Source organism: Bifidobacterium asteroides (assembly GCF_019469425.1).
GTDB classification, from domain to species: Bacteria; Actinomycetota; Actinomycetes; order Actinomycetales; family Bifidobacteriaceae; genus Bombiscardovia; species Bombiscardovia asteroides_I.
Genome location: NZ_CP048272.1, coordinates 2,189,543 through 2,233,706 on the forward strand (window position 1 = coordinate 2,189,543; position 44,164 = coordinate 2,233,706).

The 44,164-nt window shown below is 59.2% G+C and carries 31 protein-coding genes, 1 tRNA gene and 2 pseudogenes (1 of these 34 only partly in view); 20 read left to right on the forward strand and 14 right to left on the reverse strand.

Annotated elements, in window-relative coordinates; genetic code table 11:
• The 6 genes from GYM67_RS09035 to rlmB all read left to right on the forward strand — a co-directional run.
• Positions 1 to 1,326, forward strand: the 3' portion of a protein-coding gene (locus GYM67_RS09035) for an MFS transporter (RefSeq protein WP_220236535.1). 78 nt of this gene lie to the left of the window's left edge; only the last 1,326 of its 1,404 coding nucleotides appear in the window; the start codon falls outside the window, past its left edge; it ends in the stop codon at positions 1,324 to 1,326.
• Between the two features lie 508 nt (positions 1,327 to 1,834).
• Positions 1,835 to 3,106, forward strand: a complete 1,272-nt coding sequence (locus GYM67_RS09040; protein ID WP_220236536.1) for an InlB B-repeat-containing protein — start codon at positions 1,835 to 1,837, stop codon at positions 3,104 to 3,106.
• Between the two features lie 558 nt (positions 3,107 to 3,664).
• Positions 3,665 to 4,246, forward strand: coding sequence for a dCTP deaminase (gene dcd, locus GYM67_RS09045; protein ID WP_220236537.1), 582 nt, complete (start codon positions 3,665 to 3,667; stop codon positions 4,244 to 4,246).
• A gap of 538 nt (positions 4,247 to 4,784) precedes the next feature.
• Positions 4,785 to 5,429 carry an NAD(P)H-binding protein gene (locus GYM67_RS09050; RefSeq protein WP_220236538.1) on the forward strand — a complete coding sequence of 215 codons (645 nt, stop codon included), beginning with the start codon at positions 4,785 to 4,787 and terminating at the stop codon, positions 5,427 to 5,429.
• 102 nt (positions 5,430 to 5,531) lie between these two features.
• Positions 5,532 to 6,299, forward strand: a complete 768-nt coding sequence (locus GYM67_RS09055; RefSeq protein WP_220236539.1) for a carboxymuconolactone decarboxylase family protein — start codon at positions 5,532 to 5,534, stop codon at positions 6,297 to 6,299.
• A 335-nt stretch (positions 6,300 to 6,634) separates the two neighbouring features.
• Complete coding sequence (rlmB, locus tag GYM67_RS09060; RefSeq protein WP_220236540.1) at positions 6,635 to 7,627, forward strand: 23S rRNA (guanosine(2251)-2'-O)-methyltransferase RlmB; 993 nt, start codon at positions 6,635 to 6,637, stop codon at positions 7,625 to 7,627.
• 418 nt (positions 7,628 to 8,045) lie between these two features.
• Here rlmB and GYM67_RS09065 read toward each other — a convergent pair.
• The 3 genes and pseudogenes from GYM67_RS09065 to GYM67_RS09075 all read right to left on the reverse strand — a co-directional run.
• Positions 8,046 to 9,407: pseudogene (locus GYM67_RS09065) on the reverse strand (DUF4032 domain-containing protein); the annotation flags it as partial.
• Between the two features lie 171 nt (positions 9,408 to 9,578).
• Positions 9,579 to 10,706, reverse strand: a complete 1,128-nt coding sequence (locus GYM67_RS09070; protein WP_220236542.1) for an ABC transporter ATP-binding protein — start codon at positions 10,704 to 10,706, stop codon at positions 9,579 to 9,581.
• 201 nt (positions 10,707 to 10,907) lie between these two features.
• Positions 10,908 to 11,306 (reverse strand): carboxymuconolactone decarboxylase family protein, encoded by a 399-nt coding sequence (locus tag GYM67_RS09075; RefSeq protein ID WP_220236543.1) that lies wholly within the window; start codon positions 11,304 to 11,306, stop codon positions 10,908 to 10,910.
• Between the two features lie 163 nt (positions 11,307 to 11,469).
• On the opposite strand from GYM67_RS09075, the gene GYM67_RS09080 reads away from it, so the two are divergent.
• The 7 genes from GYM67_RS09080 to GYM67_RS09110 all read left to right on the forward strand — a co-directional run bounded on the left by GYM67_RS09080 (position 11,470) and on the right by GYM67_RS09110 (position 18,951).
• Positions 11,470 to 13,494, forward strand: a complete 2,025-nt coding sequence (locus GYM67_RS09080) for a serine/threonine-protein kinase (RefSeq protein ID WP_220236544.1) — start codon at positions 11,470 to 11,472, stop codon at positions 13,492 to 13,494.
• A gap of 61 nt (positions 13,495 to 13,555) precedes the next feature.
• On the forward strand, positions 13,556 to 14,479 hold the full coding sequence (locus tag GYM67_RS09085) for a DsbA family protein (protein WP_220236545.1): 924 nt from the start codon (positions 13,556 to 13,558) through the stop codon (positions 14,477 to 14,479).
• 110 nt (positions 14,480 to 14,589) lie between these two features.
• Positions 14,590 to 14,663: transfer RNA gene (locus GYM67_RS09090), tRNA-Thr, on the forward strand.
• A 399-nt stretch (positions 14,664 to 15,062) separates the two neighbouring features.
• Complete coding sequence (locus GYM67_RS09095) at positions 15,063 to 16,493, forward strand: aggregation-promoting factor C-terminal-like domain-containing protein (protein ID WP_220236546.1); 1,431 nt, start codon at positions 15,063 to 15,065, stop codon at positions 16,491 to 16,493.
• A gap of 37 nt (positions 16,494 to 16,530) precedes the next feature.
• Positions 16,531 to 17,412 carry a 16S rRNA (adenine(1518)-N(6)/adenine(1519)-N(6))-dimethyltransferase RsmA gene (rsmA, locus tag GYM67_RS09100; RefSeq protein ID WP_220236547.1) on the forward strand — a complete coding sequence of 294 codons (882 nt, stop codon included), beginning with the start codon at positions 16,531 to 16,533 and terminating at the stop codon, positions 17,410 to 17,412.
• A complete protein-coding gene (locus tag GYM67_RS09105) occupies positions 17,409 to 18,329 on the forward strand; it encodes a 4-(cytidine 5'-diphospho)-2-C-methyl-D-erythritol kinase (protein ID WP_220236548.1) in 921 nt (306 codons plus the stop codon). The genes rsmA and GYM67_RS09105 overlap by 4 nt, the downstream gene beginning before the upstream one ends.
• Positions 18,330 to 18,339: 10 nt before the next feature.
• Positions 18,340 to 18,951 carry a LytR C-terminal domain-containing protein gene (locus GYM67_RS09110; protein WP_220236549.1) on the forward strand — a complete coding sequence of 204 codons (612 nt, stop codon included), beginning with the start codon at positions 18,340 to 18,342 and terminating at the stop codon, positions 18,949 to 18,951.
• A gap of 281 nt (positions 18,952 to 19,232) precedes the next feature.
• Here GYM67_RS09110 and GYM67_RS09325 read toward each other — a convergent pair whose 3' ends face one another.
• Positions 19,233 to 19,661, reverse strand: a complete 429-nt coding sequence (locus tag GYM67_RS09325; protein ID WP_258561502.1) for a hypothetical protein — start codon at positions 19,659 to 19,661, stop codon at positions 19,233 to 19,235.
• Between GYM67_RS09325 and GYM67_RS09120 the strand changes: the two genes are divergently transcribed.
• Positions 19,576 to 20,313: an InlB B-repeat-containing protein gene (locus tag GYM67_RS09120; protein WP_396020013.1), complete on the forward strand. Its 738-nt coding sequence runs from the start codon at positions 19,576 to 19,578 to the stop codon at positions 20,311 to 20,313. The two genes, GYM67_RS09325 and GYM67_RS09120, sit on opposite strands and share 86 nt — an antisense overlap.
• A gap of 273 nt (positions 20,314 to 20,586) precedes the next feature.
• On the opposite strand, the gene GYM67_RS09125 is transcribed toward GYM67_RS09120, so the two are convergent.
• Positions 20,587 to 22,005 (reverse strand): CCA tRNA nucleotidyltransferase, encoded by a 1,419-nt coding sequence (locus GYM67_RS09125; RefSeq protein ID WP_220236551.1) that lies wholly within the window; start codon positions 22,003 to 22,005, stop codon positions 20,587 to 20,589.
• An 81-nt stretch (positions 22,006 to 22,086) separates the two neighbouring features.
• Here GYM67_RS09125 and GYM67_RS09130 point away from each other — a divergent pair, with 81 nt between their 5' ends.
• The 5 genes from GYM67_RS09130 to GYM67_RS09150 all read left to right on the forward strand — a co-directional run bounded on the left by GYM67_RS09130 (position 22,087) and on the right by GYM67_RS09150 (position 31,912).
• The gene (locus GYM67_RS09130) at positions 22,087 to 22,755 is read left to right on the forward strand and encodes an NUDIX hydrolase (protein ID WP_220236552.1); all 669 of its coding nucleotides are present in this window, start codon (positions 22,087 to 22,089) and stop codon (positions 22,753 to 22,755) included.
• On the forward strand, positions 22,752 to 24,974 hold the full coding sequence (locus tag GYM67_RS09135; RefSeq protein ID WP_220236553.1) for a DUF6049 family protein: 2,223 nt from the start codon (positions 22,752 to 22,754) through the stop codon (positions 24,972 to 24,974). The genes GYM67_RS09130 and GYM67_RS09135 overlap by 4 nt, the downstream gene beginning before the upstream one ends.
• Positions 24,971 to 29,182 (forward strand): murein biosynthesis integral membrane protein MurJ, encoded by a 4,212-nt coding sequence (locus GYM67_RS09140; RefSeq protein WP_220236554.1) that lies wholly within the window; start codon positions 24,971 to 24,973, stop codon positions 29,180 to 29,182. The genes GYM67_RS09135 and GYM67_RS09140 overlap by 4 nt, the downstream gene beginning before the upstream one ends.
• A gap of 240 nt (positions 29,183 to 29,422) precedes the next feature.
• The gene (locus GYM67_RS09145; protein ID WP_220236555.1) at positions 29,423 to 30,706 is read left to right on the forward strand and encodes an aminotransferase-like domain-containing protein; all 1,284 of its coding nucleotides are present in this window, start codon (positions 29,423 to 29,425) and stop codon (positions 30,704 to 30,706) included.
• Between the two features lie 3 nt (positions 30,707 to 30,709).
• The gene (locus tag GYM67_RS09150) at positions 30,710 to 31,912 is read left to right on the forward strand and encodes a D-alanine--D-alanine ligase family protein (RefSeq protein ID WP_220236556.1); all 1,203 of its coding nucleotides are present in this window, start codon (positions 30,710 to 30,712) and stop codon (positions 31,910 to 31,912) included.
• 1,206 nt (positions 31,913 to 33,118) lie between these two features.
• Here GYM67_RS09150 and GYM67_RS09155 read toward each other — a convergent pair.
• Positions 33,119 to 33,478: a hypothetical protein gene (locus GYM67_RS09155; protein WP_220236557.1), complete on the reverse strand. Its 360-nt coding sequence runs from the start codon at positions 33,476 to 33,478 to the stop codon at positions 33,119 to 33,121.
• A 109-nt stretch (positions 33,479 to 33,587) separates the two neighbouring features.
• Here GYM67_RS09155 and trxB point away from each other — a divergent pair, with 109 nt between their 5' ends.
• Positions 33,588 to 34,532, forward strand: coding sequence for a thioredoxin-disulfide reductase (gene trxB / locus GYM67_RS09160; RefSeq protein ID WP_220236558.1), 945 nt, complete (start codon positions 33,588 to 33,590; stop codon positions 34,530 to 34,532).
• 798 nt (positions 34,533 to 35,330) lie between these two features.
• Here trxB and GYM67_RS09165 read toward each other — a convergent pair.
• From GYM67_RS09165 to rpmH, 8 genes and pseudogenes are all read right to left on the reverse strand, one after another.
• Positions 35,331 to 36,923 carry a ParB/RepB/Spo0J family partition protein gene (locus tag GYM67_RS09165; RefSeq protein WP_220236559.1) on the reverse strand — a complete coding sequence of 531 codons (1,593 nt, stop codon included), beginning with the start codon at positions 36,921 to 36,923 and terminating at the stop codon, positions 35,331 to 35,333.
• A 4-nt stretch (positions 36,924 to 36,927) separates the two neighbouring features.
• Complete coding sequence (locus GYM67_RS09170) at positions 36,928 to 37,875, reverse strand: ParA family protein (RefSeq protein WP_220237490.1); 948 nt, start codon at positions 37,873 to 37,875, stop codon at positions 36,928 to 36,930.
• 2,050 nt (positions 37,876 to 39,925) lie between these two features.
• A complete protein-coding gene (locus GYM67_RS09175) occupies positions 39,926 to 40,813 on the reverse strand; it encodes a 16S rRNA (guanine(527)-N(7))-methyltransferase RsmG (RefSeq protein ID WP_220236560.1) in 888 nt (295 codons plus the stop codon).
• A 429-nt stretch (positions 40,814 to 41,242) separates the two neighbouring features.
• Positions 41,243 to 41,884, reverse strand: a complete 642-nt coding sequence (locus GYM67_RS09180; protein WP_220236561.1) for a Jag family protein — start codon at positions 41,882 to 41,884, stop codon at positions 41,243 to 41,245.
• Between the two features lie 177 nt (positions 41,885 to 42,061).
• Positions 42,062 to 43,084 (reverse strand): membrane protein insertase YidC, encoded by a 1,023-nt coding sequence (gene yidC, locus GYM67_RS09185; protein WP_220236562.1) that lies wholly within the window; start codon positions 43,082 to 43,084, stop codon positions 42,062 to 42,064.
• A 2-nt stretch (positions 43,085 to 43,086) separates the two neighbouring features.
• Complete coding sequence (gene yidD / locus GYM67_RS09190) at positions 43,087 to 43,398, reverse strand: membrane protein insertion efficiency factor YidD (protein ID WP_220236563.1); 312 nt, start codon at positions 43,396 to 43,398, stop codon at positions 43,087 to 43,089.
• 107 nt (positions 43,399 to 43,505) lie between these two features.
• Positions 43,506 to 43,898 (reverse strand): annotated as a pseudogene (gene rnpA / locus GYM67_RS09195) (ribonuclease P protein component); the annotation flags it as partial.
• A gap of 25 nt (positions 43,899 to 43,923) precedes the next feature.
• Positions 43,924 to 44,058, reverse strand: a complete 135-nt coding sequence (gene rpmH / locus GYM67_RS09200) for a 50S ribosomal protein L34 (protein WP_015022700.1) — start codon at positions 44,056 to 44,058, stop codon at positions 43,924 to 43,926.
• Positions 44,059 to 44,164: the final 106 nt, after the last annotated feature.

Here is a 44,164-nt window from a genome sequence, read left to right on the forward strand (position 1 = left end):
GCCCTGCTGACCATCTTCCTGCTGGGCACACTGATGATCCAAGCCTTTAACCTGGTCTTCCAGAACGTGGGCGACTCCTTGGGAATGTCCGCCAACGCCTCGCTGATCAGCACCCTGCCTGGCATCGTCCTGGGCGTGGTCTGCATGCTCTACGGAACCCTCTGCGACTACATCTCCCCTCGGAAGATGACCCTGTTCGGCGTGGGCGCCCTGATCATCGGCAGCCTCCTGGGCTTCTTCGGCGCATCGAATTTCTGGGCCGTGGTCCTGGCCCGCATGATCCAGACTGCGGGTGGCCAGGTGGCCGGCTCGGTCTTCCTGGTCATGGCCATGAAATACCTGAGCGACAAGGAGCGCGCCTTCTATCTGGGTATCTTCAACGCCGTCTACTACGCCTCCTCTGCGGTGGGCATCTTCGCCGGCGGCCTGATCACCTCCATCGATTGGCGCTACCTCTTCCTGGTACCGCTGGTCTCCATTCTCCTGATCCCTCCGGTGCTCAAGTACACGCCTGACACCGGCATCAAGGGTGAGCGCATCGACGTCTTCGGCATCGCCCTGTTCGCGCTGATCGCCGGGTTCGTGGCCGTCTACTTCTCCTTCCCAGCCACCTGGATGCTGGGGGTGCTGGCCGTCCTGATCCTGATCTTTGCCGGCTATGTCTGGAAGGGCGCCAACCCCTTCCTGAGCCGAGGGTTCGTGACCAACGGCGCCTACATGGCTGTCCTGCTGGCCCTCTTCGTCTTCTACTTCTTCAACTTTGCCTGCGTGCCCATCTACAACGTGATCGGCGACCGGATCTACGGGATCTCCCTGAGCCAGGTCTCCCTCTGCCTGACAATCGTCTACATCGTGGCCACCCTGGTGGGCTGCCTGTCCGGAGTCATCATGAACGCCATGGGACGCCTGCCTATGCTGATCCTGTCCGCACTGCTCATGATCGCCGGAGCCGTAGGGTCGGCCCTTTCGCTCACCTCGGGCTTCTGGGTCCTGACTGCGCTGGCTTCGGTCTTCATCGCCGGCATCACCATGTCCTACACACCCCTCTACGATTCCTTCTCGGCCACCCTGCCCGTGGACCAGAACGGACGCGGCATCGGCATTGGGGATCTGATGATGAATACCTCGGCCTCCATCGGCATGGCCGTCTACAGCGGACTCATGGCCAATCCCCAATTCGGGTCACATGCTCTGGGGGGTGTCAAGACCGGCATTCAGGCTCAGGTGGCCAACATGTTCTGGGTCATGGCACTGACCGCCCTGCTGGCCCTGATCATCGTGGCCGTCTTCCACAAGGCCATGTCAGCCAAGACTTCCCAGGAGTAAGGCTGGTGTGGCTCACGCATACTTGGTCAGGCAGCCGCACGGCTCGGTCCGCCCTTCCCAGGTTTTGGGATGAGCCAGGCCCAAGCGCGGCACCCGACCGCACGAACCGGGGAGGGAGCGGGATTCGTACTACTTTCGGCAATGTGATAGTCCCCCTCTTCCCTCAGCCGCCGAAAGTGAGATGATCGCTGATCCCTCCCCCACGGAGAGCCCCCGCCATTGCCATAACTGGCGGGGGCTCTTTCATATCTACGCCCGACAAGAACCGATTGGGGCGTTTGACAGCGGCAGGCTCCTGGTATGGACTGCATGCCTGCCGGCGCCCGCTGTAACGGCTCTCGTAAAAGCGGATGCGGGAATGGCGAGCTACAGGCACCCTCGGCCAGAAGTGTTTGTGCGCGTGGTACGGTGGTAGGAACGGCCGGGCTGTCCCCGGCGCGTGGCCACAGCCCGGCCAGGGGGGATCTGACGGGCATGACTAAAAGTTGGGGAGGGGGATTTCTCTATTATGCGTCAGCGTCCGAGCTTGGCGGCCGCCGCTCTGGCCATCCTCCTGGCCCTGTCCTGCGCTCCTGCCCTGGCCGGAGGATCCAGCAGCCCATCGGGAGCAGCCACACCCGCCACCCTGGAAAACGCCGGGAAGCAGGACCCCGAAGCCCCCCGCCCGGATAGCCGGCAGCCCGATGCCGCTGGCAGCACGCTGACTGCCACCCCGCCAGCCCCTTCATCCCCGCTGTCCGCCTCCTCCCCACTGCCGTCATCCTCCCCCCTGGCCGCGCCCGACGCTCCCGGCAGCCGACCGCGGGCCCGGTCGTCCGCAGTCTGGACGGTCAGTTTCGACCCGGCCGGTGGCAGCAGCGTCGGCCAGCAGGCCATCCCCGACAGGGGCCAGGCCAGCCGGCCCAGCCCCGACCCGTCCAAGGACGGATACCTGTTCGACGGCTGGTTCCAAGGCAACATTGCCTACGACTTCAACCAGCCCGTCACCAGCAGCATCACCCTCACCGCCCGATGGACCAGCGAGGACACGCAGCACTGGGCCATCAGCCCCAGCCAAGGACCCACAGCCGGAAACACCAAAACCACCCTCACCCCGCCCAAGCCAAGAGGCATCCGCTTCAGCCAAATCAGCCTGGGCTGGTTTCATTCTGCAGCCATAGGCTCCGACGGGAATCTCTACACCTGGGGAAGCAATGGCCACGGCCAGCTGGGCGACGGCACCACCGCCGACAAGCACACGCCGACCCAAGTCGGCAAGCCCCAAGGCGCAGCAGACGGGTTCACCTGGAAACAAACCAGCCTAGGAGAGAACCATTCCGCAGCATTAGGCTCCGACGGCCAGCTCTACGCCTGGGGAAGCAACAGCAGCGGCCAGCTGGGGCGTGAACCCTCCAACGCCTGGCCGGCCAGCCGGCCAGGACCGGTCGGCTTCCCCGGAAAACCACAAGCCACCAGCATCTGCTTCGACCAAACCCGGCAACAAGGCGCCTGCCTTGCCGCCGGCAAAAACCTGACGCCCAACCCCGACGGCACCTGGAACGCCACCACGCCCGCCTACACGCCAGGCCCCGTCCCCGCAGCCATCGACTGGACCCAGGACGGCAGACAGCAGCAAACCGACACAAGCAACACCTACCGGTACCTGTCCATCGCCAGCCTGCCCCTGACCGGAGGAAACGGCATGCTCCTCCTGCTCGCCACAGGACTGCTCGCCGCAGGAGCCGCCGCAGCCGCCAAAAACCGACGACAACAAACCCAAACAAACACTTCACACGAGTAAGCAGCCCGGGCCACACACCCCCAACACCTGCGGATCATGAGAACCAGGGGGCTGCAACGCAGAGAGGCCCCAAGCCCGCGCGCAATGCCGGCCCTCGGCACTAGCCCACTGCACACCCCTCCATGGCTAGTCTCCCACGTCTCCTCACTCGTCAGCCTGGGGAAGAGACAGACCCCATCACGACCCTTGAAAGAAACCGTCAGACATAAGCCCACCAAGGCACGGCCCATTCGGCATTCGCTGCTTCGCCTGAACCATCGGAACAGTGCTGACCGCCCCAGAACGAAGAGAACCCGGCGGTGCATAAACACCGCCGGGCGAGAGAGAAGAAAGGGAATTCAGTTGTCGGGCGGAGGTCAACCGCCTGGTCGGTTTTTAAGCCAACATCTATAGTAAAGAACAGCCACCTTGTAAGGACTATAGGGTTTTCTGAAAAACTTCTGTGAATCCGAAAGGCCCAAACCTGCGGGCAGGGAGCTGAACCTGGTCAACGGCCGTCACAGGGCTGGCTAGACTGGAAAGGGCCCACCCTGACGACTCTGAAGGAGATACCAAGGCATGTTGCTCAGCGACCATGACATCCTGGATGCCCACCAGGCAGGACATCTGAATCTGGACCCTTGGACACCGGCCATGGTCCAGCCCTCCAGCGTGGATGTTCGCCTGGACCGTTATTTTCGAGTCTTCAACAACCATCAATACACCTATGTGGATCCGGCTGAGGACCAGGGGGCATTGACTGAGCAGTTCGAGGTGCCCAAGGGAGAACCCTGGATCCTGCACCCTGGAGAATTCGTCCTGGGCTCCACCTGGGAGCATGTCAGGCTGGACTCCACCCTGGCTGCCCGCCTGGAGGGCAAGAGTTCGCTGGGGCGCCTGGGGATCCTGACCCATTCCACCGCCGGATTCGTCGACCCGGGCTTTACGGGGCATATCACCCTGGAGCTGTCCAACGTGAGCACCTTGCCGGTCAAGCTTTGGCCTGGCATGAAGATCGGCCAAATGTGCTTCTTCCAGCTCTCCTCGCCCGCCCAGTACCCTTATGGGTCCAAGCACAATGGCTCCCACTACCAGGGCCAGCGCGGGCCAACCCCCTCCCGCTCCTACATCAATTTCTACAAGGCCGACGTTTCGGACTGACGAAGCAAAATGACTGAACTTGTATGAAGCCTGCATGGCGGCATTGACGCAAAGAGCCAGAATGCCGCTACATGAGCTCAACGGCCTGTTCATCCTGGTTTTCATAAGCCGCACTCATTGGGATTCAAATACCCCCCCCCCGCTATGAAGCGTATGAGCAGGGCAAACATAAACCCGCGTTTTCTGCGGGCTCATCCGCAGAATAGAATCGGTACTTCACTCAACGAAGTACCCAGCTTGCTCGATATCTCACTTGATAATTTGCATACAATCTGACCAAGCAGAAGGCTAATGAATTGCGGCCAGGCTTCAGGCTGGAGAGGGATGGCGCCAAAGACCTCGCCCATCTTGGAGCAGAATGGGTAGCGCAGGAACTTGCGGATATCGTTGAAAATGCCGCAGTCCTCCCGCACAGCCTTGACAATGTCCTGGTCCTGGCCATGCCGCTCTCCCGCTCATGTCCCTTGACTTCAAGCCCACTTGAAGGCGTACGGATAAAGAGACAACTGACCACCGACAACTCGCCACGGGAGAATGGATGACCAATCTGCTGACACTGGGCGCCAACGGTCGTATAGCCCGCCTGGTCCGGAAGGACCTGCTGACCGGTGAAAACGACACGCACCTGACCGAGTACCTGCGCATCGCCGACCGACTGCCCGTCCTTGACCCGACCAGGGAAACCACCATCGAGGGGGACGTGAACGACTATCCCCGCCTTGTTCATGCAATGCAGGGCCAGGATATCGTCCTGGCCGATCTTGGCGGGCAATTCGAGCCCATGGCCGACAACACGGTCCGGGCCATGGACCAGGCAGGGGTCAAGCGCCTGATCTGGATTACCGGACTCGGGCTCTACCATGAGGTGCCGGGCGAATTCGGCCGTTGGGTCGAAGAGTCCTGCGGTCATGAGGTCATGGAGGACACCCGCCGGGCAGGACGTCTCATCGAAGATTCCGACCTGGACTACACGATCATCCGCGCCGCCTACATGGATGACCAGCCCGACCGTGACTACGAACTGACTGAGAAAGGTCAACCGTACAGAGGGACGACCGTGTCCCGGAACTCTATAGCGGACCTGATTGAAAAGATCCTGGCCGACCCGGCCGAGCACAGCCGAGCCAGTCTGGGCATATCCCGACCAGGCACCGATGGCGACAGGCCGGTCTGGGTGGGCTGACGGCGTTCCCAACATCCAGGTGCTCTGACCCGCAGCAACCCAAAGACCCGAATATCGTAGATATGCCAAAATGACGGCGGACATGAAAGAAGGAGAACTATCATGGCAATCAAACAGACGGCCGGGCACGATCAGCTCGGCGACTTCGCACCCCTCTTCGCCCACTTCAACGACGACGTGCTTTTCGGCCAGGTTTGGTCCCGCGAGGAGGAACTCTCGGCCCACGACCGGAGCATGATCACCTGCGCCGGGCTGATGGCCATGGGCCTCTTCCCCCAGCTGCAGAGCCACATGAACCTGGCCAAGCGCAATGGGGTCACCAGATCCGAAATGGTGGAACTAATCACCCAGCTGGCCTTCTACGCCGGCTGGCCCAAGGCCTGGAGCGCCTTCAACCTGGCCAAGGAGATCTTCGGCGATGAGGAAGCAACGGCGGACGCAGGCCGATCAGAGGCCATGAACCAGGCAGACGTCCTGCCCGACTCCGGCTTCTACCCCCTAGGGGACCCTGCCGATGGCCCCAACTTCACCGGTCATGCCTGGCTGTACCACCTAACCGAACCAGATGTGGAATGCTCAGCAGGCAACGTCACCTTCGCCCCCGGCTGCTTCAACCGCTGGCACACCCACCCACATGGCCAGCTCCTCCTGGTTACGGACGGTTTGGGCTGGGAGCAGGAAGAGGGCCGGAAGCCTCGGCACCTCAAGCCAGGCGATGTGGTCTTCTGCCCCGCAGGCGTCAGACACTGGCACGGGGCATCGAGGAACTCATCCATGACCCACGTCGCCGTCACCCCGGCCCGGGAAGGCCAGTCACCGGTCGAGTGGCTGGACTTCCCCGATTCCGAACAGGTGGCCGCCCTGGGTTGAACCGCCTTATATGCCTAGACGGAAAATATCTCCAGCGGGAAGGACGATAATTCCAACCGAATCATTGCTGTTTCACCCTTACTGCACGACCAGGCCATACTGCAGCTGATAGCCGCCGTTGGCTCAGCCGGTACCGACGGGCACGTGGCGACGGCAGACGCTCCACCCAGCCTTTCGGCCGGGCCATCTTGGGCTCTTCGGACGAGGACAAATCCAGCAGCGTATCCGCAGGAACCTTCAGATGGCCTCCCTTCTCACCTTCCGGCGCGTGGATGCAGGAATGCGAGGTTGGTTGGCAGACCGGCCGGTTTCCGCCTGCCCCTAGTATGGAGAGCATGGCTAACAAGAAAGGCCCGACCAAGGGTTCGGGCGGCAAGCACCGCAACAAACTGCGCGGCCGAGGGCCTACCCCCAAGGCTGAGGATCGCGTCTACCACAAGGCCTACAAGGCCCGGCAGGCGGCTCAGCGCAGACAAGCGGCCGATCCACGTCTGGCTGCCCGCCGCCGGGCCGACCGATTCACCTCTGATTCCGACGATCTGGTCATCGGCCGCAACGCAGTCTTGGAAGCCCTGCGTGTAGGCGTCCCGGCCAGCCAGCTCTATCTGGCCGCCCGGATGGACCATGACGACAGGACCAGAGAGATCGTGCGGCTGGCCGGGCAGGAGGGACTCAACCTGCTGGAAGCCGACCGCCTGGAGATGAACCGCATCGCCCGGTCCAGCAACCACCAAGGTGTGGTCCTCAAGGTGCAGCCTTACCAGTACGCCTCCCTGCAGAGCCTGGTCGACAGGGCCGAAAAGCACGCAGCCGCCCTAGACGGGGCCGACCAGGAGACCAAGGTTGCCGCCCGCCCGCTGTTCATCGCCCTGGATGGAGTAACCGATCCGCAGAATCTGGGGGCCGTGATCCGTTCAGCCGCAGCCTTCGGAGCCTCGGGAGTGGTTCTGCCCGAGCGCCGCAGCGCCTCGGTCACAGCTGCGGCCTGGAAGGTGTCTGCCGGAGCCGCCGCCCACCTGCCCGTGGCCCGTGTGGTCAATCTGACCAAGGCCATTCAAGGGCTCAAGGAACGCGGCTACTATGCGGTTGGCCTGGACGGCGCAGGCAGCGCCATAGTAGGCGAGACTGGCTTCGAGACTGATCCTCTTGTGGTGGTCCTAGGATCCGAGGGCAAGGGGCTGAGCCGCCTGGTCCGGGAGAACTGTGATGCCTTGGCCTCCATCCCCATCTCCAGCTCGGTGGAATCCCTGAACGCCTCAGTTGCAGCTGGCATCAGCCTTTACGCCGTAGCCATGGCACGCCGACGGTCCGCACACCAAGCCAAATAGCCCTAGGTAGGCACCGGCAATCCGAAGACGGACAGACCCAAGCGGCAACAGTCTGCGTGCAGCGGCCGGCATGCAGCGGACCCTTGCCGCACAAACTCAAGAGTCAGCTGGAGGCCCAGACCGCGTCATCCTGGTCATCCTGGTCGGCAGCCGCATCCAGGCTGCCGGGGGCGTAGACCGATCTCAGCGAGCTCCGGCCGCCATCCGCATCTTCAAAGACTGGTTGCGACGGCACCTCCTCGCCTGCCCGGTCACGATCCTTCTGCGTGCCCGCTCCGGTCTGGCGTCCAACATCGGTTTGTTCAGTCACCCCTCTGTTAGCTGCGTCATGGCCTTTCACTTCATGGCCATTTGCATTTTTGTCAGTCTGATCACGGGTGACTTGCTTACCCTGACCAGCCTGGACATGGGCACCCTGCCAGTTCATCTCGTCATCGACCACACCGGCGTCCGCCTCTTCGTTGATGGTCTTCATGTCCTCGGAATCCAGCCGGTACTCAGGCAGGGACTCACTGATGTAGCTCTGCACGGCCTCGGCCATGGGCACGTCGTGGCCGGCCTTCTCGGCCATCAGCCAGCGATGGGTCAGCACCTCGTGGAAGAACTGGGCCGGTTCGATCTGCGATCGGTATTCCGGTGGAATCATACGCACAGTGGGCTCGAAGACCTCGCGCATCCAGTCGGTGGCCACGATCTCCAGGTCCTCGCCCTGCCGCCAGGTAGATGCCCGGTAAGCATCCAGATCGTTGAGCAGCCGCCGGGCCTGATTCTCCTGCACGTCCAAGCCGGTCAGCCGCAACAGCTTGCGGGAGGCGTAGCCGGCATCGACCACCCTTGGGCGCACCAACACCCGGTTGCCGTTCTCCTCGGTCTTCATCTCCAGCTCGTCCACATCAAAGCCGAGATCGTTGAGCCGGTTGACGCGGCGCTCGATCTTCCACATCTCGTCCGGATCGAAGCTGTCCACGTCCGTCAGAGCGCTCCAGAGGGAATGGTAGCGGTCCACCAGCCGGTTGCCCACGCCAACCTCGTCCACCTCGCCGGCCAGGAGATTGCCGGAGTTCAAATCCATGAGCTCGCCGATGATGTTGGTCCTGGCCAGGTCGATGTCATACTCACGCTGGCCGTCGGTCAAACTGGGGTGCAGATCGCCGGTTTCAGCATCGACCAGGAAGGCTGAGAAGGCATCGGCGTCACGCAGGAAGAGCACATTGGACAGGGAGACGTCTCCCCAGTAGAAACCTGCCAGATGGAGCCTCACCAAGAGGACCGCCAGAGCATCGATCAGGCGCTCGGCCGTGTCCGGACGCAGGTTGCGGGCGAAGAGGGCACGGTAGGGCAGTGAGAACTTCAGGTGCTGGGTGACCAGCATGGCCTCAAGAGGCTCTCCTTCGCGAGTGTGCCGACCGGTGACCACGGCTATGGGATTGACCGTAGGCAGCTCCAGTTTTTGCAACTTGCGCAGGAGCTCGTACTCACGCTCGGCCACCCGCTGGGTGATCTCCTTCATGGCGTAGACATCGTCACCGACATGGACGAAGCGAACCACGTGCCGGGAGATGCCCCTGGGCAGGTTGGCCAGCAGATCCCGCGGCCAGGTGGCCAACGGCCGCTCCCAAGGCAGGGTGAACATCCTGGGATTGGAGCTGGTGGCCGTGATATGCAGGGCAGCCGGCTCCTGCTCGGAGGAGGGATCGGCCGTGGTCTTTATTGAAGTGGCTTTCAAGGCGCGGGGGTCCAGAGAGGAGGCCGTCGCCCGATTGATGTTCACGCTAGTCATGCTTCATCCATCCCATCGCCGCCCATCCTATACGGGAGGAGCCCCGCACGGATGCACCGCACGGGGCTCTTGGTCACCCGGTCAATAAGGAAAGGAAATGATATCAACGATCAATACGGGCCCTGCGGGTCGGCGGGAAACCGTGGCCGAACCTCAGGGTCACAGAAACGCTCAGTTCAGCCGCAGCTCGCTGGCCGGGGAGAACAAGTGCATCTTTTCTGGATCGATGTGGATCTTGACCACATCGCCAACCTTGGGCAGATCACGCGGGTTGACACGGATGGTGGTCAGCTTGTTCTGATCGGACATGACGATGGTCTGCTCAGCTGCGCTGTTGTCGGTCAGAATATTGCCGTAAATGTAGCCGTCGGAGCCTAGGTCTTCCACATTGGCCACCTTCAGCGAGAAGGCATCCGGCTCGTCAGTGCCGGCCAGAGAGGCATCCTCGGGACGGAAGCCCACCACGATCCTGCTCTGATCGTCGGGGGTCAGCTTGTCAACGGCCTCGCGCGGCAGGCTGATGGTATCCTCGCCTATCTTGGCCTGGCCGTTGACCACCGGATGGATGTTGATGTTCATAGAGGGCGAGCCGATGAAGCCGGCCACGAAGACATTCTCCGGCCGGTCATAGAGCTCAGTGGGCGCCCCCACCTGCTGCAGGACGCCCAGCTTGATGACGGCGATCCTGTCGCCCATGGTCAGAGCCTCGGTCTGATCGTGGGTCACATACAGGGTGGTGACGTTGAGCTGACGCTGCAGAGCAGCAATCTGAGTACGGGTCTGAACACGCAACTTGGCATCCAAGTTGGACAGAGGCTCATCCATCAGGAAGACCTTGGGCTGACGCACAATAGCGCGACCCATGGCCACACGCTGACGCTGGCCGCCGGACAGAGCCTTGGGCTTGCGGTCCAGGTACTCGGTCAGATCCAGCACCTCGGCGGCCTTCTCCACCCGCTGGCGAATCTCATCCTTGGGGGTGCCGGCGATCTTCAGGGCGAAGCCCATGTTGTCGGCAACGGTCATATGGGGGTAAAGGGCGTAATTCTGGAAGACCATGGCGATGTCGCGGTCCTTGGGCTGCATGGTCGTCACGTCCTTGTCGCCAATCATGATTCGGCCCTTGTTGACCTCCTCCAGGCCGGCCAGCATGCGCAGGGTAGTGGACTTTCCGCAGCCGGAAGGCCCTACCAGAACAAGGAATTCACCGTCTTTGATGTCCAGACTGAGGTCACTGACCGAGGGCTCATCGTTGCCCGGGTAGATACGAGTGACGTGGTCGAATACCACTTCTGCCATTGTTCATCCTTTCATCGGCAGGTACGTGCCGAACGATCCGTAGTGAAGGGTTGATTTTCACTGTGGTTTCCGTCCCGGGGCCAACACCGACATCGGCATGACCATACGACGGTTTTCTATTTTTGGTTAAGAGAAACTCTCCCTTGAGCCAGTGCCCACTATACACCAAAGACTGAATTCGACGTGCGAACCCTTGCCGGCTCAATCCTTGGTCTTGTCGGAAACTTCGGAGCTGCGCTCGAAGACCGTCCTGGCCACGTTGATCGCGTTGATGACACGCGGGAATCCCACGTAGGGAGCGCATTGGAGTATGGCTTCGACCACAGCCTCCTTGCTCAGCCCGACATTCAGAGCTCCCCGTATGTGAACAGCCAGCTGCGGAGCCGTGTCACCCTGCGTTACCAGACTGCCTATCGTGACCAGCTCACGCTGCTGAAGATCGAGCCCTTTCCTGGTGTATATGTCGCCAAAGGCGAACTCGACAATCCAGCGACCCAGGTCCGGCGCTATATCCTGAAGAGAGTCGATGACAGCTTGGCCTCCCTTGCCGTCAATGGCAGCCAAAGCTTTAGATCCCTTTTCAAAGCGCGAAGCTTCCATGAAGCCCCTTCTTTCTGTTGCTTTGCATATTTCCCAGCCGAGAATATTGTATCAACGCCTGTTTACGCATTATGCCGCCGGCAGTCGAGCCATCTGCGACGATCACGGACGCGAGGAAACGGCAGAGGCCGCAATCAGGCCCTTTTCAACGAGTCGGAGCACAATGGGAAGCATGAGTGATCTTGAGGGACTGGATCTGGGGCCGGGACGGCTAGTCGGGGGCTACACCCTGATTGAGCCCCTGGGCGGCGGCGCCATGGGGTCCGTCTGGCGCGCCCGGGATGGCGGTGGCCAGGACTACGCCATGAAGATCCTACGGGAATCCCTGGAGGAGGACCAGATCTCGTCAGACAGCCTCGACGAACGTGACCGCGCCTCGGCACGCGAGCGCCTGCGACGCGAGGCCCTGGCCCTGCAACGAATCCGTCATCCAGGCGTCTGCCGAATCGTGGATATGGAACTTGATGATGCTCTGGCTTTCATCGTGACCGAGCTGATCGAGGGGCGCAACCTGCACGACGACGTGGCTGTCAACGGTCCCTATCGGGGCGACGACCTGGAGCGGCTGGCACACAAGCTGACCGATGCCGTCGCAGCCGTCCACCGGGCGGGCATCGTCCACCGGGACATCAAACCCACCAATGTCATGATCTCGGTCTCGGGGCCGGTGCTGGTGGACTTCGGCATCGCCATGGGCCAGGGGCAGAGCCACGTGACCCGGACCGGGCTGGTCATGGGGACCCCTGGCTTCATCGCCCCGGAGATCATCGATGGAGCCGAGGCCGACCAGGAAACCGACTGGTGGAGCACGGCAGCCGTTCTGGCCTATGCAGCCACCGGGCGGGCGGTCTTCGGCGACAAACCCATGATGGCGGTCCTGGAGCGGGAGGCCTCAGGCAATGCTGACCTGTCCGGGCTACCCATGGGTACCATGAGAGCCCTGCGCTCGGCCCTCTCCCCCGATCGAGGCGCGCGTTGCACACCTCAGGAGCTCCTGGAGGCCATCAGTCGGGATGCCATGGATCCGCAGGCCTGGCAGGGTGAGCAAGACGACCATGATGCGGGAGGGCAGCAGACCGGCAAGGGCAGCCAGGAGACGATGCGCCCTTTTGGCGGCGGCTCTTCGGAAGCTGAGGGGCAGGCCGACTCCCCCACCATGGTCGTTGAGCCGGCCACCATGCCCATGCCGCCGATCGCGCGGGCCGATCCAGACAGTCCGCGGTCGGCCTGGTCACAACCCCCCGCAGACAGCGAAGCAGATGAACAGACGACCCTCCTGCCCGACTCGGAGCAGCCCACCAGCCTCTTGGATCCCCTTCCTGCAGCCGAGGAGCAGCAAGAGCAGACACAGACCTGGCAGGATCGGCAACCCTTAGCCGATCGCCAAGATCTTCAAGCCACCGCCGTTCAGGATTCGCTACCGCCGGCACAGCCCCTGCCCAGCGGATACCGCAACGAGGCGAACACCCACTGGCTGGGAGACCAGCCTCCCGCCCAGATGCGACGTCTGCGCTACCTGAAAGCAGGAACTCCCTGCCTGGTCTTGCTGGGAATCCTTCCCGCCCTGCTGACAGCACTGGCCCCGGTCTCGGCTCTGGCGACCGCCGGAATCCTCCTCTGGGCCCTGAGCACTACCGGATGGAGCATAAAAGCCCAGCTCGAACGCGAGCTGCGCCGTAACGGACCTCGGCGGGGCACCGATCGTCTGCTAAGCGCAGCCGCCCTTCCCTGGCACCTGCTCAAGGGCCTGGCAGCCGCCCTGCTCCGCCTGCCGGGCATGATCCTTGTCCAAGTCCTGGTCGCCCTGCCGCTGACCTGGGCGGGCGCCCTCACAACCGTTCGCGCAGGCCTGACCCTAGGCGAGCATCTGCTGACCTTCCCCCTGCCAGCGGCCAGGCCCCTGTCTGCCGGCGGACTGGCCATGGCCCTGGCAACGCTGGCCGGATGGCTGTTGGCGACCCTGCCCACACAGGACCGTTCAACCCCCAAAGCGAACAGCGGCAACATGGTCCTGCGTCTGGCAGCGGGCCGTATTCCCCTTGGTCGTCAGGATCCCGAGGCGCCGAGCAGCCCCTGCCGCAGGTGGATTCTGCTCCTGATCTGGCTGCTGATTACTGCCGTCCTCCTGGCCGGGCTGATTGCCCAGCCCTCCATGGACTGGGCCCCCATCCACCTCCTGCGCGCCTAAGACCGACCTCCACCCCTGGCGGCTACACTATGCTCAGTATGCCAAGGAAAGGATCCAGGTCATGTCCAAGGGCAAGCAGAACCGCAAGGCCGCGCTCAAGGCCCAGGAAGAGGCCCGGCGGCTCCAGGAGGCCAAGGAGCGCCGCCAGCAGACCATGATCGGCGTCATCGTCACCGTGGTGCTCATCGCACTGATCGCTCTGGGCGGATTCCTATACTGGCGCAGCCATCGCCCGGTCAAGACCCAGGACCTGGAGCAGGCCCGTCAGGCCGTCGCACGAGTCAAGGAAAAGCCCTCGGCCGCCAATGACCAAGGCGGCTTCCTGATCAGTTCCAAGGGGCTGGACAAGCCGGTGGCCAAGGCTCCGACCGTGGAGATCTACATGGACTTCATGTGCCCAGGCTGCGGCGCCCTGCATCGCGGGCTGGACTCCACCCTGACCAGTCTTGTGGACGCTGGGCAGATCAACCTGGTCATCTACCCCATGAGTTTCATGGACCGGCTCTCCACCGACAACTACTCGAGCAGGACGGGCACGGCCACCATCTACGTGGCCCAGCACGACCCCGACCACCTGCTGCCTTTCATCGCCAATCTCTACGCCAAGGACTTCCAACCGGATGAGTCCGACTATCACCCCATCAGCAACCACAAGATCCGCCAGCAGGCCATCAAGGCCGGGGTTGATCCCAAGATCGCCGACCAGGCGGTCAAGGGCCACTACCGGGCCTGGATCAAGGCCATGGACACCTACACCCCCCTGCGCAAGGAGCTTTGGAATCCCAGCGGGTCCAACAAGGGGCAGATGACCACGCCCACGGTTCGCATCAACGGCAATTACTGGGAACTGGGCAACCTGTCCCAGGCGGGCTTGGACTATCGTTCGGGCCTGCTCAAGACTCTGGGCCTGGACCAGTCCAAGGTGGGCGTCAAGGGTGCCATGCCGGCCATCGGCGCCTCCGGCCAACCGCGCTCGCTGAACTGAACCGGACAGGTCGAGAAGAATTTCGCGCCCAGCGTCCCCTTGGGGACACGGTGATGGTAGGATATCATTCCGTACCGCGGCCTGGAATGCTGTCATGGACCACCGGGACCGCCTCCTTAGCTCAGTTGGCCAGAGCAGCCGCCTTGTAAGCGGCAGGTCGTCAGTTCGACTCTGACAGGAGGCTCTACGCCAGGAACGAACCATTCAATCCGACTAATAAGCTTTGTCTCCGGGCAGGCTATAATAATGGACATTACCTGGATAATTGCAAATACTTCCCTCGAGTAAGTCATTTCGGAGGCTCGTCCTCCGAAATACGGACGGAGTTTTTTCCCCAACCATCTCCGTCCGTGTTTGAGGACGGGATTATTCCCCTTCATTCCCGTCCTCCTGCCGTCAACCCGTCGGCCTAGGGCCCGGGTTTGAAAAGCCGACCGACCGATCATGGTCTGGTCGGCTTTTTCATAGCCCTCCATAGGAAATGTGGATGTTTGCCCGACCTTGCCGGTTGCGCAGCTCCGTTCCACGTTCACGCCGCTAGAATTGCCTGGTACAGACAGGGCAAGAACGGGGAGGCGAGCACATGGCCAGACGCTGGACACCGCGGCATTTCGTCGTGCTCAGAAGAATCCGCGTGGCCTCCTGCGCCCTTCTGGTCGTTCTGGCCACGGTCCTGACCTTCGGCGTTGCCGCGCGCAAGAGCGTGGCGTTGAGCGTCAACGGGCAGACCAAAATGGTGACCACCTACGCCTACAGCGTGGATGGTCTGCTGCGCGAGCAGGGGATCAAGGTCAAGACCCACGACCTGGTCGATTCCACATCCGGCGGCCAGCTGCGCAACCATGCGGCCGTCACTGTGCGCTCCGCCTATCAGACCACTATCGTCATCCAGGGCCAACGGGTGCCCTTCTGGACTACAGCCACCAGCATGGACCAGTTGCTGGGGTTCTTTGAGGAGAACCGCAAACAGGCCATGAAGGTCACCGTGGATGTGGGCAACGTCTATAACCAGCTGACCGGCGGCCTGGTTATCAACCAGGCGGGGCCTGTCACAGTCATGGCCGACGGGAAGACCTCGGTGGCCCCTGACGGCAAGCTCCCAGCCGCCTCCATCCTGGATTCCAAGGGCATCGTGCTGGGCAAGGAGGACCGGGTCAGCGTAGAGCATGACCAGGGCACCACCGTGCTACGGGTCCAACGGGTCACCCACGGAAACACTCAAAGAACAATCCCCATACCCTTCGCTACCAGGACCGTGGTCGATCCGAGCCTGGCGCCCGGTCAGACCCAGGTGCGGCAGGCGGGCGTAGCCGGCCAACGCCTGCAGACCATCCAGGTCACCTACGTGGACGGCCAGGCCGAATCAGAGCAGGTGGTCAAGGAGGAGACCGTAGCCATTCCACTGGATCAGGTGGTGGCCGTCGGTCCCGACAAGCCAAGGGTGGAACAGGACAGCGGGCAGCAGTCCAAGGACACAGGCAAGGATTCCCAACAGGCTCGGAAGACCCCCTCTCCGAACCCTTCACCCAGCCAGGATTCGCAGTCAGCAGCGCCACCGGCCCCTACGCCAACACAGACCAAGCCGCCGCAGACCACGCAGCCAGAACATCCAAGCACACCAGCTCCAACTAAGCCCGAGAACAAACCAGCCCCGTCGCCGTCGCCAGCACCAGCGCCAAGCCCATCTCGCGACGGTCTGTGGCATGCCAGCGCAGAACTGGCCCAGGCCTATGCCTCGGGCGCAGCCGCCCAGCGCGGATGGACAGGCTCCCAGTTCACTGATCTGGTGAAACTGTGGAACAAGGAGTCAGGATGGAGTTGGAAAGCCCAGAATCCCTCATCACCCGCCTACGGCATTCCCCAGGCCAACCCCGGCTCCAGGATGGCACGATTTGGAGCCAACTGGCGTGACGATGCCGCTGTCCAGATCGATTGGGGCCTCTACTACATCGCACAACGGTACGGGAGTCCCAGTGCGGCCATGCACTATTGGAACCAGCATACCTCGTATTAACCCACCAACCGAGCCCCTTCACACACAACGAACCAATATGAGCACTGGAACCGAGAGCAATCGCCTTCTGGGCGCCGCCGACATCCGGCGCGTCGCCGACCAGATCGACATCCACCCCACCAAACGATTGGGGCAGAACTTCGTCATCGATCCAGGAACGGTCCACAGGATCGTGCGTTTGGCCAGGGTGGAATCCGGCCAGACCGTTCTGGAGGTGGGTCCTGGTCTGGGATCTCTGACTCTTGGACTGCTGGAGGCGGGCTGCCTGGTGACCGCCGACGAGATCGATCCCGTCCTGGCCCAGCAACTGCCGCAAACCGTCCGCGAGCGCATGCCGGAGAGTCTGGACCGGCTGACCGTGATCAACCGGGATGCCCTGACCTTGACCCCTCAGCTGGCAGGCGACGCGGGCACGGCCGCCGACCTGGCCATGGTGGCCAACCTGCCCTACAACGTAGCCACTCCGATCATCCTGACCCTCCTGGCCCGGTTCGCCAATCTGAGCCGATTCCTGGTCATGGTCCAGAAGGAGGTGGCGGACCGGCTGACGGCTGCCCCGGGCTCCAAGGTCTACGGCGCTCCCAGCCTGAAGCTGGCCTGGTACGGGCACGCCGCCCAGGCTGGCAGGGTCGGGCGCCATGTCTTCTGGCCGGCCCCCAACGTGGACTCGGCCCTGGTCTCTTTCACGCGGGATAAGTATGGACGCGGGCGCGGGGACGAGGAGACGAGGACTGGGGTCTTCTCTCTGATCGATGCCGCTTTCGGACAGCGCCGCAAGACCCTGCACGCCGCTCTGAAGGGCCTGGTGAGCGCCGAAGCCTTCCAGGCTGCGGGCATTGACCCTGCACGCCGGGGGGAAACCATGACCATTGAGGAGTTCGTCGCCCTGGAGCAGGCCCGCCGCGAGGTGACCGCGTGAACCCGGCAGCCGGAAGGGACGGCGTCGCTCTTTGCTGTCCCGCCAAGATCAATCTGAGACTCCGTGTCGGCCCGACACGAACCGACCTTGGAGGGCGACACCGCCTGGACACCATTTACAGCGCCGTGGGAATCTGGGACCGTGTGGAACTGCGCCGGAGAGAACCCGGCAGCGGCTTCCGCCTGAGCTTGGAGGGCGAACACCTGGGCGACCTGAACCGCCGGGATGCCGATCCAGGCGCCAACCTGGCCGTCATTGCTCTCCTGGCCATGGCCCAGGCCACCGGGCACCAGCCCGATGTGGCCATCCACATCGTCAAACGGATTCCGGTGGGCGCCGGCCTGGCCGGCGGATCCGCGGATGCCGCTGGAACTATGCTGGGCCTGAACCGGCTCTGGAACCTAGGGATGGCTGCCGCCGACATGGATCGCATCGCCGCCGGGCTGGGCGCAGACCTGCCCTTCTGCCTGCATGGAGGGCTTAGCAGAGGTACAGGTTTCGGCCAGATTCTGGAACCCATGGATCCGGATGACCCGCAGGGCCAGCGGTTGTCCCGGGCTGGACTGACCGGGCATCTTCTGATCGGGGCTTACGAGGACCAGCTGAGCACAGCACAGGTCTACCAGGCCTTCGACCTGATCGGACCTGGTCCCCACGACCTGAACGACCTGCAGGAGACTGCCTGCACCCTGCATCCTCGCTCGCGCCAGGCCCTGGACCTCGCGCGGCAGACAGGCATCGGACCGGCCTTCGTCTCTGGATCCGGCCCTTCGGTGGTGGTCATGGCCCATCGCCCCGAGCAGGCAATCACACTGACAAGGCTCTGGCGGGAGCAAAATGCCGTAGACAGAATCATCGAGGCTGACTCACCGGTTCTGCCCAGGATAATCCCCCTGCGAGTCACCCATGGACAGTAGAGTAGGCAACATGACGAATCCCGAACCACTCGACGAACGCGAGGCCCGCAGGCAGTTCGTGCGACGGCGGCAGAAGATGGTCTTCACCATAGTCGTCAGCGCCTTGGTTGCCATCCTGATTATCTGCGGACTGATCATCTTCGGGTCCATCGGGCATACCGCCAAACATGCCACCATCGCCAAGCCCAACTACGGGGTCGCTGTGCCCTGCCCGCCTGACAATGCCAAGCTGGTCAACCACCCTGACATCCGCGTGCGGGTGCTCAACGGAACCAACAAGTCCGGTCTGGCCACTGCCCTGGCCTCGGCCCTGCGCAATCGGGGATTCAACATGCAGGATGTGGCGGACTACCCTGGCAAGACCGAGACCGCCCGCACCCAGATACGCTTCGGAGCCTCGGCCATTGACCGCGGCTACACAGTGGGAACCCAATTCAACGATGCGGTTCTGATCATGGACGACCGCAACGACGATCTGATCGACGTGGTCATCGGGGCCACCTTTACCGATCTGGACGACGAGGACAGCAACTCTGTCGTAGGCCGCAAGATCGAAGCCATCAAGGGCTGCCAGGCCGACCCCTCCTCCATGAAGAACCTGCCCAAGGCTCCCAAGGCCTGACGCCACAGCAATGTTGCTGGTCTGGCATCCCACCCAGGAGCGAGGGCCCGGCTGTTGCAGAACCCTCAACCGGAAGCGTTTGCGCGCGTAGTACGACGACAGGCGCAACAGGCGGGCGGGGTGACACACGGCGGCGCGGAGGGACGTTCGCGCGAGTGATATGGTAGCGGGTGCAACACCTGAGGATCGTGGGTGTTCGCGCGCTTGGTACAGTTTTGAGTGAGGTGTCCGGGGGGATGCTATAGCAGGCTCCGCGAGGAAGGGAGTCAACTCATCATGCGTCAGCGTTCGGGCATAGCGCCGCCGCCCTGGCTATCCTCCTGGCCCTGTCCTGCACACCCGCTTTGGCCGGGAGCCCCGGCAACCCAGACGGCGCGGCCACGCCCACTACCCTGGACAAACAGCAGGTGGAGATGGGTCTGAAAACCCCTGCAGGGATGATAGCCCGCAGCCCCGTCATCATCCCCGCTGGCCACGTCCTCGCCCCTGAGCCACACGACCCCGACGCCTGCATCACCCACGCGCGGCACTTCCGGCGATGCTGCCACAGCCCAGGCCCGGTCCTCCGCAGCCTGGACGGTCAGCTTCGACACGGCAGGCGGCGGCAGCGTCGACCAGCAGACCATCCCCGACGGGGGCCAGGCCAGCCGGCCCAGCCCCGACCCGTCCAGGGGCGGATACCTGTTCGACGGCTGGTTCCAAGGCAACATCGCCTACGACTTCACCCAGCCCGTCACCGGCAGCATCACCCTCACCGCCCGATGGACCAAGGCAGACACCCAGCATTGGGCCATCAGCCCCACCCAAGGGCCCGCAGCCGGAGGCGCCAAGTTCACCCTCACCCCGCCCGCACAGCGCGGCATCAAATTCAGCCAGGCCAGCCTAGGCTACATGCATTCCGCGGCCATCGGATCCGACGGCAGCCTCTACACCTGGGGAAGCAACTACTACGGCCAGCTGGGACGCGAACCCTCCAACGCCTGGCCGGCCAGCCGGCCAGGACCAGTCGGCTTCCCCGGAAAACCACAAGCCACCAGCATCTGCTTCGACCAAACCCGGCAACAAGGCACCTGCCTTGCCGCCGGCAAAAACCTGACGCCCAACCCCGACGGCACCTGGAACGCCACCACGCCCGCCTACACGCCAGGCCCCGTCCCCGCAGCCATCGACTGGACCCAGGACGGCAGACAGCAGCAAACCGACACAAGCAACACCTACCGGTACCTGTCCATCGCCAGCCTGCCCCTGACCGGAGGAAACGGCATGCTCCTCCTGCTCGCCACAGGACTGCTCGCCGCAGGAGCCGCCACAGCCGCCAAAAACCGACGACAACAAACCCAAACAAACACTTCACACGAGTAAGCAGCCCGGGCCACACCCCCAACAGGACCCAGGCCAACAGGCGGCCCCGCCACCCCCAACACGACGGAGCCGCCACCACACCCAACAACCCCACAAACCACAACCAAACCCCAGTCGGACCAACCACACGCCACCAACAAACAACCACACAACAAACACAGCCAATACCACCCTGGCACCTGACGACCATGCAAGCATCTTCCATATATAAGACGGCGGCATCGGAACCCACGGAATGCATACCAGGAATGCTCAGCCAGAGACAGGGCCAGGTCAGGCCTGGCCCTGTCTCTGCCACCAATCCCGCAGTTCCCGTTCAGCTGTCCCCCGGTCGACCGGACCCTGGTCAAGGCGGTAGTCCAGCATGTGCCGGTAGGCGCGCCCCACCTGTGGGCCGGGCTTCAGGCCCAGGATCTGCATGATCTGTCGTCCATCCAAGTCGGGCCGGATAGCATCCAGGTCCTCCTGCCGGCGCAGCTGAGCCACCCTGTCCTCCAGTTCGTCCATGGCGGAGGAGAAGACCTGGGCCTTGCGCTTGTTGCGGGTGGTGGCATCAGCCCGGGTCAGACGGTTGAGCCGCTCGTAAAGGGGCCCGGTCTCCCGGGCATAGCGGCGTACGGCCGCATCGGTCCACCGCTCGTCCACATAGCCGTGGAAACGCAGGTGCATGGAGATCAGGTCGCAGACGTCAGCAATCAGGTGGTGGTCGAAGCGCAAGGCCTTGAGCCGCTTGCGGGCCAGCCTGGCTCCGACTGCATCATGGTGATGGAAGCTGACCTTGCCGCCGGGCTCAAAGCGCCTGGTAGCGGGTTTGCCGATGTCGTGCAGCAGGGCAGCCAGGCGCAGGGTCAGATCCGGGGCGGGCACAGGTCCGTCAGGTCCGGTCTCCAGGGCGATGGCCCGGTCCAGCACCATCAGGGTGTGCTCGAAGACGTCCTTGTGCCGGTGATGCTCGTCTATCTCCAGCTGCAGGGCTGGGACTTCGGGCAGCACGATGTCGGCCAGGCCGGACTGCACCAGAGCCTCGATGCCCTGGACGGGATGATCGGCCAGCATGAGCTTGGTCAGCTCGTCACGAATCCGTTCGGCCGAGACGATGCTGATTCGATCGGTCATGCGGGTGATGGCCTCTGCGGTCTCCGGAGCGATGGTGAAACCCAGCTGGGCCACGAACCGCACGGCCCGCATCATCCGCAGGGGGTCGTCGTCGAAGGATTGGCGGGGATCCACCGGGGTCCGCAGCACCTGCTTGGCCAGGTCGTTGGCCCCCCGGTAGGGGTCCACGAAGACCAGATCGGGCACCCGCAGGGCCATGGCGTTGACGGTGAAGTCACGCCGGGAGAGGTCGCCCTCAAGACTGTCCCCGTAGTCCACCTCGGGCTTGCGGGAGTTGGGATCATAGGTGTCTCGCCGGTAGGTGGTCACCTCCACCTTGACCTCGGTGCCGTCGGAACGCCGCCGAAGCGCGCCCAAGGTGCCGAATTTGCGCCCCATGTCCCAGAATCCCGACCCCCAGTGACGCAGGATGGGCTCGAACTGCTCGGGCCTGGCCGAAGTGCAGAAATCCAGGTCGTGGGAGGGCCGGCGCAGGAGCAGATCGCGTACAGGACCCCCTACCAACGCCAGTTCAAATCCCTGCTCGGCGAAAAGGCGCCCGAGCTCGATGGCCTCCGGCCAAACTTGGAAATCCACGCTCACCCTTTCCTACGGAGTTGATGCGCCTACTAGCATACCGTTACCCCACCTGCACATTACCTTACGTAGAGTTGGAGTATGATTACGCCCGCGGACATGGCGCGCATGCTTGCACATAGCGCCGACTCTGCGGACATCCATGCCCGCGGCCAGCAGAGTCGGGACCATCTTGTGGAAACCGTAAGCGAACGTCTGGATCCGCAGGTCCGCGAGCGCATACAGGTCGAGGATGACGTTCCCACGCCTGCCCGCATGCCCCGGCACAAGCACGATTCCGGTCCTTCCACTTTTGCCTCCCTTGATGCCCAGGAGCTGCCGGTGGTGCGCGAATATTCGGCGGGTGGGCTGATTTTCGATCGGCATGACCGAGTGGCCATCATCGCCCGGCACTCCCGCTCGGGCCACCTGGAATGGTGCCTGCCCAAGGGGCATATCGAGAGGGGGGAAACACCCGAGCAGACAGCGGTGCGCGAGGTCCACGAGGAGACGGGAATACTGGGTAAGGTGACCGATTCCATCGCCACCATTGATTACTGGTTCACCGGAACCGACCAGCGGATCCACAAGCTGGTTCATCATTTCGTCCTGCGGATGATCGGCGGATCCCTGAGCGTGGAGGGCGACCCCGATCATGAGGCCGAAGATGCCATCTGGGTGGACTTCTCTGACCTGACCTCGGTGCTCAGTTACCCCAATGAGCGTAAAATAGCCTGGCTCTACGCGAGGAAGTACAAAAAACAGCTATGATCCAGACCCCCTTGCGCCCGAGCGGGCGCACCAGCCAGCGCACTCATGCCTTCAATCGATGGACCCGATGGGGCCAGTGGGCTCGAATCCTGCTGGCGACCGTCCTTCTGCTGGCACTGGTGATGACTCCCTGGCATCCGACACCAGCCCTGGCTGCCAGCAATCGTCAGAGCTCAGCCGAGGTGTCCCTGCGCTGGTCGACGCCAGTGGTGACTGACCAGTCAGGCTACGCCCTGCGCGCTGCAGTGACCAACACCGCGAACCAGCCCATGGAAAATGCCCATCTGAGCGTGTCCACCAGCGCCCTTTACTCTTTCAGCTCCCGGGCCGACATGCAGACCTGGTCCGAAGGCCACGCCCGCATTCCCACCCCGGACGTGCTGGGCACGCAGACCGTACCGACAATCCCGGCCGGACAGAGCATCGAGGTTGCAGTCAACGTGCCGGCTGATCAAGACGCGATCAAGAAGATGACCAGCTGGGGGCCCAAACCCGTCCGGCTCTCCCTGAGCGACGATCAGGGCCGGATACTGGGCGACGTGTTCACTTTTCTGACGCGGACCTGGGATGGCCTGCCCACCGCAGGCACCCCCGCCTTGTCCCTGACCATGGTCCTGCCACTGACCTCCTCGGACTGGAACATTGACGACAAAGCCATGACAGCGTTGATGACCCGGTCCAGTGCCGAATCCGAGCCAGGCTCGGGCAACGATAAAAACCGAAGCGTGACACTGACCCGTCAGGGGACCCGCCGCCAGGAGGACCAGAGTCAGCTGCTGTCCAAACACGGGTCCCTGCAGGCACTGGGCGACCCGGTCTACCTGTCTGCCTTTGCCAACCGTCCCCGGATTCAAGGGCTGATTCAGCCAGCCGACTTCGATATCACCGGGTATGCGCCTCAGAATCAGGACCGCTATGGCCGGGCTGGAATCACTCCCGAGTCCTGGAATGCCCAGACTGCGGCAAAGCTTTATGCTGACGCAGCGCCTGGCATATACGCCTGGCAGGGCCGACAGGAGTGGACCATAGAGTCCATCACTGCCGCCCGCCGTGCCGGCTATCAGACGGTCATCGCCCCCCAGGGCTTTGAAGTCGGCACCGGCACCTCTGCCCACACCGGCAAGTACACCATCGAGACCAAGGCCGGAAAGGTAACCGTCCTGTCGGCCCAGCGCGAGCTCAGCAACCTGGCCAGGGGCCATCCCAGCTCCACACGTGCCACCGGTGAGCAGACTCAGGCAGGGCAGACGGCCCGCTTCATAGCCCAGAGCGCCTTCTATCAGATGGAACAGCCCTACGCCGAACGCTCCCTCCTGGTCTGCTTCGACGCCGATCAGGACACCCAGCTGGCAGACCGGATCATGACCGAGCTAGAGCATGCCCCATGGATCAACCTGGTCTCCATGGACAACCTGATGCAGGCGCCCGACTTCACCGGTGGGTCTTCTGGTCTGCTCAAGGCCTTGGAGCTCAGCAGCGCCAAGAGTGGCGCCAAACACGGCGATGGCTCCACAGGCACTCTAGATTCCTTGATCGCCAGCCGGGCTGACATCGACCGATTCGCCACCTCCATCCTGGCTGACGACAAGCAGGATTCCCAACCCACCGCCAGCGCTACGGCAGGCAAGACCGACAGCCAGGCCCTGGCCCGCCAGGATGCGGACACCACCGCCCGCCAGCCCAAGGATCCGCATCAGTGGCTGAACCAGCTGACCGCAGCCCACGACGACTTGGCTCTGAAGTCCTTGGGCGGAACCGCAGCCGCCTTTGGACTGGCCGATCAGGCCGAGGCCATATCCCACCGGCTCCTGGATGGCATCAGCATCACGCCCAGCGAGTCCCTTAACGTCGTCAGCGAGACGGCCTCCATGCCAGTGACCGTCAGCAACAGCCACCCCTACCCCGTCCACGCCCGCATCAGCGCCCGAACCGACTCCATGGAGATCGTCACCTCGCGTATGGCGGAGGCGGTCATTCCCGCCCGCTCCGAAGCGCAGGTCACCTTCAAGGTCAGGGTGGCGGCAGCCGGCAGAGCCAATGTGGATATCGGCCTGCTGGACAGCCAGGGCCGTCCCTTCGGCCAGGTGCGTCGAGCTCAGATCACCAGCAATCTGCGACTGAGCGACATGAGCGGCCTGATCATCATTGTCATCGCCGTGCTCCTGGGACTCCTGGGGCTCTGGCGACAGTTCCACCGTACGAAGGACCCGGACGAATGAGTTCCGTAGGGCGCAATTCCGCCATCATGGCCACGGGCACCGCGGCCTCCCGCGTGACCGGACAGATCCGCACCATCCTGCTCGCAGCAGCCATAGGCACCACCGGAATCGCGGCCGATGCCTACCAGACCGGCGCCATGATTCCTCAGGTCATGTTCACCCTGATCTCAGGCGGCATCTTCAACGCCGTCCTGGTTCCGCAGATTGTGCGCACCCTCAAGGAGCGGGACGCAACAGACCGGCTGAACAAGCTGATCACGGTCGCCATGGTCCTTCTGACCCTGCTGACCCTGCTGCTGATGCTGGGCACTCCGGTGCTGACCACCATCTATCTGAACTCCAAGTGGAACCCGGCACAGCGGGCCCTGGCCAATTCCTTCACGCTCTGGTGCATGCCCCAGGTCTTCTTCTACGGGCTCTACACGGTCCTGGGTCAGATCCTGGCGGCCAAGGGCAGGTTCACCGCATACGCCTGGAGCTCGGTGGGCGCCAACGTTATCAGCTGCCTGGGCTTCCTGGGCTTCATCTTCCTGTTCGGCAACGCCCGCAATCAGCCGGTCGGCTTCTGGGACAACGGCAAGGTGGCTCTGACCGCCGGGGCCTGGACCCTGGGAGTAGCCTTCCAGGCGCTGGTCCTCTTCATTCCCCTGATCATGAGCGGCTTCCGCTATCGTCCTCGCTGGGGCCTGCGCGGAATCGGCCTGCGATCCATGGGCTCGGTGGCGGCATGGAGCATGTGCGTAGTCATCATCAACCAGCTGGCCAACGTGGTCAATGCCCGCATCAACAACGGCGCCCCCCTGGAGGGCAACCCGTTCGACATCGCCGGCAACGGCTCCTATCAGAACGCCTACACCATCTTCATCCTGCCCTACTCGCTGGTAGCCGTCTCGGTCAGCACGGCCCTCTTCCCCAAGCTGTCCAAGGCGGTTTCCGACGGCCGTATCGGGGATGCCCGCAATGACCTGAGCCAGGCCCTGCGCAATGTGGGACTGGTCATGTTCTTCTTCGCCGCAGTCCTGCTGGCCATCCCAGTGCCCATCACCCGAGCCCTGCTGCCCTCAGTAAGCGTCCACGAGTCTGTCCTTATCTCAGGACCGCTGATAACCCTGTCCCTCGGGCTGGTTCCCACAAGCGCCTTCCTGCTCATTCAGCGCACCTTCTACGCCTTCGAGGACGGCCGGCATCCTTTCATCTTCGCGGCCGTCTCCAACGCCATCCAGGTAGCACTGGTTTTGGTATCCATACGCTTGTTGCCACCCCGTTACTGGGCGGCGATGGTAGGGCTGAGCCTGTCCCTGAGCAGCCTCCTCAGCTTCCCTGTCCTGGCTCACATGCTGCGCAGCCCCTTCCAGGGGAATCTGGACGAGCGGAGGATTCTTATCACCTACGCCAAGGCTTTTCTGGCTGCTGGATTGGCTCTGGCAGCCGCCCTGACGGTCAAGACCCCGGTCACTCATCTGGTCGGCGCCTGGATTCAGGGCCGGCAGGGTCACATGAGCTGGGTGCAGGCGCTCTTCATCTGTGTGGTCATCACCCTGCTGACGGCGGTCATCTATGTCGTGACCCTGGTAGCCCTGCGCACTGAGGAATTCATCCAGCTCTTGGTCGATCTGGCCCGTCGGCTGGGCAGGACAGCCCGGCACCCAGTCCGCAGCCTGGACGCGTTGCAGGAGCGGCCCTCCCGGCTGGCCGACCGCTCGGTCAGGGTGGTGCACTCCTCCTCTCCTGATTCCGCTCTGCCCGGCATGGATGCAGCACTGGAGAACTTCGAGGAGGCCCGTGAGCCCGACGCTGATGGAGAATCCGCGATGGCTGGACCTCCACCAGCTCCCCCGACTCCGCAACCCGTTAGGATTGTACCTAGGAACAGCAAGGTCCACCACGGTGTCGCCGACTACAGGCGGCGCCCCACTTCTGATGAGAGCTCGGCAGCCATGAACGCGCATATCGGAGACACCATCCTCGGCAGATATACCCTGGTCACCCTGCTCCGCCGCGCGAACGGTCTGAGCGCCTGGCGGGCCAAGGACAGGGTCCTGGACAGGGACTGCCAGCTCTTCATCGCCGGGGATTCCACCTGTATGGACCGAATCAACGTCAACGCCTCCAGCCTGGCGCTGAGCAAGGATCGCCGCTTCACCCCGGTCTACCAGCTGCACACTCGTGACAAGGTCTCCCTGATCGTCACCGCCCCCGATGCCGGCATGTCCCTGAGGGATTACATGCATGGACCCGCCGGGGGAACGCTCAGCGACCGGGCCATCGGCACCATCATAGGAGAGGCCACCGAGGCCATGCGTACTCTGCATGCCGCCGGCATGGTCGACTATGCGGTCTCCACGAGCACCATCAGGCTGGCACCCGCCTCGATCACCCTGGCAGATGCACCTATATCGCCCATGCTCGAGCACCGGTCAGTCTCGACTGAGACGGGATTGACAGACGAGGAGTATGCCATACGAGAGCTGGCAGGCGTGCTCTATGCCATAGTGACGCGCCGACCCGACCAGGACGGACGGCAGCCCAGTCTGCAGGAGCTGCCCAAACAGACCCCGGAAGAGTTCAAAATCATCTGTATGCGTGGACTGGGCCTGGCGAACGAGCAGGGAGCCGTGCCGGTTCCACTGGTCACCCTGGCGGAGCTCTCGGCCCTGCTCAGCCCCTGGGTTCCGCCTGAGGAGCTGACCGACAGCGATCTGATCTGGCCCGAGCTGGACGGCCGTGCCTCCATCGAGTCCGTCGCCCTGCGCCCCGTGGACCCCAAGAACGTACTCCCGCTTCCCGAGGGGCTGACCTCTTCGGCCCTGCCTGCCGTGCAGACCGTATCCCACCATGAGCCGCACTGGAAGACCAACCAACTGCTCTTCCCCGGCCGCAGCGAGATCGAAATGCTCAATCCGGAAGATACGGATACCGACCTTTTCTCGCTCTTTGACGAGCGCCAGCGACTGCGTTCGCTGAACAGCTCCTCCCGCAAGACCGCGGCCATGGATGTGAGCGCACTCAGGGCGACAGCGGCCAAGCCCGCAACCATGATCGAGGAAGAGTCCAAGGCTGTGACCGGACGGATGCCGACCGTCAAAGACAGTCAGCGTAAATCGTCCGAGGCTCTCAGCGGCAACGGCGTGACTGCCAACAATCCCGTGGAGCGAGGCTTCTCCCAGTGGGACTTCCACAAGTCCGGCGGTGGGGAGGAGGATGCGGCGGACAGCAGCAGTCAGGCCACCAAGGCAACCTCCAACCCGACCACTCCACATGGCGACGTCGATCCGCATGCGCGCCGTACAGGAGCTGCGGCCGCTGAACCTCTTGTCACAGGAGAATCTGCAGCCCGGAATGAACACCCCTCTTCCCCGGCTGCTTCTAACAAGACCAAGGCACCTGGCCAAGCGAACCGGTCCCTAAAGAACCATGATTTCGATCAGGAGGAGCAGGAAACTACAGTCATGGAGCCGCTGCCCCCCAGCTTCACACCTGAAATCCACTCCATGCCCGTGCCGGTGGCTTACTCGGTACTTCCCGACGATGAACAGGATAAGGATCTGGGCGATGAGGCCGATATGGCTGACACCCATCTGTTCGGCCGCTTCACAACTCGCTCAGTGGTCATCGCCATAGCGGTTGTAATCGTTGTGGTGGCCCTGGTCTGGGCCCTCTCGACCATTACCGGATCCCGATCCAGGGTCGGCAAAAGTGAGGGCGGCTGGCCGGTCATGTCCAACGTGCCCTTCCCAGGCAAGACCAATGAGGACGAGGAAGCAACTCCCTCAAACAATGGCAACGGTCAGGCTCAGGCCGATGCCGATGCCGGCAAGGTCAGCCACGCTGACAAGGAGGCCGGTAAGGTCCCCGATCCGCCCAAGCCCAAGAACACCACGGCCTATCAGACCAGTCGCCAGCTCTTCCTTAACAAGCCTGCCGGTCTGCAGGGCTATGGATGGTATATGCACCTGACCCAGCCGGAAGAGGTCTCTCGCCTGACTATCGTCGCGCCTCAGAGCGGTGGCCATGCCCAGGTCTATGCGAATTCCACGGCGGCTCAACCCAACCAGGGACAGCCGCTAGCCGACTTCAGCTTCGATGCCTCGGGAACCACCCAGGTCTCCTTGCGCGAGCCGGTGACGACTCAGGACCTGGTTGTCTGGGTACCCATGGATGGTATGCCGGGAGGCAGGCTGCGCTTCACTTCTGTTCAGGCCTTCTGAGCATGACTGTGGGTCGACAGCAACAAACCAAACCATCCCGACGTCGCCCACACCAGCTGTCGAACGCAATTGCCCGCAAGCCCCATGGCCCCCATCAGCCATGTACGACTGCCCACCCATCCGCATGCCGATACTATCGGGTGTACCGAAATGGTAATGTGTTGATTTTTTCGTCCAGCATAGCGCCCGCAGGTAATACAGTTTCCTTAGACAACGGCGGCAGGAAGGCGGAAGTCAGTTATGGCGGATGATCCCAATATCGCATCCAAGGTCATCAAGAACGATCCTTGGTACAGCTCCTATGCAACACGAGCCGAGCAGATGCGCGCATCCGAGATTCGTGCCCTCTTCGCCGTGGCCAATCGGCCCGAGGTGGTCTCCCTGGCCGGAGGCATGCCCTACCTGGGCCGGATGCCCTTCGATAAGTTGGCTGACCAGCTTAGCGATATGCTGCGGAGCAAGGGCCAGGTGGCCTGGCAGTACGGGTCGGCACAGGGCGATCCCCACCTGCGTGAAGACGTGCTGCCCATCATGGAGCTGGAAGGCATCAAGGACGTCCAGCCGGATGATGTGGTCATCGTCAACGGTTCCCAGTCGGGACTGGACCTAATTACCAGGATCATGTGCGACCCCGGCGATGTGGTGCTTGCCGAAGCCCCCAACTATGTGGGTGCTCTGGGCGTCTTCCAATCCTTCCAGGTCGATGTGGTCAACGTAGCCATGGACGGAGACGGACTGATCCCCGAAGCTCTGGAGGAGACCATCCTGGAGCAGCGCCGCCAGGGCAAATCGGTCAAGTTCCTCTACACTGTGCCCAACTTCCACAATCCTGCCGGCGCCACCATGAGCGTGGAGCGGCGGCCACGTGTCATTGAGATCGCCCGAAAATACCATGTGCTTATCGTCGAGGACAATCCTTATGGATTGCTGGCCTTCGACGGACAGACCTATCCGGCCCTGCGTTCTTACGACTCCAGCGGCATTGTCTACCTGAGCAGCTTCTCCAAAATCATCGCCCCGGGCATGCGCGTGGCCTGGATGGTTGCGCCTCCCGGCATCCGGCAGAAGCTGGTTCTGGCCAACGAGTCAGCCATTCTTTGTCCTTCCAACATGAGCCAGATGACCATCACCACCTACCTGGATAACTTCGACTGGAAATCGCAGATCAACGATTACCGGGGAATGTACAAGGAACGCTGCGATGCCATGGACGAGGCCTTGAAGGAATATCTGCCCTACTGTTCGTGGCTGAAGCCCAAGGGCGGCTTCTACATCTGGCTGCAGATACCTCAGGGGCTCAACGCCAAGGACATGCTGCCCAGGGCGATCACCGCCAAGGTGGCTTACGTGTCAGGCACAGCCTTCTACAATAACGGAGAGGGCGCGAATCATATGCGCCTGTCCTTCTGCTACCCCACTCCCGATCGGATTCGAGAGGGAATACGAAGATTGTCCACGGTCATCGAGAACGAACTCGCCACCGTCCGGCTGTTCGAGCCTGACAGCAGCAAGGAAAGGGGCTGAATCATGGCAGCCAAGCACAGCAAGAAGCCTCGGCAGCAGGCCAGCAGCAAAACACTGGCAACCGGCAAGGCCAAGCAAACCGCGAGCACGACGAGGACCACGGTCGTCAGCCCGGACATCACCGCGGCCACGGCTGCCGACGAAGTGGCCAAAGGAGCCAGGCGGACCTCGCATCGCTCCACCCGTGAGGCCACGCCGTTCACCATGGACGATGTCCTCTCCCTAGCGAGCAAGGCCACCAAGCGTGCCAATAAGTCCCTTTTGATTATCTGCGGCGGCCTCAGCCATGAGCGCGATGTCTCCATCAGCTCGGGGCATCGAGTCCAAGGATTCCTGGAGGAGGCCGGATGGACGGTCCATGTCCACGACATGGATGGCTCGCTTCTGCCCTACCTGACTGACGAGAAGACTCGCCCTGATCTGGTCTGGCCCCTGCTGCACGGCGCCAACGGCGAAGATGGTTCGATTCGTGATGTCTTGGAGATGGCTGGATTGCCTTACATTGGATCCCGGGCCAAGGCCTCCCGGACCGCCTGGAGCAAGCCCGTCGCCAAGAACGTTGCCCGCATGGCCGGATTGTGCACTCCGCATTCCGTGACCTTGCCCGAGTCCATGTTCCGCGAGCTGGGAGTCGAACCCGTTATCGACATGCTCCTAGGTTCGCTGGGACTCCCACTCTTCATCAAACCCACCATGGGCGGCTCAGCCATGGGTTGCACCATGGTGACTGAACAGAGCCAGCTCACTCAGGCGTTGATCAACTGCTTCGCCTACGGTGATGTGGCCCTGATCGAACAGGCCGTCACAGGCACCGAAGTCTCCGTGTCCATCCTCGAATTTGACGGACACCCCCTGATTCTGCCACCGCTCGAAATCTGGACTCCCTCAGGCACTTACGACTTCGAGGCTCGTTCCACACCTGGCCCGACGGAGTTCTATGCTCCAGCCCGACTGGATGCTAAGACCACACAGGCTGTAAGCGATGCCGCGCTGACCGCCCACCGGGCTTTAGGGCTCCGTGACATCTCACGCACCGACTTCATTGTTGATGCCCAAGGACAGCCGCAATTCCTGGAGTCCAACGTGGCGCCCGGCATGACGGACACCTCGCTTCTGCCGCAATCAGCCTTGGCTGCCGGCTACAACCTGCCAGAGCTATACACAGCATTGGTTCAATCAGTTTTGAATCAAAAGCGGACCGACTGAAACATCAAAACTATCCCGTCCTGCCCAGTGTTCAGTTATCCTAAGCAAGGTCTGCGTGATGTATATGTCTATTCGCACAATATGCGTCATGCGGACTTGAAATGGACGTAGATTGCAAATACGAACAGAACAGATGGTACGCAAGACAGGTGCTTTACACACATACGCACTAGCAGTTTGGCACAGTATGGACCAACAGTTTGTAACCGTTTGACACAATGCTCTGTTCTGTGCTCATTATTCTCATCATCATGCTTCTCTGGCATAAAATGTCAGTTGTTCATCATCCACTACACATCGTCGGTTATTTCCCTCCCTCCATGCGTTAAGCTCGACTCCCCGCTTCCTCTTTACGCTCCACTCCACCTTTATTCCCACTTCGCCTACGCTGCTCAGCCAAAGCCAGGATTGATTCAATGATATGTTCAATCAAGCCCCGGTTTTATATTGTCGACAAGGCTAACTTGCAGAGGCATTGCAATCTGATAAATTGCCAATGCCGGAGGCTGGTCACTCTCCAGGACTCAACTCACAATAGGCTGCCGCATCGCTCCATACCCAGGCATGCAATCGTGGTCGATATCAAATGTTTCACGTGAAACATTCTGGAGTGATCAACTTACTTCATCGACTCCAACGAAGGTCCCACACGGTACAGCGCCTATGACTGACAGCGATTCCTGCTCATGAAAATGAATACAACCTTCATAGAATCGTAAGCACCATGAGTTCTGCATCAATCAGCGCAGGATGCTTTACCTAGGTATTTGTCAAGCGGACGTGACTACATATATAGATATATGGGAATCGCCGCTTTTGTGCCTTCAACAATTGGACCCTCTCTACTTAGCCATCGGGAACTTCGAGCGAGAGCTGAGTCCACACTAGTAGATTGCCTTTCTGTCACCGACATTGCTGCATCAATTCATCCGTCCCAATTCGTTCATCCTCATCCTTGAGAGCACGATCTTCCTATCAGGATTAAACCATCTGGTCGTATTGCTCAGGCGGTTTTGATCCCAAGCGCCCGCTGCAAAGCCCAAAAATAAAAGCCCTTAGATAAGGACACTAAATCCCCGCAAATCAGAAGACACACACATGCACATATCCGAGCGCATCTGTCCTTATTGAAAGGCCATACTTTCGTAAGACCGAACCAACAATTGAAACCGCGCCCCATCATGACTGAACTGTCTGAGTCTTGGCTCAATATGCTTTACTTGTCTCTGATGCTTCCTCGCCCTTGTCTGACGCATGCGAAGAACTTTCATCAGCCCCCTCCTGAGTTGGGGGCGCATGCCGGTCGATAGTCTTAGCAGCCATATCTTCATTAGCCTCAAGGCTTTTGTCTGTTATCGGAGAATCGGCGTCCAACTCACCTTTATTGTCATTAGAGCTGGGAGGATTCCAAAAACGCCAGCTATGCCAGCTATCATCCTCACTCTTATCATCTGTTTGCTGGCTGGGATGCCTCCGCAACAACCGATCGACACGGAGCATAAACCAGATGAGCACCAGAATCGTCCCAAGATTGGTTACGATGGCTACTATCACGGTTTTCTCCATGGTTTAAGAATAGCCTGCCTCTGCCAGAACTGAGCTGACTGTGAGATAAGAAGCTCCCTTTTCGCCCAACGCGTGCGATCCGGTCATCCTGAATAGATACAGTAGCGTTATGAAGCAAACTGTTCATGATGCCGTTGTTATAGGGTCCGGACCCGCAGGTTACACCGCCGCCATTTATCTTGGCAGAGCTGGATACGCTCCACTCGTTATTGCAGGAGCCCTGACGCCCGGCGGTCAGCTTATGAACACGACGGAAGTAGAGAACTTCCCAGGATTCCCTAAAGCAGTACTCGGTCCCGATCTTATGGATCAGATGCGCGATCAGGCCGACCATTTCGGTGCTCAGATCGAATACGATGATGTCGTCTCAGTTGACTTGAACGGAGACGTCAAGCGAATCACCACCGATAGCGGCCAGGAATACCAAGCTCGAGCCGTCGTCATCACTACTGGTTCGCAATATCGTAAATTGGATGTTCCTGGAGAGCGCGAGTTCTCAGGACGAGGGGTATCCTACTGCGCCACATGCGACGGGTTCTTCTTCAAAGTCAAGCCGATTGTAGTCGTTGGAGGAGGCGACTCCGCCATGGGCGACGCGGACTTCCTGACCCGTTTCGGCTCTTCTGTCACACTGATCCATCGCCGCCAAGGCTTCCGCGCTTCAAAAATCATGGTGGACCGTGCCAAGGCCAATGACAAAATCAGCTTCCTTCTCGATTCGGTCGTCACGCGGATCAACGGCAACGATAGCGGCGTAACCTCTTTGGACGTCCGCAATACAGCCACAGGCAGGCAGTCCACTATTCCGGCTAATGGAGTCTTCGTCGCCATAGGATTCACCCCTCAGACCGCTTTTCTTAATGGCCAAGTTGACCTGGATCAGGACGGCTATATCCTGGTCGAGGGTGGATCAACGAAGACTTCTGTACCTGGAGTCTTTGCCGCTGGTGATGTCACCGACAAGATTTATCGTCAGGCCATCTCCGCTGCTGGCATGGGCTGCCGTGCTGCTTTAGATGCTCAGGAGTATCTTACGAGTTTGGATAACCAATAAGGCTTGATGCCCCCCCCCCGCAAACAAGAATTTACGTGCCTGGCAGTTTACGATTGCTAGGCACTTCGTTTATCGATTATGCGCAGCTGTTCACTTAGTCTCCTTTAGCTCTCCATCGACCGCGACCGGACACTATTTTCAACAGGAAAACGACAAATTCTAATGCTGCTCTAATCGGTCCTCGCCAACATAAAAGACGCTCTCCGTTGAGGCGATATCCCACAACCGCCCCCCCCCCCTCCTCATTGCCACATTGGGAACCCTACAAACCTCGCCTGCTGAGGGTTGTCCGCTCCTTGTTGGACAAGAACCATCCTCCCTCACAAGCCGCATATAAGCTAGAAGGACTCAACTAACCAACTAACACATACCCAAGCAACGATCCGATAATGCCCAACAGCTAACCAGTCAACGATTCACTGCATATCTCACCATTGAACATATTCATCCGTTTATTGACAGCTAGGCATTTGAGATACCAAGCATTTGAGATACCGATCCACCCAGAAGTAGTTACCTGGCACAATAATCAGGCCAATCCTTCAGCAGGTTGTCGCACTCCATAGCCTGCCAGCAATATGTAGATTTCATACAATCTTTCAGCACAGGCATCTGAGTTCTTTGGACGGTAAGTGCTCATAACTGCCGAATCGTTCCAAGACCAAGGCAAAAACAGCGATTGCTTATCAGCCCAGACAAAACAAGACTGAGCTTGAAGCAATCGCTTACTTTTACGAAGGTGTTTAGTTGAGCAACGCTTACAATCGCATTTTCAAGAATGGGGTCCAATGTATGGGATCAAACCCAGCCTTCGTCGCCCGAATGACTGTCATTACTTGCGGATTGATTCTTCTCCAAGAGAATAGCCACGATGCGGTCCATGTCTTCAGGCGAAGAAAATACGATTTCTATTTTTCCATGCTTTTTAGTGCCCTTAATAGCCACCTTGGTGTCAAAGTGACTTTCCAGATCCTGGCGTACAGGACTATCCGCCCAAGCATTTACCCTAGGCCTTTTTGCTTTCTTCTTCCCTTGCCCAGTTTGCAACGCGACGAGTTCCTCGGTAGATCTTACCGACAAACCTTCAGCAATAATCTTGTCTGCCAAGGCAGCCATGGACTTTTCATCCGGCAAAGTGAGCAAGGCGCGGGCATGCCCAGCTGACAATACACCTGAGCTAACCTTTTTCTGTACACTTGGGGGCAACTTCAACAATCGAAGCGTGTTGGTTATTTGAGGTCTCGACTTAGAGATTGACTTAGACAAACCATCCTGAGTCAAACCAAACTCATCTATCATTTGCTGGTAAGCGGCTGCTTCCTCCAAAGGATTAAGAGCCACTCTATGCAGATTCTCGAGCAAGGCATCTCGCAACATAGTGTCATCGCTCGTTGTCTTCACAATCGCTGGTATGGTGTCAAGACCAGCCAACCGAGAAGCTCGCCAACGGCGCTCACCCATTATGATTTCATAATGGGTTGTTTGCCTCAGGTTAGCCACTCTCTGGTTTAAAAGCTGGCTCGATTGTTCTTCACCGGTCCCAGCGCCAAATACCGTGAATTTGTTTTCCGCGCTGTCGACTGAGGATGTTTTATCCTCGATTGTTCTTGGACTGTCTGCAAGTGTTGATCTTCGCACCACTATGGGCTGCAATACACCAACTTCCTTGATGGAACGGGACAGTTCCAACAATTCGTCTTCATCGAAGATTTGCCTTGGTTGCTGAGCGTTGGGCCTAATATCGTCCACACGCACCTCGGCCAAGTACCCACCTTGGACGGGTTTTAACTGCTCTTGGCTATTGCTCTCCGCCTTACTGAGCCCGCTACCACTGCGAACAGCACCTGCGCGGCTAGTGCTTTGCCGAGTCTTATTTGTCCGATTGTCGACAGCCTCACTCGATTTTGTTATGGGCGATGTTTCACGTGAAACATTTGTCGTCGTAGATCCAAAGAATAGATCACTTGGGTGTTCCAGGCTGCTGATGGGCGGAACAGAACGACGCTTAGCAGTCCTCTTCGAAGTGAATGTTTCACGTGAAACATTCTCGTTGGGAGATTCAGAAATGCTGACACGCTTTTGTCCCGCCTTGGAGCGTTTACGACCGCTCTTATAAGAATTTGTCGAAGCCGCTAGTTGAGAACTCACACGACCCGAATCCGTAGTATTGCGTTCTTTCTTGGCTCTGTCTTTTTCCGAGGCGTTGGTCTCTGGGTGTTGTTGTTCGTCCGATCCAGTAAGCGAGCCTTGAAGAGTAGCCTGCTTGTTGCCTGAATCCAGTACTCTGTTATCTTGTTGCCCATTTTTGTCAACGCTGGTTTCGTCATCTTCGCCTGGCAGGGCGGGGAATAGAGCCCCCAAGCCCTTGCCCAACCGTGAATGGCTTGTCATGTCCTCACTCCCCCTGTCTTCTATTGGCAATATGTCCCAGAACCTGCTCGGACCTCTGGGCGATTTCTAACGCTGCCTCTTCATAAGCGATAGCGCCTGCTCCTTTAGGGTCGTAGGTGACAACGCTTTGCCGGAAGCTGGGGGCTTCAGAGATTTTGACTGAACGCGGGATAGTCGTATTTAACACTATTTCTGGATAGTGCTCCTTGACCTGATCGAATACTTCTTTGCTGAGAAGTGTCCGCCTGTCGTACATAGTCAACAACATGGTCGAGATTACGAGATAAGGATTATAGCTTTGCTGAACGAGTCCTATGGTATGCAGCAATTGTTGCAGTCCTTCAAGAGCATAGTATTCAGCTTGCACTGGAATCAATACCTCATTGACAGAACACATGGCATTCAGGACCAGCAGCCCCAGACTAGGTGGGCAATCAACGAGAACATAGTCATAATGCTGACGGCAGACTTTAAGATAGTCGGCAACTGCCTTTTTCATTAGCTGATTGCGGTTGGGCATATCCGCGACTTCCAGCTCAGCGCCGCTTAGATCAATAGAAGAAGGCACAACCTCTAAATTGGGGAATTCCGGGGAAACCACCTTAACGTCATCGATTCCAAGACGCCCCTCAAGCACATCATATGTTGACGGCGTCCCTGACTCATGGGTCACACCCAAGGCAGTAGATGCGTTGCCTTGTGGATCCATATCGATAACCAACACACGTTGGTCAAATTCAGCAAATGCACATGACAAATTGACAGTGGTAGTGGTTTTCCCTACCCCGCCTTTTTGATTCGCTACGGCAATGAAGCGAGTTTTTGACGGGTGAGGGAATTGAGCCTGGCGTAAGGCCTGATAGCGTGCGGATAGATCTGCCATCTCCGCTCCGGACACCGAACCGGTCCCGTCGGCGAATATTCGATTCAGAATATCCGTCGCCGTCTCCATACCTGAAGTGTTCGGTGTGGGTTGCCCACCGACTTCCAGGGTATTTCTCGAAACGGGTTTCACCTTCTTCGATGTGGTCACGAACCTTCCTCCTTTTGATAACCATTCAATTTTCCCGTCCTCGTTGGACATGTCAGAACGGCCGCCAGTTGTACACAGCCACTGTTCATAACTGTGGATAAGTGTGGATAGCTTTATCTCCATTTATGTGTTCGACTACCGCCTTATTTTATTAGTTTGGCCTTGTAATTATTGACAATTCTGACGCTTTTCATTTCATGCCATCGTCTACAAACGATAATGTGGATAAGTCAATCATCAGACTCCAATTGTGCATAACCCACAAGGAGCAAATCCATAAATCAACTACGCAACTCAATTAAGCGGTACTATTCATGGTTATAATCAATGATCTCTCACTTATTGGATGGCTATCATAAATACCCCTGAAGCCCTTAAATTAAGCCTACGAATGACAAGCCTTATACAACAAACAGCAGAAGAATGTTTCACGTGAAACATCTATATTGCCAGGAAACAATGGAAGCCCTGCCGAATGCGGCTTACACAGTAAAGTAACATAGCTTTCCTGTTATTTTTTTTCAAAGCCACACCTGCGAGCATTAACCACTGCCGGATCCAGCAGTAAGTAGCAAATGTGTAATTTTATGTATACTTTTTTGTTTTCGTCAGGCAATATGTACCTGCTTATCGATCAAAATTATATTGTGCTTCGGATAATTATGTTTGAAGGATCTATATTTAATAAAGAGGGCATGTTTTTTATAAAGATATAGAATGTATTGCGATACTCTTTCACTATATTCTAAACTCTAATAACCTAGATCTATATTGTCGCAATTTGAGTTGATTGTTTCACGTGAAACATCACAACAAATCTCCCCCTAACAATCACCAATTAGCAGTGGCACCACCGTATACATTGATGCGCTGAGACGCTACGAAGTCTAGTAGATGCGAAATGAGCATTCTCGGAAAACACAATCACACTCGTATAGTTACCTTCAATTGTCCTCCAAGTCATTTTGATCAACCTCGCCAGTAATTGATGGAGCATTGTTTATCGGAAACATTGCAGAGCAGACGTTAATTGTATATTGTTTCACGTGAAACATACCTTAGAGGGCACATCTGTCACCGGTGATAGGTCTCGTGTTGCTCAATTTGATCGTCCTCAAACCATGACATCATAGGAATATTCGACGTCGATGACCAATTCGGAGACTTCATCTGAACCGACGAATCGAGGGCCTTGCAATCCTCGTACGTATGCATGTGCAGACATAACACTCTACGAAGATTAGGGAGGGACCGCAAAGATCACCACAGGTATGAAGACACAATAGACTCCCCTGATGTAAAGGAAATAGGGATATGGGTTGGTTACAAAAAGATGAGCATGACCACATCTGTTTAGTACATTGAACAGGTAAATTAATAAAATCACTGAACAATGAAAGAATGATATTCCGAGAAAGTCTTGATAAGACTTCAAAAAGACAACGGTATGTCGATTTCCGGGATTGACCTTCATACAATCTGATCAACAATGATTAGAGTATAAGACCAGGATGGAATAATACCTGCTGCCGAACTAAAAGGGACACTATGATATGCAGGATATCCAAGAAATAGAACATCTATATTTCAAATATATATATATATGACTAAATAGGTGTTGAACTATCTATTGTGCGTAACATCGTTTCAAACCAGGAGGTCAAAACTTCGAATAATTCGGTCTGAAAACACATTCAAAGCAGGCAATATATTTCCACCAGCGTGCCGACTTCCCTCTTAAACAAGCTCTCTCGTTCATTGTGATTAAGCATCAGCCAAGCTGCTGTCTGGAGACCAGACTAAATCTACTATGACTATGACATAGTCGGTCAATTTCCAATCCGTCATTCCACAAGGCTCTATGTTAGAGAAGAGTAATCTATTATTCGATCGAGTTCATTCTTACCTCACTTCTAAACCAGTCCTCGGACACAAAAATCATTCATAAATTTCATTCTGGTATCGTACTTCAGTGTTTGTCCACGAGAATCACGTGGGTATCTTCAAGGCCGGGCGCAACCAAAGCTTGACAAACCCGTGGATTCTGTCCATGATATTGTTTTATCGCTTTAGCAGCCTTATCAAGCTCGCCCTGTGCCGATCGACCCTTAAGCGCAATAAGCTGACCTCCCAATTTCAAAAGAGGCAGGGTCCACCCAGCGAGCTTAGTCATGGGGGCTACAGCTCGGCATGTCACAACATCGAAGGCCTGTGGAACTGAAGGATTAGAGTCGATGTATGCTAGACCTGCTCCACCTGTCACAAGCGGGGAGTCATGGCTATTTACATCTAGATCTTGTTGATTGTCATCATTTCTGGCTGCAGCAAAAGTTGAAGAACCGTGGCCGGAAGCAGAAACAGACTGTTCTGCATTTCGGCGACCATCGTGACGCCGGCCCTGTGAACTTTTTTTGTTATGCCGCGTTGACGCATGGGGTGATTTCGGGACCAGGTTCTCTGCACGCTTGCGAAGCACAACCGCATTAGCCAGGTGCAGCTCATCAACAACCTCCTGCAGCCAGATTACACGCCGCTCCATTGGCTCGACTAGAACAACCTTACACTGCGGAAGGCAAGCTGCCAATACAATACCAGGAAAGCCTCCGCCGGAGCCTATATCCGCCACCGTTGCCGTGGGACTGTCAGTGGTCAATCGGTCTCGAACAAAAGGCACAATAGCAGCTGAATTGAGAATGTGCCGCTCCCAAATAATGTCTTCATCGCGAGGGCCAATGATCCCCCTCTCCACGCCCTCGCGTAAGAGCTTGTCATGAAAACGCTGCATGGGTACCAGAGCATCACCGAGCACCTGGCTCAATATGGGACTATCGTTCAGCTCATCATCCACAACAGCCATTTCGACTCCTCACATTCATATTCGATGCCCAGTCAATTACAGTCACAGACCGCGACAGTGTCATACTGTCTCGTACAGCGAGATTTCACTCTGCCAGAACCGAAAAACCATTAGATTCCTAGGACTGCTATCAAAGTATTGTTCTCAACCGCAAAAGGACATCGAGAGTCATATATATCAGTATCCTATCGAAACAGCATAGGTGCAGTCTCTAATAGAGGGTCACCAACAAGGGCATTCCGATTAAGCATTGAGACAGACTAGCCGCCATCATGAGCCAGACAGCACTACACACCTGCCAAATAGCACAACCCTGGCAGATAGCGCACAACAGACTTAGGCAGTACGACCGCGCCAAGCAGTGAACCAATCTAAAAGGACGACGTCATACAATGCTTCATTGGCCCATGGTCCCAAATGGCTCTGCGATCACTCCCTGTGGGCACCATCAGGATCGTCATCAGCCGCGTAGTCAGCCGAATCAACGACCTGATCAGTTTCATCTGTGTCCAGCGGGGCATCATACCCGACTGGCTTACCCTCAATATCGTCAGACAGGTCCTCGTCTTCGCTCTTGGCCCTCAGGTAGACGGTGACATAACGATGGGGTTCCTCGCCGTGGGAACGTGACTTCAGCCCCTCCTCACGAACCATGTCATGGACGATCTTGCGCTCGAAAGAGTTCATAGGCTTCATATTCACGGGATCGCCAGTCTCACGGACCTCGTCAATCACATCCAGAGCCTGCTCGCGAAGATGTTCGCGCTTGCGCCTTAGGAAGCCGTCCACATCCACAATCAGATGGGAGCGCTCCCCTATCTTCTGCTGCACGGCCAGCCGTGTCAGCTGTTGAAGAGCATCAACCACCTCGCCATCCTTGCCGATCAGATGTTTGATGTCCGTATCGTCGTCAGCCACAATCTGCACGGTCGGACGGTGGTTGCGCACCCCCATCTCAATATCGCCCTCATAATCGACGATGTCCAGCAACCCCTCCAGATAGTCGGCGGCGACATCCGCTTCCTCATTGAGTTGCTCAATGGTCTTTCCCTGGTCCAGAGACTGAGACATCTATGCTCTCCTTACACGCGTTTACATCCGATTCATAACCTCAGACCCACTGGATTCCTGGTCACCAATCGAGTGTCCAGTATTGAGGATACACGGACGTGATGATTGCAGACTACTCCAGTATCCGCCCGACCGAAAGCTGGGTCACCGCGCCGGCCATTACTGCCAATAGCCGGATCAACGACCGCGACGCTTGCGGTGGGGCTGAGAACGCTGGTGGGAGACGTTCTTGTTGTTGCGGGCTTCCTCCTCCAGCCGCTTGGCCTCCATCAGTTGCTCCTCCTCCAAAGAGGGCAGCCCCTGGCGCTTGCGACGAGCGTTCTCATGGCGGTGATCCCGCTCCTCCTTGCTCTCTGCAGCCGGCGAGCCGGGAGTGGGCATATGGTGGACCTGGAAGAGGGTTCGGCCCAGATTCCAAAGGTTGTTGGTCAACCAGTAAATCAGCACGGCGAAGGGGAAGTAAATACCCGAGAAAATATACATGACCGGGAAAATGAAGGCCATCATCTGCTGCATCTTGTACTGCTGTCCCTGCATGGCCGACCTGGGCATGTTCCGTCGGACGTTGTGGAACTGCGAGTAGAACATGGCCAGGCACATAAGCACGATGAAGACCACAATGACTATGCGGCCCGCACCATGGGCGGACATGAAGTTGTCCGAAATCCGCAGCCCGAAGAAGGTGGTCTCCTCGAATTCTCGCGCCACCTGTCGATTGAAGGCCCCCAGGGGTGCCCGCTTGCCCCGGGCGATGAAGGGCACAGCCGAAAGCACATAGAACATTGTCATGAAGACCGGGCCTTGGACCAGTGCGGGCAGACAGGACCCCATGGGATTAGCATGGTTATCCTGATAGACCTTCATGGTCTCCCGGCTCATGGCCTCTCGGCTCGCCGGATCCTTCTTGTTGCGGTACTTGTTCTGGATCTTCATCAGCTTGGGCTGCAGGGCCTGCATCTTTTGCATGGATCGCAACTGCTTGATGAAGAGCGGCAGCACGCACAGGTTGACGACCAGCACCAGCATCACTACCGAAAGCGCCCAAGCCACGCCGGGACCCTTGTGGAACCCGATCAGGGTCAGGAACTTGTGACAGTAGGTCATGATGTAGGTCATGAGCCACTCGATGGGATACAGAATCTTGTAGAAGAAGCCGTATATGCCCGTATCGAAAGTGAAAGTGTCGTTGTTCTGGAACATTATCAGGCCGTCTCCTTGTCTGGGGCCATGGGGGTCAGCCGGGCCTCCTCATGGGCCGTGGACCACGAGAACCGATAGAAGATGGAAAATCTTTGGGGCACGTCATCGATTCCGCCGTTGTTGAATGGCGTGCAACGCAATAGCCGCAGAACGGCCAGGATAGTTCCACGCAAGGCCCCGAACCGCCTCAGAGCGGTCAAAGCATACTGGGAGCAGGTCGGGTAGTAACGACAGCTCGGCGGCGAAAGGGGTGAGATGTGGCACTGATACCAGCGGACTGCACCCTGCAGAGCCCGGGAGGCCAGGCCACTCATGCCCTGCACCCTTCACTGGCTTCCACATGTTGAACGGGTTGACGCTTGGACCCGGCAAGCTGCAGCTCTGACTGTCCCTGTGCATCGAGGCCGCCGGCAGTCTTCCCGGTCTTGCGCATGAGGTCACGGAAAAGCCTGTCGACTTGTTCCTCCAGCTGCTTGTATGTGGCTGTGGCAGCGCTGGGTTTGGCGCGCATGACCAGATCACAGGAGGATGGCAGCAGGTCCTCCTTAGATCCGGCAAGTTGCCTGAATCTGCGTTTGACCTTATTCCTAGTCACGGCCTTGCCCACATTTTTGGATACAGCGAGCCCCATGCGGCGTCTGCCTGCAGGCAGGATGTCATGCCGCCCTTCGCGCTCAGCCGATGTCACCGGCAGCAAGGTCGCTGTTCGGTCAGATCCAGGTATCGAATAATGTATGACCAGATCCCTGCTGCTGACCCGATGGCGTCGCCTGAGCACCGCCGTGAACTCCCGGTGGCTTCTCAGCCGTTCCACCTTCTGAAAAGGGATTGGATCCGACTCAGGCAGAGAGGGTCCGACGGCCCTTGGCCCGGCGCCGGTTGATCAGGGCACGACCGGAGCGGGTGCGCATACGAGCGCGGAATCCGTGCTTCATGTGACGACGGCGATTGTTGGGCTGGAATGTCCTCTTCATAATTCGTTGCTCCCGTGTGTAGACATACTCGAGTACGGCTCGTTATGAGTCAAGCTATATCACGGTACACATGAGCCGAGACGGAGTCAAACAGGCTTCCGCCATC

Bases quoted from the DNA above. Each gene is read 5' to 3' on its own strand.
- GYM67_RS09070 (WP_220236542.1), bottom strand. From the start codon at position 10,706: ATGGCAGAAGTGGTATTCGACCACGTCACTCGTATCTACCCGGGCAAC.
- GYM67_RS09155 (WP_220236557.1), bottom strand. From the start codon at position 33,478: ATGGAGAAAACCGTGATAGTAGCCATCGTAACCAATCTTGGGACGATT.
- yidD (WP_220236563.1), bottom strand. From the start codon at position 43,398: ATGAGTGGCCTGGCCTCCCGGGCTCTGCAGGGTGCAGTCCGCTGGTAT.
- GYM67_RS09175 (WP_220236560.1), bottom strand. From the start codon at position 40,813: ATGGCTGTTGTGGATGATGAGCTGAACGATAGTCCCATATTGAGCCAG.
- GYM67_RS09130 (WP_220236552.1), top strand. From the start codon at position 22,087: ATGATTACGCCCGCGGACATGGCGCGCATGCTTGCACATAGCGCCGAC.
- GYM67_RS09055 (WP_220236539.1), top strand. From the start codon at position 5,532: ATGGCAATCAAACAGACGGCCGGGCACGATCAGCTCGGCGACTTCGCA.
- dcd (WP_220236537.1), top strand. From the start codon at position 3,665: ATGTTGCTCAGCGACCATGACATCCTGGATGCCCACCAGGCAGGACAT.
- GYM67_RS09180 (WP_220236561.1), bottom strand. From the start codon at position 41,884: ATGTCTCAGTCTCTGGACCAGGGAAAGACCATTGAGCAACTCAATGAG.
- GYM67_RS09165 (WP_220236559.1), bottom strand. From the start codon at position 36,923: ATGACAAGCCATTCACGGTTGGGCAAGGGCTTGGGGGCTCTATTCCCC.
- yidC (WP_220236562.1), bottom strand. From the start codon at position 43,084: ATGTTCCAGAACAACGACACTTTCACTTTCGATACGGGCATATACGGC.
- GYM67_RS09110 (WP_220236549.1), top strand. From the start codon at position 18,340: ATGACGAATCCCGAACCACTCGACGAACGCGAGGCCCGCAGGCAGTTC.
- GYM67_RS09095 (WP_220236546.1), top strand. From the start codon at position 15,063: ATGGCCAGACGCTGGACACCGCGGCATTTCGTCGTGCTCAGAAGAATC.
- GYM67_RS09135 (WP_220236553.1), top strand. From the start codon at position 22,752: ATGATCCAGACCCCCTTGCGCCCGAGCGGGCGCACCAGCCAGCGCACT.
- GYM67_RS09145 (WP_220236555.1), top strand. From the start codon at position 29,423: ATGGCGGATGATCCCAATATCGCATCCAAGGTCATCAAGAACGATCCT.
- GYM67_RS09140 (WP_220236554.1), top strand. From the start codon at position 24,971: ATGAGTTCCGTAGGGCGCAATTCCGCCATCATGGCCACGGGCACCGCG.
- GYM67_RS09050 (WP_220236538.1), top strand. From the start codon at position 4,785: ATGACCAATCTGCTGACACTGGGCGCCAACGGTCGTATAGCCCGCCTG.
- rlmB (WP_220236540.1), top strand. From the start codon at position 6,635: ATGGCTAACAAGAAAGGCCCGACCAAGGGTTCGGGCGGCAAGCACCGC.
- GYM67_RS09325 (WP_258561502.1), bottom strand. From the start codon at position 19,661: ATGTTGCCTTGGAACCAGCCGTCGAACAGGTATCCGCCCCTGGACGGG.
- trxB (WP_220236558.1), top strand. From the start codon at position 33,588: ATGAAGCAAACTGTTCATGATGCCGTTGTTATAGGGTCCGGACCCGCA.
- GYM67_RS09080 (WP_220236544.1), top strand. From the start codon at position 11,470: ATGGGAAGCATGAGTGATCTTGAGGGACTGGATCTGGGGCCGGGACGG.
- GYM67_RS09170 (WP_220237490.1), bottom strand. From the start codon at position 37,875: ATGGAGACGGCGACGGATATTCTGAATCGAATATTCGCCGACGGGACC.
- rpmH (WP_015022700.1), bottom strand. From the start codon at position 44,058: ATGAAGAGGACATTCCAGCCCAACAATCGCCGTCGTCACATGAAGCAC.
- GYM67_RS09150 (WP_220236556.1), top strand. From the start codon at position 30,710: ATGGCAGCCAAGCACAGCAAGAAGCCTCGGCAGCAGGCCAGCAGCAAA.
- GYM67_RS09085 (WP_220236545.1), top strand. From the start codon at position 13,556: ATGTCCAAGGGCAAGCAGAACCGCAAGGCCGCGCTCAAGGCCCAGGAA.
- rsmA (WP_220236547.1), top strand. From the start codon at position 16,531: ATGAGCACTGGAACCGAGAGCAATCGCCTTCTGGGCGCCGCCGACATC.
- GYM67_RS09040 (WP_220236536.1), top strand. From the start codon at position 1,835: ATGCGTCAGCGTCCGAGCTTGGCGGCCGCCGCTCTGGCCATCCTCCTG.
- GYM67_RS09075 (WP_220236543.1), bottom strand. From the start codon at position 11,306: ATGGAAGCTTCGCGCTTTGAAAAGGGATCTAAAGCTTTGGCTGCCATT.